We start from the raw sequence: 57,671 nt of genomic DNA, 5'->3' as shown, positions 1-57,671 counted from the left end.
CACGAAGCGGTCGCTCAGGTTGGCGAAACGCGTCGGGAACCAGCGGTCGAGCGCCATGTTGGCCAGCACGCGCGGACCGTCGAGAAACCCGGTCTGGGCGGCGATCAGCAGCAGCGCGGCCTCGGAAGCCAGCGTGACCTTGACGAACCACCAGCCGGAGCGGTGGCCCCAGCCTCCGGTCATGGCCTCGAACAGCACCGCGTTGAGCGTCTTCCCCTCCGTGGGTTTGACGGCGTAAAGCAGATAGGCCAGCAGCAGGCCGGCGACGGTGACGGCCAGCGAGACGCCCATGTAGATCATGGTGCGGCGGCCGGTCTGCACCCGCGGCTCGCGCAGGATGGGCAGGCCGTTGCTGACGGCCTCGATTCCCGTGTAGGTGCCGGCACCCATGCTGTAGGCCTTGAGCAGCAGGGCCATCAGGCCGAACCAGCCGACGGATGCGCTGACCAGGTGGACTTCGCCGGCGGTGGCCGAGGCCACCTGCCCCAGGCCGCTGGCATGCGTGCTCAGGGCATAGATGATCGCAAAGGCGTGCGTGCCCACGAACAGGAAGAACACAGGCACCCAGAGCATGACGGACTCCTTCACGCCACGCAGGTTGATCAGCGTGAGGCCACCCACGCCGGCGAGCGAGAAGACGAGCTTCCAGGGCAGGTATTCCTGAGGCAGAATACTGAAGAGGGCGTCCGCGCCGCTCGCCACCGAGATGGTGATGGTGAGCACATAGTCGATGAGGAGGGCGCTGCCCGAGACGACGCCGGCGAACGGCGACAGCAGCTTGGTGGCGACGAGGTAGCCGCCGCCCCCGGTGGGAAACAGCGAGATGATCTGCGAGTAGCTCGCGCAGATCGCGATGATGGTCACAACCGAGGCCAGGGCGACGAACAACGCGAGGTGGGTATTGCCGCCCAGGGCCTTGAAAGTCTCCTCGGGGCCGTAGCAGGAGGACGAGAGCCCATCGGCACCGAGGCCCACCCATGCGAAAAGCGCGATGAGTGACACCTTGTGAAAAAGATCTTGGTCAGACAGCGACCGCGATTTGCCGAAAAAGAGGGTTTTGAGAGACATATGGCCGGGTGAAACAGATGCTGGGACGGGGTGGGATCCAGGGCGACGGATAAAGGAAAGCCAATGTTTATGCGCCAAGCATGCCAACCGGTCAGAACCCAGGCCAAGGCGGGCAAAAATGGTGTCCTAAGCAGTTTATGTTTGCCGCGGCCTCTTTCTTCGGCCGAGCACTTTTATCTCTCTTTCTCGCGGCGACACCGCCACGCTGGTCCCATGGAAAAACGCCCGTTCAACGAACTCGGCCTGTCGCCGGAGATTCTGAAAGCCGTGGACAAGATGGGTTTCGAGGAAGCCTCGCCCATCCAAACCGCGGTCATTCCGCATGGATTGGCGGGCAAGGACGTGGTCGGTCAGTCGGCGACCGGCTCGGGCAAGACCGCGGCCTTCGCCATCCCCGCGATCGAGAAGGTCGATGTGAAGTTGCGTCAGGTGCAGGTGCTCGTGCTCTGCCCGACGCGCGAACTGGCGGTGCAGGTGGCCGAGGAATTCGGCAAGCTGGCGTTTTTCAAGAAGGGCCTGATGGAGGTGCCGATCTACGGCGGCCAGAGCTACGAGCGGCAGTTCCGCGCGCTCCACGCCGGCGCGCAGGTCGTCATCGGCACGCCCGGCCGCGTCATGGACCACATGGCCCGCGGCACGATGAAGCTCGATGCGCTGAAGGTCATCGTGCTCGACGAGGCCGACCGGATGCTCGACATGGGTTTCCGCGACGACATCGAGCACATCCTCAAGTCGGTGCCCGCGGAGCGGCAGTGCCTGTTCTTCTCGGCGACGATGCCGCAGATGATCCAGGACCTGATCAAGCGCTACACCCGCGACCCGGTCTGGGTGCGGATCGAGGCCCACGCCCAGAACGCACCGCAGGTGGAGCAGATCTACTTCGAGGTGGACCGGCGCTCCAAGATCGAGCTGCTCACGCGGCTCATCGACCTCCACGACTTCCGCTTCGGCATCATCTTTTGCAGCACCAAGATCATGGTCGACGAGCTCGACGAGCACCTGCACGCCCGCGGCTACTCGACCGACCGGCTGCACGGCGACATCACGCAGGCCCAGCGCACGCGGGTGATGGACAAGTTCCGCCGCCGCGGCTTCGAGTTCCTGGTCGCGACGGATGTCGCGGCGCGCGGGCTCGATGTGGACGACCTCGAGGTCGTGTTCAACTTCGACCTGCCGAACGACGCGGAGGACTACACGCACCGCATCGGCCGCACCGGCCGCGCGGGCAAGCAGGGCATGGCCTTCACCTTCGTGGCGGGCCGCGAGCTCTACAAGATGCAGAACATGATCCATTATGGCCGGCTCAATATCCGCCGCGAGCGGGTGCCGTCGATGGACGAGGTCGAGGAGGCCAAGGGCAACGTGTTCTTCGAGAGACTCCGCGCCACGCTCGAGGAGAAGAAATTCCGGCCGCACGACCAGATGGTCCAGCGGTTGATCGAGCAGGGTTACACCAGCACGGACATCGCGTCGGCGCTGATCCACCTCCTGCAGGGCGCCGGCGAGGAAGCCCCGGCCAAGGGACCGGGCACCAAGGCCGAACGCATCGCGGCCAACGAGGCGCCGAAGGTGGCGCCCGCCGCCAAGGTGGAACGCGCTGCCCCCGGCGCGTCTCCCGCGAAGGCGCCTCCGGCCAGCGCGCTGGGGTCAGCACGCTCCACCCATGAGAAGCCCGTCTATGAAAAACCTTCCGGCGACCGGTTTGCCGCGCAGAAGCGCACCTTCGACCGCAAACCCCGCACGGGCCGCGAATCGGGTTTCACCACGGTGACATTCAACGTCGGTCGCGCGCAGCTCGTCACGCCGGCCGACCTCGTCGGCAAGATCGCAGGCGTCACCCGCCTGCCGGCCAATGTCGTCGGCGCGATCGACATCCACGAGGAGCACACCAATGTCGACGTCGCCACCGAGCACGCCGAGCTGGTGGTCGCCAAGCTCGCGGGCATCCGCATCAAGAACCAGTCGCTGAAGCCGGCGATCGTGCCGCCCGGCGCGGAATGAGACGGGGCAATCTTTTTGTAGAGCCTGCTTGCAGGCGATTCAGCGATTGATCCGTTGGCGTTTGCTTGAATCGCCTGCAAGCAGGCTTCTACAAATGATGCAGGCATGAAGACCGTCACTCTCTCACCCGACACTCACACCGCCGGCGAGGTCGTGCGCCTGCTCAAGCTTGAGCCGCTCGACCAGGAGGGCGGCTATTTCCGGCGCACGGGTGAGTCGGCCACGGTTCTGCCTGGCGGCAAGCGCGCGTGGTCGATGATTTATTCGCTGATCACTCCCGGGGGATTCTCCGCGCTGCACCGGCTGGCGACGGACGAGGTCTGGTGCTTCCACGCGGGCGATCCGCTCGAGTCGCTGCGCCTGCGGCCGGATGGCACCGGCGAATGGGTGAAGCTCGGCCTGCACCTCGCGGCGGGCGAGCGCCCGCAGGACGTCGTGCCGGCGCAGCTCTGGCAGGGCACGCGGCTCGCCGCCGGCGGGCGCTGGGCGCTCGTGACATGTGTCGTGGCGCCGGAATTCGTCTGGGGAGACTTCGAGCTCGGCGCGCGCGAAGCGCTGCTGGCATCCCATCCGGTCTTCGCGGAGGGCATCCAGGCGCTCACGCGGGCGCAGCCGCCGAAGGGGCTGCGGTAGGGCGGGATCTCCGTATCCCGCCTTCTGCGTCTTGCGGTGGAACGTGCTGACCCCAGCGCGCTTTCATCAACGCAAGCGCCTTGAGGTCAAGCCGCTCCACCTAAGGCGGGATACGGAGATCCCGCCCTACAACACCCTTCCGGCGCGTGACTTGACAGGGTGGCGGGCGGTCCGTATCTCCAAGGCCCGTTGCCCATGGAAGCCGCGCTCGATCAACCGGTGCTCGTGCTGAACCGCCTCTGGCAGGCGGTCAATGTCATTGGGGCCCGCCGGGCCTTCGCCTTGCTGGCCCGCGAGCACGCCCAGGTCGTCCACCAGACCGAGGATGCGTTCCGCACCTACTCGCTGATGGATTGGATCGATTTCTCGGTCTACAACCCGCCGGTCGATGCGCTCGAGACGGTGCGCACGATCAACCGCAACATCCGCCTGCCGCGCGTGATTTTGCTGACCTTCTTCGACAAGCTGCCCTGCAAGGAGCTGAAGCTCACCCGCAACAACGTCTTCGAGCGCGACGACGAGAAGTGCCAGTATTGCGGCCACACCTTCGAGCGCGAGCAGCTGAACCTCGATCACGTCATCCCGCGTCACTACGGCGGCAAGACGACCTGGGAGAACATCGTGTGCTCGTGCATCAAGTGCAATTCGCGCAAGGCGAACCGCCTGCCGCACGAGGCGCACATGCGGCTCATCCGCAAGCCCGTCCGCCCGAAGTGGCGCCCCGTTATCTCCCTCGTGCTCGGCAACCACAATCACGAGAAGTGGAAGGACTTCCTCGACGTCGCCTACTGGAACGTCGAGCTCGAGGAGTGAGCCGCCTTCGTTCTGCCTGACGGAATTGCGGCGAGGCAGGAGTTGTCGCGGTGCGGGTAGGGCGAGTCGTCCCCGACGAGCCGCGGCTCATCCGGAGGATTCGCCCTACCGGTAATCCTCGCGCACCGGTGAGAACAGGTCGATCACGCGGCACGCCGTGAGGGTCGTGCCACCATGCATGACACCGCCGGGGATGAGGGCGGCCATGCCGGGCCCGAGGACGGTGGTCTCGGTGCCGATGGTGAATTGGAAGCGTCCTTCGACCACGTAGGTGACCTGCTCGTGCGGATGCTGGTGCAGCGGGATGGTGGTGTTGGGTTGCAACGCGACCTCGCCGATGGTGAGGCGCTCGAGGTGGGCGTAATGGCCGCGGACGGCGCCGCCGAAGATTTCCTTGGCCGGCAGGGAGGCGAGGGTGGTGAAGCTCATGGGAAAAATCGGAGGACGAAGATCAGAAGACAGAGGACGGACATACGAAACCTGTCATTCTGAACGGAGTGAAGAATCCAGAATGATATGCGCTGGCGGTCATGCTCATGCTCATGGATTCTTCGCTCCGCTCAGAATGACAGGCAAAGGATTGTATCCGTGTGCATCCGTGTAATCCGTAGTCAAAAAACCGGATCAAGCGGAGGACAGCGGCAGCGTCACGCGCATCGTGGTGCCGCGCGAGCTGGAATTGAGCAGGGTGAGTTCGCCGTGGTGGTCCTTCATGATGCGGCGGGCGATGGCGAGGCCCAGGCCCGTGCCGTCGGCCCGGCCGGAGAGGAACGACTCGAAGATGCGCGGCCGGATGGACTCCGGGATGCCGGCGCCGGTGTCGGTGAGATCAAGCTGCACGACGCGGCCGAGGGCTGAGGTCTCCTCGGTGCAGGCCACGGTGAGTTCCCCGCCGTGCGGCATGGCGTGGAGGGAGTTGAGCGCGAGGTTGAGGATGACCTGCTGCAGCTGGCCCTTGTTGCCCTCGACCAGCAGCGCGCGCGCCGGCGCCGTGTAATGCAGCTCGACGCCGGCCTGTGCGAGCTTGGCGCGGAGCAGCACGAGCGTGTCGTCGAGGATCTCGGCCAGCGCCCAGCGGGAGTGCAGCGCGGCGGGGGTCCGGCCGAACGACAGCACCCGGGAGACCAGGCTCTCGAGCTGCTCGATCTTTTCGGTGATGACCTGCAAATCGCGGCGGCGCGGATCGTCCTCGGCGAAGTCCATGCCGAGCGTGCCGTGCAGGAGCTTGATGACGAGCAGCGGATTGCGGATCTCGTGGGCGATCTCGGCGGCGAGCAGGCCGAGCGTGGTGAGGGTCTCGTTCTTGCGCAGCACCTCCTCGGACTGGAACACGCGGGCGTAAAGCCGGGCGTTCTGGAGGGCGACGGCGGCAAAGCTGCCCAAGGCGGTGAACAGGCGCTTCTCGTCGTCACTGAAGCGGTGAAGCTCGCCGTGGAAGACCGACAGCACGCCGGCCGGCTGGCCCTCGAGGATGAGCGGCACAGCCAGGGCGGAGCAGAGCGAGCGGTCGCGCGGCAGGTCGGCCGCCTCGCGGTAGCCGGGGCCGTCGATGTTCTGGAACTCGGTGGCGCGGCCCGAGCGGATGGCGGCGGCGAGCAGGGACAGGTCGGCGGAAACGGTTTGCTGCTGCAGCGCGAGGCCCGCGGCCGAGAGGTCGCCATCGGCCGACCAGGCGTGCAGCCGGAGCTCGCGCCGCTCCTCGTCGTAGTCGTGCAGCAGGCAGAGCCGGGCGCTGAACAACGCGCGGCCGCTCTGGGTGAGGGTGGACAGCAGTTCCTCGGGCGCGAGCTGGGCGACCAGCGCATGGCCCAGCTCGACCAGCGTGGTGAGCTGCTTGGAATTGGCGCGCAACCGCTCGTATTGCCAGAGGCGGTGCAGGACGGTGCCGGCCTCGGCGGCGTAACGTGCCAGCCGTGCCAGATCGTCCGCGCTGAAAGCGCCGAGCCGGTCGGCATCGAGGTTGACGATGCCGATGGTGCGGCCGTCGAAGATGAGCGGCGCGGCCATCTCGCAGCGCACACCGGCCCGGGCGGAGATGTAGCGCGGCTCGGCGGCGACGTCCGCAACGAGCAGGGGTTTGCCGTGGAGTGCCACCCAGCCGGTGATGCCCTGGCCGGGCTTGAGGATGAAATCGCCGACATCGGGCGGGAGGCCCTGCTGGACGCAGATCTCCAGGCCGCCGGTCTCGGGGCTGAGCAGCGCCAGCGAGCCGCTGTCGGCGGGGAACGCGGCCATGATGGCGGTGAGGACCCGGCTTTGCGCGGACGTCGCGTCGGCGGCGCTGGCCGCCAGCGAGGCAATCGCATAGAGGACCGCCAGGTCCTTCGGGTCATCGGAACTCATTCGCGCCAGATGAACAGGAATGGGCCGGCTTGGGGAGAGAAAATGTATGGAGGTGGAACGCGGCCTCCGGACGCGTTTCTGTCATGCGCGAATCCTGAAAACCCGTCCGGAGGCCGGGTTCCACCTTGGATAATCAGACCGCCGCCGGCGCCGCAACCGGCGTGATGATCGCGCGCAGGGCGTCGCGCAGGGCGTGCAGCTTGGCGGGGTCGACCGCGCCGGTCTCGGGCTTGTTGGGCTCGATGTAGAAGGTGTCGATGGCGACGCTGCGCTCGGTGTTGATGCGGGCGAAGGTCGTGTCGAAGCCGTGGTCGGAGATGGTCTTCACCAGGCGGTAGAGCAGGCCGATCTGGTCGTGGGCCTGCACCTCGACGATGATGCGGTTGAGCGAGAGTTCGTGGTAAACCTCGACCGTCGGCGGGAAGGAGGCGGGCAGCTCCGAGGCGGTCGTCGTGTAGCGCGAGGCCTCGGCGAACTTCTTCGCCTGCGCCGTGATGTCCGGCAGCAGGTCCTTGTTGTTCATCAGCGCCTCCTCGACGGTGCGCGCGAAGGTGTCCATCGCCTTCTGGTTCTGGACGACGCCGCGGCCGGGCTCGACGACGTGGAAGGTGTCGATGGCGATGTGGTCGGAGCGGGTGGTGATCTTGGCGGAAAGGATGCTCAGGCCGGCCACGCTGAAGGCGCCGGCGAGCTTGTAGAACAGGCCGGCGCGGTCCCAGGTAACGACGTGGACCGTGGTGTAGCTGCGGTTGATGTCATCCGTCCACTCGATGACCGGCCGCAGCGAGCCGAGGGAGTCGGCGGCCGAGATGGAGTGCAGCAGCCGGTTGACCATCTGGATGTGCAGCGTGATCTCCGGGGCGTCGGTCTGGATGAAATAGCGCTCGGGGAGGAGATTGAAGTGCGCAGTGATCTCATCCGGGCTGATGCCGGGGATGGTCTGGGCGATGAGGGTCTGGCGGGTCATTTCGATGCGCTCGCGGAGGCGGGTTTCAACTTTGTCCCCCAGGGTCAGGCGCTCGAGCGTGGTGTCGAACAGGCGGCGGTGGAGCGAGTTCTTGTAGCCGTTCCAAAGGCCGGCCGACGTGCCCCGCGCGTCACAATAGGTGTGCACGTAGAGGTAGCGGAGCCGGTCGGGCTCCACGACCATCTCGGCGAATGTGGCTGAAGTCTGGGGATCATCCAAATCGTGTTTCTGCCAGAACCGTGCCATCACCAAGTGATTTTTGATGATAAAATTGATGGTTTCACGGCTGTCGGGATCGACCTGCAGCCGGTTCAGCACGGGGGCGGCCATCGTCACGCCCGCCTCGGCGTGACCCTGGATGCCCTCGCCCTTGCCGATGTCGTGCAGGAGGAGGATGAGGTAGAGCAGGGAGGGGCTGGCGGTCCGGTGCAGCTCGGTGCGGTAGCTCTCCGCGATGGGCTCGGCGGCGATGAAGATGGCGTCGAGCTCGCGGATGGCGCTGAGCGTGTGGATGTCGGCCGTATAACGGTGGTAATACTCGTGCTGCACCAGGCAGGTCAGCGGGGCGAATTCCGGCATGAACTTTCCGAGCACCCCCAGCTCGTGCATCAGGGCCAGCGGTGCATAAACCTGGCCGGATTCCTCCAGCATGGTGCGGAAGCTCAGGTTGGCATCGAGCGAGGCGATGACCTTCTTCGTGATCAGCTTCAGCGAGCCGCGGATGAGCGCGGCGAGGTCGACGTCGGGCGCGCACCCGAGCTGCTGGCAATGGCGGAAGACGCGGATGAGGCGGACGGGATCCTCCTTGAAGACGTTGGGATTCTCGGCGGCGAGCTCGCGGCCGCGCAGCAGGAAGCCGTCGAGGCGCTTGGTGCGGTCGGCACGGCGGGCAAGCAGCAGGTTCTTCAGCGAGCCGACGATGCCGGGGCCGGCGGCGATGGTCAGCGCGAGGCGCTGCTCGATGATCTTCGAGATGCGGTAGATGGCCTGGGCGTGGCCGTAGTAGTCCTGCATGAACGCCTCGACGCGCTCGAGCAGGGCCTTCTGGTGGTAGCCGAGGTTGGCGGCGAGCCTCGGCTGCGTCTCGAGGTTGAGCACATCCGTGGGATGCTTGCTCATGTAATGGAGCTCGTTGCGGACGCGGAGCAGGAAGTGGTAGCCGCGCTGGAAGGCGCGGAGCTCGGCGGGTTGCAGGTAGTGCTGCTTCTCCAGCTCGTCCATGCGCGAGATGCCGAGGCGCACGCGGGCCATCCACAGGGCGTTCTGGTAGTCGCGCAGGCCGCCGACGCCGTTCTTGATGTCGGGCTCCTGCATGAAGACGGTGTCGCCGTTCTGCGCGCGGCGGCTGGCCTGGTCGGCGAGGCGCGCGGCGATGTAGGCCTTGGGGTCGTCGGTCAGGTAGTGCTTGCGGTAGGTCTCGGCGAAATTCTCGTAGAGCGCCTCGGCGCCGGCGATGAGGCGCGACTCGAGCAGCGAGGTCTTGGTGCGGATGTCGCGCACGGCCTCGGAGAAGACCTCGTTGAGCGTGCGGGTGGAGTGGCCGATCTTGAGGCGCAGGTCCCAGAGCGGGTAAAGGACGCTGTTGGACAGGTGCTCCTGGAACTTGCCGAGGCCCTTCACGTTGGAAGGGTAGAGGAACATCACGTCGACGTCGCTCAGCGGGCTGAGTTCGCCGCGACCGTAGCCGCCGAGCGCGATGAGGCAGACGGGTGCGGGCGGCTCGCCGTGTTCCTTGCGCCAGGCATCCAGCGCGGCGGCGAACAGCGGCTGGAGCAGGCGGTCCATGCGGCCGGCCAGGGCGTGGGTGACCTTGTGGCCGGGACCACCGGCGCGGTGGCGCTGGTAGATGCGCTCGCTCTCGGCCGCCAGGTAGGCCTTGCAGGCGGCCAGACGCTCCGCCGCCGAGCTTTCGCTCGTGAAAGCGGGCTGGGCGCGGACGGGAGGCGTGGCACGGCCGGTCATGGGAGAGGCTAACATGAGCAGTGCAACCCGCTGGGGAAAAGCTGGAAATGCACCGCGCGCGGCCGAAAGCGTGCAATAAATAATCTGGTTGACGGGCAAATCCGGAGTTGAATACTCCGCCTCTCCCACGCGGGAGTAGCTCAGTTGGTAGAGCACCACCTTGCCAAGGTGGACGTCGAGAGTTCGAGTCTCTTCTCCCGCTCCAATTTACATACGTCGCCCGGAAGTAATTCCGGGCGATTTGTTTAATGCGCTGTTTAGCGACGAGTTAGGAAAGTCAGATTTTCATGGCTGAAGCGGCGGCGGGCCGAAAATGAGGCGAAGAGGTCGGATTTTTGCAGGCTTTTGTGTGTCTCTTTGTGAGTGCTTCAGGCATCTCCAGAGGAGAAGACAAAGAGTTTTCGCGGGGCTGCGCGTTGTTCTGCACTGACTCCTCGCGGTGCTGGTGGCCGTCGTCTTGGTCAGTGCTGCCGCAGTCGCCGCCTGCTGGCGGCCAGCGCGTCGTGCGACCAAGAACAGTCCGCTCACGGCCCTGCGGCCGAATTAGAGCACCCGGGCTTAGCGTTTTCTTAGTGGTCTGCGCTAGGGTCTTAACTAGGCGGTGGCTGATCGAAGGCGTAGAGTCGCAGCATTACCGCAATGCATGCGCCTCCGCAGAAATCTACCGGCCAGCGGCTGTTCGGCAGCGTGCTCATCCTGCTGGCCACGCTTGGACTGATCCTGCTGTTCAAGGACCTGTCCCGGCGCACCCCTGGAAAATCCCGCGTAGACTGGCCGCCAGCTTCCTCTGCCAAGCCCTAACCCAGCACCATCATGAAAGTCCTGTTCCAAACACTTCGCTCTCTTGTCGGCCTCTTCCTGCTCATGAGGATGCTCGCCCTTCAGGCTCAAACCGTTCCGGCGGCACCGGTGCCAGGCGCACCCGTGCCGACCACCGGCTCCTGGGTGTTCACGCCGGCCGTTGCCTCCCAATACATGTTTCGTGGTGCGCGCCTCGGCGGCCCGGCTTTTGAGCCTTCCCTTGAATACGACTATGGCTCCCTCGCCGTCGGCGTGTGGAACAACACCCCGCTGAAGGACAAGGTCGTCGGCCAGTCCGACCCCGAGTTCGATTTTTATGGCTCCTACACCATCGAGGTGATCAAGGACACCCTGTCCTGGCAGCCGGGTTATACCATCTACACCTATCCGAATGCAAAACAGGCGGACGGTTTCTACAAGGCCACCTACGAACCCAACCTTGCCCTGAACTACACCGTCGCCGGGGTGAAATTCACCCCGAAGATCTATTACGACCTCCGGCTCAAGGGGCCCACGTATGAGCTTACCGCCGCCTACACCGTTCTGTTCACCGAGGCGAAGACCGAGCTGGACTTCACCGCGACCGCAGGGACGTTCAAATGGACCTCCGCCGCCCCCGATCAGATCAACTCCCTCGGCCAGCCGTCCGATGTGAAGAATTACGGCAACTACTGGCTGATCGGGGTATCCGCACCCTTCCAAGTCACCGGGGACTCGAAGCTCTCGATCGGCTGGGCCTATACGAAAGGGTCCGACAACTTCGTCAAGGTCGGCACGGACGGCAAGGTGCCCAATTCCGCCGCCGTCGGCCGCGGCGTAATGACCGTCAGCTACACCCGGACGTTTTGAGGAAGAAAGGCCCGCGCGCGGGCGTTAGCGTTTTCTTAACGGTTTTGCGGCGGAAAATAACTCAGCGTTCGGATGGAACGGGGATATCCTTTGGGCATGAGCACCCAAGTCATCATTCAGCACGAGTCGTTCGCTCCGCCGGCTTCGCCGAGGATGGAGCCCTTCCGGTTGGTCGCGTACGGTGTGATTGCCCTCGCTGGGTTCCTGGCGGGTTTCTGCATCGGCAAATCGCAGCCCATGCGCACGCCGGCGGAGATGAGGTCACACTCCGCCGCACCCGTCCCACACCCGCGGTCGCTGAACACAGGGAATTGGGATTCGAGGTGAGCGAGGAACCGGGGGAGGCCAAGGGCTAGCCGGCTTCATCCAGAGCCATCGTCGATCGATCAAGCACGTAACCCAACCTTCCGCAGGTTTGGATCAGGTCCGATCCACAGGCCGCGCGGAATTTTTGGCGCAGATAGCAGATGGTCGAGGCGACGACATTGCTCATCGGCTCCACCTTATCGTCATAGAGATGCGCCTCGAGGTCCGCGCGCGAGACCACTTCACTGCGCCGGCGGGCGAGATACTCGAGCAGAAGGAATTCCCGCGCAGTCAACTCCATCAATTGGCCGCGCAGGCGCGCACATCGGGCCCGCAGGTCAATCTCCAGGTCGCCGACAAGGATGCGGTGTTGCGGTTTTGCCGCGACCCGCCGGTTCACCGCCTCAACCCGGGCCAGCAGCTCCGCGAGCGCAAAGGGCTTTATCATATAGTCGTCGGCTCCCGCCTCGAGGCCGCGCACGCGATCCGGCACGGCCGCACAAGCCGTGAGGAACAGCACGTGCACGTTCTGGCCGCGACGGCGGAGTTCCAACAGCAGGGTGAGACCGTCGAGTCTGGGCAGCGTGACATCGAGAACGATCATGGCGTAACCGCGGGTCCCGGCCAGATGCAGCCCCTCCGCTCCATCGCCGGCAATATCGACCACATGGCCGGCCTCCCTGAGCGCCAGGCCCAGCAAGTGTTGGAGTTGCGGCGACTCCTCGACAATCAGGATGCGCATGGGGTGCGACCCTATTTCGTCTGGTGAAGAACCGCCTCGACCGGGACGGGCAACTTGTCCGCGTGCCGCAGCAACAGGCTGACCTGCCACAACTCGGTGTCCGAAAGATTGCCGCTGTAGCCCGGCATGCCGGTGAGGCGGATGCCATTCTTTACCTTCCAGTAGGTTTCGCCCACCGGGTCGTCGGTCACACCCGTCTTCGGTGGCAGGAGCTGCGGCGGTTGGGGGAACATGCCTTGGGCGATGGCTGATGCGGGCTGGCCGAGCCGGCCGTGACAAACGGCACACTGGGCCTGGTAGACGTGCGCGCCGGCGAGGAGATTGGGCTCGTCGACCGGAAGCGGAGAAGGCTTGCCGGCTTCGGGATCCATCACCGCGTGCTGGGCCTTGCGGGCGAGGAATTTCTCGAAGGGCAGCGGCGATCCCTTTGTCGCCACGGGCATGCGGCCCGAGATCACGAAGAGATAGCCGGCCACAAAAGGCAGGCATATCCCGATAACAACGCCGGCGAGGATTTTTTTCATGGGTCCGGAGATCGGAGGTTTGACGCAAACTTGGGCGAACCGTTCAAGGTTGCCGCCGGTCGGGCCGTGCCACCGGAGGAACGGCAGCGCGACGGGGGCTGACCCGGCCGTTCCATGCGGCGGCGCGGGTCAACCCCGGGCGGTGTCATCTTATTTTCCGACGACAATGACTTCCAAGGTACCCGGAATGACCGGCGGCCTGGGCTCAGGCTTGTCCTTGGTCGGCGGCGGCGGGGTGCCGAACTGCATCACCGGCAGGTAGATTTTCCCGTTGTCGAGGGCACTCGTCTTGGCCCCCGGGCCGGTGGCGACGGTTTGCACCAGGCTGTAGCTGTCAGGCGTGTCCTCGTGGAGAACCGTCATCGTGCCGTCCAGGCAGGAGACGAAGAGCGTCTGCGTGGCGGCATCGAAAAACACCGCGTCGGGATCCTCGCCGATGGCCGGCGTCGCGACCACCTTGCCGGTGTCGCTGTCGAGGACGACCAGCTTTTCATTGGCGCAGGTGGCAAAAATCCGGTGATGCGCGCGATCGACCGCCATGCCGGTGCCGCCCTCCCCGGGAGCCAGGGACCACGTGGCAAGGGCCTTGAGTGTCTTCAGGTCGAAGACGTGCGTGCTGGCCATATCCTCGTCATTCACAAAGGCCCGGCCGGCGCCGTCAAATCCGATGGCCTCGAGCTTGCTGTCCTTGCCGGAGGTCAGGACGACGTTGCCGACGACCTTGCCGGCGGCGGGATCGATGATCGTGACGTTGCCCGAGGACCCGTTGGCCACATAAATCCGCTTGGTGTCGGGATCATATTCAATCCCGTCGGGATTCTTGCCCGACGAGTCGATGACGGCGATGGTCTTCAGCGTCTTCAAGTCGAACATGATGATCGTATTCGAATTGCCGCACGAAGCGAAGCCGCGGTTCAGCTCCGGCACGAGGGCGACGCCGTGGGCGCGCGGCGCGGGAGCGATCTCACCGACCTTCTTGCCGGTATCGATGTCCATCACCTCGAAAAGCTTGGTATGGGCCACGAACAGGTGGCGGTTCACGGGATCAACGCGCAAATAGTCGACGCGCGAATCGTCGCCGCCAATGTGATAGCGGGCGATGATGTGGTATTCCTCGGCGGCCGAGGCATAGACGCAGGCGGCCGCGAAGGCTAGGGATGCTAGTTTTTTGTGTATTTTCATGGTGATTGCGGGTGGAAAAGCTTGAGGAATTCCGGCCGGTGTCCCGGGGGGATCAGGGCGTGGCTTGGAAAAGCGCGGCGACGTCCGGTATTTTCCGGGCCAGTGCCTGCATGAGCGCGCTGGCCCGGGCATGCGTCGCGAGTTTGGTGGTGCCCGGTTCGAGCCGGAAGGACAGGACGGCCAGGCCCACGATCCGGCCCTGGTTGTCGCGCAAAGGCTCGTGGACGACCATGCGCGGGGTGGTCGTATAACCCGTCGTCTCCGGTCCGATGATAGTCTGGTCGTTTTTGATCATCTCGACATCGGCGACGGAATCCTTTTTGCCGATCAGGTCGCGCGAGTGGGCCACGATCGCATACCCGGTCCCACCCGGAGGGATCGCATGCAGCCCGACGGCCAGGAGATCGCCGTTTGCGGCCAGCAGATCATTGACCAGCTGCTGGGCGTAAATCCGGTTGTCCGCCGCCTTGCCCGGCGGGGGCTCGGTTGGTAACGCGGCCGTTTGCGCGCTCCCGGGCGGGACAAACAGCGCGAGCGTCAGCGCCAGGATGCCCGCGCGGAGAAATGACCGGGGTTGGTTCATGTGGAGACCAGAGGCTCAGGCCGGATATTGGCGGAGGATGCGGCGCGCGGTGCCGCGGAGATTTCCGGCGGAAGCAATGCAGCCGGACGATCAGGGTCGGGAATATTTTTCCCGGAGCCACTGCGCGCGACCGGTGCAGCCAGCCCCCGGGACAACAGCGCCAGCAAATGACCGGAACCCCGCCGGGGAGTTCCGATCAGGTGAAGGGCAGGGGGGCGGGGACCGCTCAGTAATGCAGTGTGCACGCCAGCTGAATGCGGCGGGGTTCGCCGATGGACTGCGGGGTATCCTTGTAGGCTACGTCCCGGATGTTCTTGATGTTCAGAGTCGTCGTCAGCTTGGCCTTGTTCACCTTCCAGTCGTAGCCGATGGCGGCGTTCAGCAGCGTGTAAGCGGGGATGTAGTAGTCCCGGTTCCGCGGATCGCCCGCGCTTCGGCCCTGATAGTCCACGCCGGCTCCGATCCACAGCCCCTTCAGGGCCGGCTGCGGCAGGGCGTAGCGGTTCCAGAAATGCACGGCGGGCTTGGCGGTATAACCGACGTTCTGGCCGAGATAGTATTCCAGGCCGAAGGGTTCCTTGATGTTGCGCACATCCTCCTCGGCGGCACTGAAGACGATCTGCCAGTTCTTCTGCAGTTCCCACGAAACACTGGCCTCGATCCCGCGCGCGCGTTGCTTGGCGCCCTGGTTCCAGTTGTCGATGCTGAAGCCATCGATGTTAAGATTCAGGTCCTGCAGAACCTTGTCCTCCTCGATCTGGTAGACTGAAAGGGTCAGATTGAGCTTGTTGTTGAGAAACGCGCCCTTGAGCCCGGTTTCGTAGCCGCGGCCAATGGTCGGCGCCGTCGGCCCGGTCGGAATGGCGGTGGGAATCCCGTTCACCACGCCGGCCACCGTGAGGTAGGGCTGGGTGGAGAGCGTGTAGGATTCGCTGTAGGAGGCATAGAGCAGCACGTCGCGCGTGATCTTGAAGCCGAACCCCAGCTGCGGCGTCGTGTATTTGCTGTTGAGCGCCGGAGCGACCGAGCCCGCCGCGTTATCGGTGACCTGGTTCGACGAGACGTTGTAACGCGCCCCGCCGACAAAATAGAGCCGGTTGTCGAAGCAGCTGGCGTTCACCAGGACGTAGGCGGCCTTGTCCGAGTTGATGGCCGTCGTGTCGGTGTCGACCGAGGTCATCTGCTGGGCGGTGAAGGCGCCCTCGTTGGTGTTGACGTAATACGTGGGGCTGGCGGAGTTGACATCCCAGGCGCGGAAAAAGGGCGAGGCGGCCGTGTGCTCGTTCTGCAGGGTCGCGGCGCTGTAGGTGACGTGATCGTAGAAAACGCCCGCGAGCACCTGGAGTTTCATCCCCCGCAAATCATAGGAGCCCACCGCTTCGGCCTGGATGGTGGTGCCGCGCACCGACTGGGTTTGCACGCGCGGCGCGCGGTCCATCATGATCGGACTCGGCGTGCCGTTTTGGGTCGACTGCAGCAGACCCGGGTTGTTGACGGCTTGCTGGGCGTAGGCGAGCCCCTGCATGATCTGCTGGTCCGACGTCAAGGCGCTCCAGCTCGGCGCGACACTCCAAAGACCGTTGGCATAGACCAGGGAATCCGGCGGCGCGACGTAAGCCGCGGCGTGACCCGTCTGGTTGTAGCTGGAGTGATCGATATCCTCGCCCACGTGGATGCGGCCGTTCCAATGGTCGTTGAGCTTCGCATCCAGCTCGGCGTTGAAGGTCTTGAGGTTGTCGCTCTTCACGTCGCTGACGTCGGCATAGTTGAAATTCTTCGGCAGCCCCGGGAACGGACGCATAAAGCCGGGATCCGACGAGTCGGAAACGCCTTCCGCGACGGCCGGTCCGGTCTGGTTGGCCAAAAGCGACTTGGAGCCGGGATGACCGACGCCATACAGGGTTTTCACGATGCTGGCCGGGGTTGCGATGACCGAGTTGGGGAGATAGACGGCCGGCGGATCCTGCCGCTGCTGATAGCCCTGATAATCGAGCTTCAAGGACAGGTTCGGCGTGATGATCCATTTGAGGGTGGGATAAACCACCACGCTGTGGCTGTGGGTGTTCTGGTAGTATTGCTCGCCGTTGCCGTAGGAGGTGACGAACCGGAAAAGCAGCTTGTCCGTCGCCAACGGCTGGTTGACATCGAGCGTGGTGTCATAGGCGTTGTAGGCCCCGAGGGAAAAGCGCACCTCGGTGAACGGCTTCGGCTCGGGCGCCTTCGTGATGTAGTTGACGGTGCCGCCGGGAGCAATGGCGCCATACAGGAGCGAGGCCGGTCCCTTGACCACCTCGACCCGCTCGATGACGCTGCCATCCACATAATTGCTGACCAGCTGGTTGCTGGAAAATCCGTTGCGCTGCGGCGCCTGCACGAAGCCGCGGACCGAAAACACGGCGTTGCCCTGGGTGGTGGCGCTGACGCCGCTTTTCACGCCCGCGGATTGCGAAACGATGTCCATCAGGTTTTCCGCGCCGGTGTCCGAGATGAACTGCGGCGTGATGGCGTTGATGGAGAACGGCAGATCATTGATGACGGTCGAGATGCGGGTCGCGGAAACGGCGTTGCCCGCCACATAACCCCGGTCGGTCGAGGAACGGACCTCGAAGGGGGACAGCTCAATGGTGGCACCGGTTGGCTTGGTCTCATCGGTTGCGGGGAGGGTGTCGGGAGCGGTCTGGGCGCGAGCGCTGGGCAAGCTGGCGGCTAACCCTCCCGCCAGGCAGATGTAGTGGAATAATTTCATTGGGGTGTGTTTGGGGACAACGGAGCGGTGGGGTGGGAGCACGCCGGAAACCGGCGCGACACGTTTGGGGTCTGGATTACGCCTTTACGATATAGATTGCCGGGACATCCGCCTATCGGTGGTTTCACCTGAAACGCCATTCTGCCACCGAATGACGGGCATTATCACTTTTACTGGCCTGCATCATCTTGGCGTAATCGCCGGCGTGTTATAGGGAGATTCATGAACAAGCCCCTATTGACCCTGGCCCTTGGTGCGACCTGCATGCTGCCGGCGCCCGCCCTGCTCGCGCGGCAGGATCCGGCAAAGGAAACGCCCCCATTGCGGTTGGTCGCCACGACTCCGATGCCGGGCTTCACCGGCGACTTCGACCATTTCGGCGCCGACCTCCGGGGCAACCGACTGTTCCTGGCGGCCGAGGTGGCGAAAACGGTCGAGATCTTCGACCTGAAGACCGGCGCGCGAACCGGAAGCATCGGGGGTTTCGGCCATCCCCTCATGATGCACTATCTGTCCGAGTCCGATCGCCTGCTCGTCACGGACGGTGGTTTCCCCGACGGCACCCCTGGCGCGGTGCAACTGGTGGACTGCAAGGACTACCGGATCATCAACACCGTCAAGCTCCCCCCGGGGGTGGACCATGGGGTGTTCAATCCGGTGGACCAATGTTATTACGTGGAGAGCGGACCCACCGTTCCGGGCGGAAACACCCACCGGCTCAATGTCATCGATCTCAAGACCTTTGCCCTGGCCGGGCAGGTCACGCTTCCCGGCGAATCCCACGAGGGCATGGTCGTCGACCACGCCGGCAAAAAACTCTATGTGAATCTCACCGGCACGGATGAGGTCGGTGTCATCGACCTGCAAACCCGGCAGGTGATTGCCCGTTGGCCCTTGCCAGCGGACGCGCACGTGGCCCACGCCATCGCCCTGGACGAGGCGAACCATCGCCTTTTCAGCGTCAGCCGGAAGCCGGGGGAACTGATCGTGTTCGATACCGACACGGGAAAAGTCGTGGCCGCGCTTCCCTGTGTCGGGGTGAACAGCGACATATCGCGCGATGTTGCCAGAAGCCGGATTTATATCAGCGGAAGCGAGACAGTGTCGGTTTTTTCGCAACGCGATGCGGACCACTACGAGCACCTCGCCGAGGTGCCGTCGGCCTGGCGCGCCAAATCATCGATCTTTGTGCCCGAGCTGAACCGGTTGTATGTGGCCGCCTCCGGCAAGGGCCGGCCGGACGCAAAATTGCAGCTGCTGATTTTCCAGGCCCCGTGACCGGTCGTCGCCCGCGTCCTCGCCCGGCACCCCGCGGGCTGGCGCGCCCCATCGTGCGCCGGACACGCTTCCCGCGCCGGTCTCATCCGGAGGACTGAAAGTCGCGCGCAGGCCGCGGAACGGTTCTCCAACACCGACCCCGTCAGGTCCGTTGCAGGAGGGGCCGCAGGCTGCGGATGTCCTTGATGTTCTCCAGGTCGAGCACGCTCTCGATCAGCCGGGCGCATTTCTCCGCCCCAAGGCGGGGGGCCATCAGGTCGCGGCACTTCGCGACCACCTCTTCCCGGGGCATGGGATTCTCCGCCGTGCCCCGCACCGCGATCATCCGCTCACTGAGCGTGGTTCCGTCGGTCAGGGTCAGGTCGACGATCGCCTGCCTCTCCGGATAGAGACGCTCGAGCTCCTCGTCGGGCACGAGCTGCACCTTGGCCCGCACTTTGAGCACCGCCGGATCCTTCATCCGGGCTTTGTCATGGGCCACGTCGAACGAAACCGTCTTGTCCAGGATCATCACCGCCACGAGGTGCTGCATGCAGATGTCTGGCATGCCCCGGTTGTTGACGGTTTTGGCTTCGCTGGTCGCGACCCGCACCACCACTTTCCGCACTTCGTCCGCCTCAAAGGGGCGCCGCTTCTGCAGATTCTGGATCGCATCGAGCGGCGCCTGGATGGGCGAACCCACGGTCCATTTCTTGATGTTGGTCCGCGTCACCTCGTAGCGCTCGCCGAGTTGCTCGATCAACTTGGAGGGATCCGCCTTCGGCGTCATGGCGATGAAGAAATTGTCCGGACCCGACAGGATGTCCGCCACGCCCGTGGCGCCCAGCTCGAGCATCAGGACGGACTCGATCGCATTATGCGCGGGCCGGCCGCCGTAAACCAGGGACTTGGAGACATGCTCGAGATCGCGCATCCAGGCCGCCGAGCCGGCGGCTTGCTGGGCGGCATAATCAATGAGCCAGCACATCTGCTGCGCGTTGAAGCCCGCCGTGCAACCCGCGGCGGCGGCGGCGCCAAAATTGGCACCGATACTGTGCGTGCTGTGATGCGTCTCCATCTGAAAGTCCAGGCCGCCGAGCGCCATGGTGATCCGGGTTCCGATGTCGTAGCCCAGCGTCACCGCCCGCAGGAGGCGTGTTCCGCTGGTGCCATAATGTTCGCCGGAGGCCAGGGCGGCGGGCACGATGGCACATCCCGGATGGGTGTGTGACGGGGCATGCGAGTCGTCGGTCTCATCGGAGTGGGCGAGCATGCCGTTCACGAGCGCCGCGTCCATGGCCCCGCACAGCAGGTCGGAGCCAACCACCGTCGCCAGCTTGTCCCCCGCGTGAAGACGGGCAAACTTCAGCGCCACCACTGCCGGGGGCAGGTCGGCGCCGGAAACCATGGCGGCCAGGGTGTCGAGGATGTGATGCTTGGCTTTTTCCGCCGCCTCCGGCGAAATCTCGCGGCTGGCGGCCTCGCTCATGTAAGTGCTCAGCCTGGTGATCAGCGTGGCGTCCGCGGCGGCCACCGGGACGGAAGCAGCGGGGGTCGCGTCCGCGGCCCTGGCGGCCGGCAACGGCAGGCCGGCCACGGCGGCCAGGCAGCCCAAGCCCTGCAAAAAACTGCGCCGGGTCAGGTCCGTCGGGTTGATTTCGCTTTGGGGAAACAAATTTTGGGCATTCATAAGCTGGCGGTTGGGTGCGCGGATTTCACCGTAAGCGGTGGTTCCGTCACTATATCGCCTGCCCCGGCGGCGAGCCATCGGTGGTATCACCTAAACGACCGGCGCCCGGCTCAAACCGCTTCCGCAATGGCGCGCCCGACCTCCACCGTCGTCGCCGTTCCACCCAGATCGCGCGTGCGCGGCCCGTGTTGGACCACCTGCTCGATCGCCCGCACAATCGCCGCCGCCGCCTCGGGCTGGCCGAGGTGCTCCAGCATCATCGCTCCGGACCAGATCTGGCCGATTGGATTGGCAATGCCCTTGCCGGCGATATCCGGCGCCGAACCGTGCACGGGCTCGAACATGGAGGGATAGTCGCGTTCGGGATTCAGGTTGGCCGAGGGGGCGATCCCGATGGTGCCGCAGACCGCGGGACCGAGATCGGAAAGGATGTCGCCAAAAAGGTTGGAGCCCACCACCACGTCGAACCAGTCGGGGTGCTGGACGAAGTGCGCCGTGAGGATGTCGATATGATACTGGTCCGTCCGCACGTCCGGGTATTCCTTCGCCATCGCCTTGAAACGCTCGTCCCAGAACGGCATCGTGACCGTGATGCCGTTCGACTTGGTCGCCGAGGTCAGGTGTTTCTTGGGCCGACGCCGGGCCAGTTCAAACGCATACCGCAGGATCCGGTCAACTCCGCGGCGCGTGAAAACGACCTGCTGGAACGCCATTTCCTCATCCGTGCCTTCATAGAGGCGCCCGCCGACCGTGGTGTATTCACCTTCATTGTTTTCCCGCACGACGTAGAAATCGATGTCGCCGGGATGGCGGTCCCGCAAAGGCGAAACCACGCTGGGCATCAGGCGCACCGGCCGCAGATTGGTGTATTGGCGGAATCCGCGGCGGATCGGAATCAGCAGGCCCCACAGGGAGACGTGATCGGGCACGCCGGGAAACCCCACGGCGCCGAGATAGATCGCGTCGTGGTGCCTGATCTGGTCGAGGCCGTTTTCGGGCATCATGCGCCCTGTCTCCTGGTAATACTGGCAGCTCCAGGGGAATTGGTCCCACGCCAGGCGGAAGCCGAACTTCCTGGCGGCCGCATCCAATACGGCGATGCCGGCGGGGACCACCTCATTGCCGATGCCATCACCGGGAATGGTGGCGATGCGGTATCCCTTCATCGCTTGCGGTCCGCTGGCAAGCGGTGAAACCTTTGTCATTGGCTAAGTATGACCGGCGCCCGCGCTTTCCGCCATAAGTGGAACCACCTGAATTGCAGCCGGGGGCGGGGCCGCTCACGAAAGGACATGCGCCAATTCCGTCCGGCCGGTAACACACAGCTTCTTATAGATCATGTTGAGCTGAAACTCGACCGTTCGCGCCGATTTGCCCAGCCGGCGGGCCACCTCGTTGTTGGCGCACCCCTCCGCGACCAACAGCGCCACCCGGCGCTCGCTCGGGGTGAGGAACTGCAGCCGGTGGATGGCTTCGGTGCTCAGTTCGGTGTTGGCCCCGTCGAGATTCATTTCCCCCGACAAAGTCACCCAGAACCCTGGCCGCACCAGCGAGCCCTTGAAAGGCTGGCTGACATCGACTTTTGCCACCAACCGGGGAATCACGGCGTGGTCGACCCGCGCGCTTTCGAGGCCGACCGTCACCCCCCGGGCCGCGCCCTGGTCCCACACGCCGGCCAGCCGGGTGCAGGCCGCGATGATTTCGGGCGGAATGCGGAAACAGCGGCGCGTGTTCATCGTGCGGGCTTCCTTGAATCCGTAGTTCCACACCGCACATAGGTCGTAGGCTTCCGGCGTCGCAAAGCCGAGCTTGCACTCCGCATCCAGGAACATCACCGGGATCGGCAGGCCCGACAGGAACCGCTCCATCCCTTCGCTGCGGCTGCGTTCGCGCTCGAGCATCCGCAGGCGCCGCAGGCCCGCGTCGATCACCGGATGCAGGTTCGCCAGGAATTCCTTCTCCTCGTCGATGAAGTCACCCTGCTCCTTGCTCCGCCGGATGCTCAGCACCGCATCGGGGCGCGCCCCGTCCCAAAAGGCCAGGTGGACGAATTGGTTCCAGCCCCAGAACTGTTCCTCGCGCTCGAGGCGCCGCTGGCCGGCGGCCGGATCCTCCTGCACGATTTCCGAGTAGGTATACAGCTTCACCCGGGGATGCGCCGCCAGAAACGGGCGCGATATGCTGAGGCTTGTCACCGGCTGGTTGCCGCCCTCGGTCTCCGCCTCCACGTGATGCCGTCCCTCCAGCGGCTGGAAATCAACAATGCCGAGCATCAGGCTGCAGGAGTGATGCGGCATCACGCTGTGAAGCAAACGCAGGTTGGCCCGCCAAAAACTGTCGAGGTCGAGGGCGGTCTGCAGATCAAAAATTGGGCGTTCAGCCTTGCGTTTTGATAGCATGGTGGGGGTATCGCCTTGGGGTAACCGGCTGAAAGGCGAGCGGCGTTTTATTTTTGGCCGGCGGCGAACGCAAGCCTAAGCACGCGCCGCTGGAAGCAGACGGCGGAAATATCCTCCTCCTGCTGCCGTCCATTTACATTGCCAGCTTTTCCCCTTCGGCGAAGACTGCGGCAACCCCGGTGTCCTCCAACGGCCGGTGCTTTAGGTGATTCCACCGATGTCATTCCGCCCAAGAAAGCTTATCCTACCCGCTTGACGTGTGGGTCACCTCCGGTGCCCCTCGTATTCTGTTTCTCCCTACCCATCATGCACAGACGCAATTTCATCAAGTCGGCCATCGGCGCAGGGGCGGCCTACAGTGTCCTGGGCCCGGCTTCAGCGGTCGCCGCGGAGCCGGCGTCCTTGCCGGCCGCGGGCGGTGAGCTTCCCTTCCAGGTCCGCTCCGACATCACCCCCTATGTCGCCAGGTTCATCGCCGAGGCGCAATACGCCGACCTGCCCGCCGAGGTGATCGAGCTGGGCAAGAAATCGCTGCTCGATGCCTTCGGCCTGGCGCTGGTCGGAGGCAAATCGAGGGGCGGCCACCTCTTGCGCACCTACTTCGACTCGCTGGGCTGCGCCCCCGGGGGCGTCCGGATCCTCGGGACCACGGCGCGGTTGCCGCTCCGCTTCGCCGCCTTTGCCAACGGCGTCTCCATTCACATGGAGGACTTCGACGACACCCAGCTCGCGGTGGCCAAGGACCGCGTGTATGGACAACTGATGCATCCGACCGCGCCCGTGTTTCCCGCCGCGCTCGGGACCGCCGACACCATGCACGTCAGCGGCAAGGAATTCATGCTCGGCTACCATGTCGGGATCGAAGTCGCCTGCAAGCTTGCGGAGGCGTGCTCGCCCCGGGCCTACAAAAACGGCTTTCATTCGACCGGCACCTTCGGGGTGTTCGGCAGCATGGCGGCCTGCGCCAAGCTGCGCGGCTACAACGCCGGGCTCATCTGCCAGGCCATGCCGATCGCCGCCAGCCAGGCCTCGGGCCTGTCGCAAAATTTCGGCACCCTGACGAAACCGTTCCACGCGGGCCACGCCGCCGAGGCGGGCGTGATCGCCAGTGATCTCGCGGCCCTGGGCTGGGACGGCGCCGAAAACATCCTGGAGGCCCAGAACGGATTTTTTCATGCCTACGGCGGCAGTTACGATGCGGATTCGCTGCTGAACAAGCTCGGACGTCCCTGGACCTTCGCGTCTCCCGGGGTCTCCATCAAGCCCTACCCCTCCGGCTCGCTCACCCATCCGGGCATGACGGAAATGGCGCGCCTGATCAGAACCGAGGGGATCAAGGCGGCGGATGTCGTCCAGGTCGAGGTGGGCACGAATTCCCAGATGCCGAAATCCCTGCACAATCACACGCCCAAGAAGGGATTGGAGGCCAAGTTCAGCATGGAATACTGCATGGCGGTGCTGCTGGTCGCGGGCAAGGCCGGCTTGGGCGAGTTCACCGACGCCGTCGTCAGCCGGCCGGAGATGCAGGAGATGATCGGACGTGTCCGGTTCTACGTCGATCCGGAGGCGGAGGCGGCCGGCTATTCCAAGATGACCACCATCCTGAAAATCCATCTCAAGGACGGTCGCACGATATCGGGCAAGGCGGACTTTGCAAAGGGCAGCCCGGCCAATCCCATGAGTTACGACGAGGTCGCCGAGAAATTCCAGGGTTGCGCCGCCTATGCGGGCTGGCCGGAGGCGAAAGCCCGCCAGATCATCGAAGGCGTCAAGCATCTGGAGGATTTGCCGGATGTCGGTGCCCTCACCGCCCTCTGCACCGGGTAACCCCATCAGCGTGTCAACGCCCCGCCCGCGGTTCGATCTGCCATGACCGCAACCGGCCGCCCCGTCCTTTCCCGTTCGCGGCAGCACACACCAACCGATGGCGCGATCCCGGCTGATCAGGCCGGCTGCGCCTTGCCGGACCAAACTTCCTGATGAAATACCTGCGTCACCTTTACATCCAAGTCCTCATCGCCGTCGTGCTTGGCGGAGTGTGCGGCCAGTTCTGGCCGGGCTTCGGCGCCGGGCTCAAGCCGGTCGCCGACGCCTTCGTCCGGCTGGTGACGATGCTGATCAGTCCGATCATCTTTTGCACCATCGTCGTCGGGATCGGCAGCATGTCCGACTTGAAAAAAGTCGGTCGCGTCGGGCTGAAGGCCCTCGTTTATTTTGAAGTCGTCACCACGCTCGCGCTGTTGATCGGGCTGGCGGTGGTCAACTGGGTGCAGCCCGGCGCGGGCATCCATGCCAACGCGGCCGCGCTGGACGCGGGCGCCGTCAGCACCTACCTCAACCCGGCCAAGAAAATCGGTCTGGTCGACTACCTGCTGAACATCATCCCCGGCACGCTGCCCGGCGCCCTGACCTCGGGCGAAATCCTCCAGGTGCTGCTCGTGGCCATCCTGTGCGGCGCCGCCCTGGTGCAGATGGGAACCAAGGGCCGGCGGGTGACCGAGCTGCTGGAAGACACCTTCAAGATGCTGATGCGCGTGGTCGGTTTCATCGTGAAACTGGCGCCCCTGGCCGCGTTCGCCGCGGTCGCGTTCACTGTCGGGAAATTCGGCCTGCACAGCCTGGCCGGCCTCGCCTCGCTGATGGCCTGCGTGTATCTCACCATGGCGGTGTTCATCATCGTGGTGCTCGGGGCCATTCTGCGCCTGAGCGGCCTGGGCTTGTGGCGCTTCCTGCGCTACCTCCGGGAGGAACTGTTCCTCGTCATCGGGACCTCCTCCTCGGAAACCGCCCTGCCCGGATTGATCGCCAAGATGGAAAACCTGGGTTGCTCGAAACCGGTCGTGGGTCTGGTGGTGCCCGCGGGCTATTCTTTCAACCTCGACGGCACCTCCATCTATCTCACGATGGCCGCGGTCTTCATTGCCCAGGCCACCGACACCCCGCTGAGCCTGGGCCAGCAGCTGGGGATGCTGATGGTGTTGCTGCTGACCTCCAAGGGGGCGGCGGCCGTCACGGGGGGTGGCTTCATCACCCTGTCGGCCACCCTTGCCTCGACCCAGATCGTCCCGGTCGCGGGGCTCACGTTGATTCTGGGCATCGACCGCTTCATGTCGCAGGCCCGCGCGCTCACCAATCTGATCGGCAATGCCGTCGCCGTGGTGACCATCGCTACCTGGGAAAAGGAATTCGACCAGAAACGCGCCCAGAAAGTCCTCGCCGGCGAACCGCTTGAGATCGGATCGGGCGACCTCATCTAGCGCCGAGCCGTGGGCGGTCACTGACCTGCTCGCTAAACTGAAGCTGGTGTGACGCAGTCAGGCGAAGAGTCGGTCATTGGGATTGGCCGAAATTCTGCCGCGCAAGGACGCCTCGTCGTGGCCTTGGACCCTTCCCGGCGCGGGTTTTGGCTGGTCGGATGGGAGTAAGGCTCTTGGTGGAAATTGATTTTTCGGCTTCCGCATCTTGCCGATGTCAGCCCTGTTTGTAATTTCGCCCCGCGACGTTCGAGTCTCTTCTCCCGCACCATTTACGAAAATCCGCCGGTTCATCCGCGATGGGTCCGATACTCCAGAGCTTGCTCCGGGGATCTTTACCCGGCGGCTTTTTTGCTTGCCGGCAGGGAGTTACACCGGCGACGGCCGGCAAGTTTAGGCTTTCGCGAAGGGGGTTTGGCGCTTTGGCTGGGCCCGCCCCATGAATAAAACCCTGCGAGTCACCGGCCTCGGCCTCCTGGCGGCGCTCGTTGCCGTGCAGTTCGTTCCGACGCCGCGCAACACCGGCCCGACGGAAGGGCCGGCGTCGCTGGCTGCCCGGGAGAAGGTGTCCGGCCAGGTGAAGGCCATGCTGCAGCGCGCCTGTTATGACTGCCACTCGGATAATACCAAATACCCATGGTACGCCGCGGTGCAGCCGGTGGCGTGGTGGATGAACCAGCACGTCACCGACGGAAAGGCCGAGCTGAATTTCTCGGATTTTGCCCGCTACGACACGAAACGCACGGTCCGCAAGCTGCAGGCCGTGGCCGACGAGGTGCGCGATCATGGCATGCCGCTCGCCTCCTACCGGCTCATGCACCCGGAGGCGAGGCTCACCGACGCCGAGATCGCACTCCTCGCCAAGTGGGCCGAGGACCTGGCCGATGACATCCAGTCCCGTTAAGGCGCAACCCGCTATCGACTTTCGTAACCCGAACCTTCACCTATCCGTCTGCTAATCTCACTCATGAAATCACTGCCACGTCTGCTTGTCGTCCTCTCTGTCATCTTCGCCGGCTCGGTCGCGTTTGCGGCCGACGCGGCCCCGGCGGCCCCCGCCAAGGAGAAGAAGGAGGATACCGAGCTGACTAAGAAGATGGACAAGATGAACGCGGCCTACCGCAAGCTCAAGAAGCAGGCCGCCGACGCGACGAAGAACGCCGAGTCGCTCCAGCTGGTCGCGACCATGCGGGAATACGCCACGGCGGGCTCCAAGCTCGAGCCGCTCAAGCTCACGGAGATTCCCGAGGCGGATCGCGCCAAGATGCTCGAGGGCTTCAAGGCCAAGATGAAGGATTTCCTGGCGGGCATCGACAAGCTCGAGGCCGCCCTCAAGGCCGGCCAGAACGACGAGGCCGTGAAGCTCGTGCAGGCGCTCGGCGCCATGCAGAAAGAGGGGCACAAGGAGTATAAGTCCAAGTCGATCGACTGAGCCGTCACCTCAGCTTCCGTTCCATCGTCAAACCGCCGCTCCTCCGGCGGTTTTTTTGCGCCGTCCGCCGGGCCTCAACCCATGAATCCGAGGTTCGGGTTGGCGAACCGGCCGAGGTTGGGCAGCACGAGCGGCAGGTCGGTGTCCTTGACGCCGAACCAGGTCGCGAGCGTGGCGTTGTATTCGTCGACGCTGGTGCTCGGGATCCAGCGGCCGCGGCCGGTGTCGTCCGGGCCCTTGAGCGAGAAGTCCGGCATGCGCCCGTAGATGTCGCCGCCCTTGACCGCGCCGCCCATGATGAGGTGGTGCGAGCCCCAGCCATGGTCGGAGCCGTCGCCGTTCGTCGTCCAGGTGCGGCCGAAGTCGGAGGCGGTGAACGTCGTGATGCGGTCGCCGAGACCGAGCTCGTCGGTGGCGCGGGCGAAGGCCGCGAGGCTCTGGCTGACGTCGGCGAGGAGCTTGGCGTGGGCGCCGGTCGCGGTGGCGCCGGCGACGACCTGGTGGTCGTGCAGGTCCCAGCCGCCGATGCGGGCGAAGAAGACCTGGCGGCGCAGGCCGAGGCTCGGGGCGCTGGCGGCGAGCCGGGCGATCATGCGGAGCTGCTGGCCGAGGCCGGACTTGGGAAACTCGGTCTTGAAGGGCGCTTCCTTGCCGAGCACGGACGCCAGCAGCGCGCTGTCGGCCACGGCGTCGTTGGTGAGGCCGGCGAAGGCGGTTTCGAACAGGTTGCGGTCCTCCGTCTGCAGCAGCTCGCGCCGGCCTTCCGCGCGCAGCGCGCCGAGCGGACCGCCGGTGGCGTTGGGTTGCACGGCGCCGTTCGGGCTCACGGCGAATTGGGCGACGGTCCGGCCGACCTGGAACGAGTTCTGGCCGGCCAGGCTGATGGACATCGAGATCGCGTGGTTGTCGTTGAAGGCGTTGGTGAGGTCGGCGAGGCGTCCGCCCCAGCCGGTGGTGAACAGCTTGCTGTCGGGGATGCTGCTCTGCCACTGCACCTGCTGGTCGTTGTGGGAGAACAGCGCGTTGGGCAGCGGCACCGACCTGGCCTCGAACTGGGCCTTGGTGGTCGGCACGACGAGGGTGCCGACGTTGGCCAGCAGGGCGAGGCGGCCCTGTGCGAAAAGGTCGCGCAGCTCGGGCGTGGCGGGGTGCAGGGCGAAGTCGCGGCCGTCGGACCGGCGCGGCTTGAGCCGCAGCAGGCCGTCCGGCGGCAGCGCGAGCCCGCCGCGGCCCTGCGCGTAGGCGGCGTAGCCGGCCGCGTCGCACGGGATGAGGAGGTTGTTTGCGTCGTTGCCGCCGGCGAGGAACAGGCAGACAAGGGCCTTGTAGTCGGACGGGCTGCCGGGCGGCAGGACGGGGCCGGTCTCGACGGTGGCGCCGATGAGGCGGAGCTGGGCGAGGGTGGACAGCAGGCCGGTGGCGCCGACCGCGGCGCAGCAGGCGCCGAGGAAACGGCGCCGGGTCATGGCATGGTCGGCGGGTGAGTTCATGGCGGGCTCAATGTTGGATGGCGGCGTCGGGGGAAGAGACGATCAGGTCCAGCGCGCTGCGCGCGAGGTCGAGGTCGCTGGTCGTGGGCGGCAGCTGGGTGAGCTTGTCGAGCACGATGGCCCGGGCCTTGGGTGAAAGGGAAGCCGCGCAGAAGACGAGGTCGAGATAGTCGACGAGAGCCTCCGGGGTCTTGGCGAGGGCGGCCAGCGGGTCGAGTTTCAGCACGAGGGCGCCCGGGCCGTTGGCGGCGGTGGCGTAGACAAAGTTGCGGAGCTGGTTGGGGATGGTGATGCCGGTCGAGGCCGTGAGGATCTGGTATTCCGGCGCGTGCAGGCCGGCGGCGGCGAGCGGACCCGGCAGCACGTAGTCCGGCTCGAAGAAGTTGAAGACCGTGGGTGAGCGCAGCGGGGCCTGGCCGAACGGGCCCTCGGGATTCGGATAATAATAGCGACCGTTGGCGGCCGAGGCTTGGAAAGCGCGCAGCAGTGCCGTGGCCTGGAGCAGGGGCTCCTTCATCTTGCCATAGCCGAGGTTGCCGGTGACGTCCGGCGAACGGGCCTCGTAATCGAGGAGGATGGCCCGGATGACGGCGCCGAGGTCGCCGCGTTCGCCGTGGCCGTTCTTCGCAAACACCTGGGACACCCGGTAGATGTAGCCCGGGCTCGGGTTGCTCGTGACGAGGCGCTGGATCAGCTGGCGGCAGATGAACGGCGCGGTGTTGGGGTGGTTGAACAGCGTGTCGAGCATCTGCCTCAGGTCGGCGGCCGGGCCCTGCTTCGCGTGCAGCTTCACGCCGCCGACGATGACCTTCTCGCCGTCGTCATGCTGCTCCGGATAGGTCATCATGGGGGCGGCGAAATTGGCGCGGGCGCCGCCGAAGTTCGGCCGCGGCTCGGGCGAATAAAAGCCCAGGCCGGTGAACACGCGCGCCGTCTCCTCGATGGTGTGCTGGTCGTAGGTTGGGATCGGCAGGCCGTCGGGCCCGAGCCGGTAGGTGCCGTCGGGCTGGAGTTCGTTCAGCCCGATGGTGAAAAGCTGCATGACCTCGCGGGCGTAGTTCTCGTCGGCACTGGTGCCGCGCTTGGGATCGGCCTTGGCGCTCTTGAGGTGGCTCAGATAGGCGCCCATCGCGGGGCTGAAGGTGACGTCCTCGAGCAGCTGGCGGAAGTTGCCGAAGGCGTCGCGGGCGAGCAGGTCGTAGAACACGGCGGCGCCCTCGGCGTTGTTGGCCACGGTGTCGTTTACGTCGGAGATGACGAAGATCTCGCTCAGGGCGAACGCCACGCGCTGGCGGAGCTGGTCGGGTCCGGTGAGGGCGATCCGCAGCCAGGCCTCCTGGCGGTTGTTGTGGCCGATGCGCGGACGGGGCGAGTCGGGCGGGAAGGCGCGAAAGTCGGCGCGCATCTCCTCGAGGTGGGAGCTGGCCGGAATGGCCAGCTGCTCGTTGATCCAGCCCTCGAAGGTCTGCGGCTTGGGCGGCGCCTCGTTCGGCCGCGGGGTGGGGTGGACGAATTCCGCGATCTCGGTCCGGGTCGGGCCGAACGTGGCCTGGGTCAGGAAGCGCGCCGCGTCGCGCTCGGTCAACGGGCCGCCCGGCAGCTTCGGCGGGGCGGGCGGGGGCTGGAATTTCTCCGAACCGGCGGCGCGGATGAAATAGCCGCGGAGCTCCCCGGTGGGATGGTTCTTGCTGTCGAGACCCACATAGATGCGGCCGCTTTCCAGGGCGGCTTGCAGCGTGGCGGTGGTGAACTGTCCCGTCGGCTGCAGGGCCCATTCGAAGGTCGCCCGGGCCTCCCGGCTGAAGTTAAGCAGGTAGGCTCCCTCCGCCCCGGGCGCGGCCAGCTTGAGGTGGGAGCTCACGAGCGGTGAGGTGAGGTTCGCATGCATCACGACGATCCGGGCGCGCGAACGGTCCGGCGCGAGCAGCAGGGTGGCCGTGCCGTAGGCCGTGGATTCGGATGCTTCCGCGGTCGGGCGGATCTGCGCGATGAACAGCTGCGGTGGGACGTCGTTGATGGTCACCACGGCCTCGGCCACGTTGCCGACCTGGTAGGCCGGGGACGGCTTGAGGTGCAGCACCACCGTGCGTGCGGGCTGCCTGTCGAAATCGCCGATGGCCTCCACCTTGACCACGGCCGTCTTTTCCTGGGCAGGCAGGGTGATCGTGCGCGGGAGTTCGTGATAGTCGGTGCCCGGTTTGGCCGAGCCACCGAGGGAGAACTCGACCGTCAGGGCTGCCGACAGGTCGCCGTCGCGGGTCACGATCACCTCGCCCGGCTTGACGGCGGTCTCGTCGGTCACGGGGACCGAAGCACTGAGGGTGACGACCGGTTTGGCGGCGTCGGCCCGGGCCAGGCCGGCCAGAAGAATGCTCCCGAGGGCAACGGCGGCGATGGCCGGCTGAGTTCGCATGCGAGAAACCAAGTATCGGATTGAGACGCGACTTTGCAACCGGAGTTACCGCGGGCGCAGCCCCGGCGGGCGGTGGGTATTTCCCTCCGCTTGGTAATCCGGGAAAAACGAGAGTTCCCCGTTTCCGGGGACGGGTCGCCCCGGGTGCACGGGTTCCCGCCCTCGCCGCGGGCCCCAAATGCCGGGATCGGGCCGGCCAGAAACCGCTGGTTTCGGGCGGCTTTTCTAGTATCAACATGGCCGTGCAAGCCTCCGCCTTCTTCGCCCTGCCTCCGTCGCTGGCCCGGTTCGCCAAGTTTTTTCCGGCCGCGGCGACGCCGTGGGACTGGCTGAAGCAGGTCGGCGCGGCGCTGGAGGGCCTCGAGGCGAACCCCGCCGGTCCGAAGATTCCGCCCGGGGTCCATATTGAAGGCAAAGTCTGGCTGCACGCCTCGGTCAAGCTTCCGCCTTACGCGGTCATCCAGGGGCCGGCCTACATCGGCGCGAACACCCAGATCCGCCCCGGCGCGTTCATCCGCGGCCACGTCATCGCCGGCGAAAACTGCGTCCTCGGCAACTCCTGCGAGTTCAAGAACTGCCTGCTGCTCGACGGCGTGCAGGCCGCGCATTTCAACTACGTGGGCGACTCCCTGCTCGGCAACGGCGCGCACCTCGGCGCCGGCGTCATCTGTTCCAACCTCCGGCTCGACCAGGGTGAGGTGATGGTGCGCCTGCCCAACGGCACGGTCGGCACGGGCCTGAAGAAATTCGGTGCCGTGATCGGCGACCGGGCCGAGGTCGGCTGCAACGCCGTGCTCAACCCCGGTTCGCTCATCGGTCCGCGTGCGATGATCATGCCCTGCACCGCCTTCGGCGGCTATGTCGCGGCCAACACCGTGGCCCGCATCCGGCACGTCATCACGACGTTGCCGCGCCGGGACTGAGCAAAATCATTCTCGTAATCGTTCTCCTTCTCGTTCTCTCCTTTCTTTGCTCCCGAGAGAACGAGAAAGATTACGAGAACGAGAAAGAACCTATTTTCCATGCCCCGCATCCTCACCGGCATCACGCCCTCCGGCACCCTGCACATCGGCAATTATTTCGGCGCCATGCGCCCGGCCATCGAGCTGCAGGCCGGCGGCGACGCCTATTATTTCATCGCCGACTACCACTCGATGACGGCGCTTGATAACGCCAAATTACGCCGCGCTTACACACGAGAGATCGCGCTCGATTGGCTCGCCTGCGGCCTTGATCCTGCCAAGGCCGTCTTCTGGCGACAGAGTGACGTCCCTGAGGTTTGCGAACTCACCTGGCTGATCGGCTCACTTACGCCCATGGGCCTGCTTGAGCGCGCCCACAGTTACAAGGACAAGGTCGCCAAGGGCATCTCGCCCAACTTCGGCCTGTTTGCCTACCCGGTGCTCATGGCTGCCGACATCCTGCTCTTCGACACCAACGTCGTGCCCGTCGGTCGGGACCAGAAGCAGCATTTGGAAATGACGCGCGATATCGCTTTTAAATTCAATGGAATCTACGGGGAAACCTTCGTCGTGCCCGAGGAGCGCATCAGCGAGACCATGGCCGTCATCCCCGGTCTTGACGGCCAGAAGATGTCCAAGAGCTACGGCAACACGATCGAGATCTTCGGCGACGAGAAGGCACTGCGGAAAAAGATCATGGGCATCGTCATGGACTCGCGCACGCCCGCCGAGCCCAAGCCCGACGCCGACAGGAACCTCGCCGTCCAGCTCCTGAAGCTGTTCGCGCCGAAGGACGTTGCCGCCGACTTCGAGCACCGGCTGCGCGCCGGCGGCCTCGGCTACGGCGACCTCAAGAAGACGCTGTTCGAGCACTACTGGAATTTCTTCGCCCCGTATCGCGCCAAGCGCGCCGAGCTCGCGACCAATCCCGATTACGTGGACCAGGTCCTGCGCGATGGCGCCCAGCGCGCCCGCGCCGTGGCCGAAAAGACGATGGCCCGCGCCCGCCAGGCCTGCGGCCTGCGCTGAGCTCTGTTGGAGGACCCGCGTCCCTGCGGGCCGTGTTCGCGAATGGAATCCCGACGACCCGCAGGGACGCGTGCCCTTCAGTGTGTCATCCTGAGCGAAGAGAAGCAGCGGTGTCAGCCGACAAGGGTAAAGTGTGGGTCTTTGAGCATGCGGTTGAGCACGACAATCATTTTGCGCATGACGGCGAGCAGGCAGACGTTGGCGGGTTTGCCGGCGGCCTGGAGTCGCTGATAGAACAGCGACAGGACCGGGTTGTGCTGGGAGGCACTGACTGCGGCCATGTACAGGACGTTGCGGACCTCCACGCGGCCACCGCGGGCATGGCGCGGCCGGGAGGTTTCGCCGCTGTCGTGGGCATGCGGGGCCACTCCGACCAAGGCGGCGATGCGCTTGTCGTCCTCTTCGCCCAGTTCCGGCAGGTACGCCAACAGCGTCGTCGCCAGCACCGGACCGACCCCTTGCAACTGCTGCATCCGCTCTGCCTTGGCCCGCAGGGCGGGATGCGCCCGCACCTGCTGCGCCACCAACTCGTCGGCCTTGGCCAGGGCGGCGGCTTGTTGCTCGCGTTGCGCCTGCAGCAAGGCCTGCAAGGTCGGGCCTGCTGTTTCCAGCCGGTTGGCCGTTTGCGTGCCTTGATCTACCAGCTGCCGGCGATAATCCAGCAGCTCGCGCAACGCGGTTACCTCGGGCAGCGGCGGCTTCTCCACGCGGGGATGCATCGCGCAAGCGTAGCGATAGATCAGCCCCACATCAATCTTGTCGGTTTTGGCCAGCGTGCCCTCCGCCCGGGCGAAGTTACGCACCCGCCCGGGCTGCAAGCGGCAGACCGGTACGCTCGCTTGGTGCAGCTGCTCCAGCAACCGGCGTTCATACCCGCCCGTCGCTTCGCATACCACGCGCACTCCCGGCAGCGGCTGGACGAGGGTGATCAGCGTGGCAATGCCCGCTGCCGTGTTCGGGACCTGCCGGCACTTCTGGCCGGCAATGGTGTAGTCCAGGCGCGCCTTGGAGATATCCAAGCTGACGTACCGCACAGGTTCGGTCGACTCTACCTTGTAATACGAGTTCATGACTCTTTCAGCGGTTCGAGGTTTGACCAGGCACAAGACCGCGACCCGGCTTCACTACGGGCTCGAGGGCCCAAGGATCCAGCGATCTGTCGGTCTTGCCGTCCACCGTGCGGCCTGCACGGCGAACGCCCTGGTGGGCGGCCTCCAGTCAATCCACCCGGACTGACTTGGCAACCCAGCCCAAGCCGGCCTCCTCCGACGAGCCATCGGGCCCATTCTCGGAGCCCGGCTCGGGCCAAACCCTTTTCAACTTTCATCGCCCAAGACATACAAGGATCCAGTCCCTCGTGCATCGACAATATCTGGATTCTTCGTTTCGCTCCGAATGACAATACGTCATGAGCGAACCACACTCAGACATCGGCCGGAAACGGCAGCGCACCATCTATGTCGCTGGCGTGGGTGGACAACGTCCCGCGGTGCCGGTCGGCCAAGCCGAACTGGAAAAGGCCGCCCAAGCGGCGATGACAGCCGAGGCTTGGGCCTACGTGGCGGGCGGAGCCGGGCGCGAATCAACCATGGACGCCAACCGCGCGGCGTTCGAACGCTGGCGGATCGTGCCGCGGGTGCTGCGCGACGTCGAGAAACGCGACCTGTCGGTCGAGCTGTTCGACCGTCGCCTGCCGTCGCCGCTGCTGCTGTGTCCGGTCGGCGTGCTCGGCCTGGTGCATCGTGACGCCGATCTCGCGGTCGCGAAAGCCGCGGCGGCGCTGCACGTGCCCTATATCTTTTCCAACCAGGCCTCGGTGCCGATGGAAACCTGTGCCGCCGCGATGAGCGACAGTCCGCGCTGGTTTCAGCTCTACTGGAGCCGGTCGAACGAGCTCGTGGCCTCGTTCGTGCAGCGGGCCGAGGCCTGCGGTTGCTCGGCCATCGTGCTGACGCTCGACACGACGATGCTCGGCTGGCGGCCGCGTGACCTCGACCTCGGTTCGCTGCCGTTCATGACGGGGCAGGGCATCGCGCAATACACGAGCGATCCGGTGTTCCGGGCCGAATTAGGTAGGGCGAATCCTCCGGATGAGCCGCGTTCGAGTGACGGCTCGTCAGGGACGACTCGCCCTACCTTGAACTGGCAGACCATCGCCACGGCGCTGGAGCAGAAGGCGAATTTTCCCGGCGGGTTGCTCAAGAACCTCACCTCCGGCGATCCCCGCGGGGCGGTGCAGCGCTTCATGACGACCTACTCGCGTCCGTCGCTGCAGTGGGAGGACCTGAAGTTCCTGCGTCAGCACACCAAGCTGCCCATCCTGCTCAAAGGGGTGTTGCACCCCGACGACGCGAAGAAAGCGGTTGCGCTCGGCATTGACGGGCTGGTGGTGTCGAACCACGGCGGCCGGCAGATCGACGGGGAGATCGCCTCGCTCGACGCGTTGCCCGCGGTCGCGGAGGCCGTTAATGGCAAGATCCCGGTTTTGCTCGACAGCGGCGTGCGTGGCGGGGCGGATGTGTTCAAGGCCCTCGCGCTCGGCGCGACGGCGGTCTGCCTCGGTCGGCCGTATGTCTATGGTCTCGCGGTCGCCGGTCAGCCGGGCGTCGAGGAAGTCATCGGCAACGTGCTTGCCGAGTTCGATCTGACGCTCGGGCTCGCGGGTTGCAGCAGCGTGAAGGAAGTCACGCAGGCTGCATTGGCTCGACTGTAAGGTCGCCGCTGTTCGGCGGACCGCCTCGCGCATTGAACGGTCCGGCGGCAAGCGCCGACCCGACATGGTTCCGGATCCTCAGATCACCGCGTAGTGCGGCTCGGGCAGGGCCGCGATGCGGTCCATGATGCGCTGCGCGGCGGTCTCGTAGCGGGCCTTGCCGGCCGCGGGATCGTCGTAGTCGCGGGCGGGAATCGGTTCACCGAAGACGATCGTGATGGGCGTGCCGAAGCGCGGGACCTTGGCGCCCTTGCCGTAGGCTGCGAACGAGCCGTAGACGCGGCAGGGCACCACCGGCACGCCCGTCTTGCACGCCATAAGGCCGACGCCGGCCTTGGCCTTTTGCAGGTGGCCGTCAGGCGAGCGCGTGCCCTCGGGGAACAGCACGACGGCCCGGTCTTCCTTCAGCGCCTGCAGCACCTTCTTGATGGCGCCGATGTCGCCGCTGTCGCGTTCGACGGAGATGGTTTCCACCCGGTCCAGCCACCAGGCGAGAAGCCGGTTGTCCCACAGGCTCTTGCGCGCGAAGAAACGCATCTGCTTCGCGATCTGGCTGCCGACCATCGGCGGATCGAGATGGCTGGCGTGATTGGAGGCGATCAGGAAGGGCCCCTCGGCGGGGAAGTTTTCCGTGCCGACCACCTCGCCGCGAAACCACATGCTGTGCACCAGGCTGGCCAGGTAATGGAAGAAGCCGTAGAACGGCCGCATCTTCAGGTGGTCGGGCGTGCGGGGCATGGGGTCAGAGGACAGATGTCAGAGGACAGACAAACAAGGTCTGTCATTCCGAATGAAGTGAAGAATCCAGAGTGATCTGCGCTGACGGACATCCCGTTGGATCCTTCGCTGCACTCAGGATGACAAACCCTGCATCGGGTGAATGGAGCACTCATTTCAGCTTTGGTGCGATGAGCGCGGCCATCTTTTCGACGACCTGATCGAGCGAAATGAACGTCGAGTCGATGTCGATGGCGCCGGCGGGGCAGGTGAGGGGCGAGGCCTTGCGCGAGGAGTCGAGCCGGTCGCGCTCGGCGATGGAGTCCTGGCCGCCCTCCTTCGCGCGGCGCTTGGCGCGCTCGGCGGGGTCGGCGTGCAGGAAGAAGCGGAAGTCGGCCGCGGGGAAAATCACCGAGCCGATGTCGCGGCCCTCCATCACGAGGCCGCGGAAGCCGTGTTGCTTCGCCACGTCCACCTGGCCGCGCTGGTAACCCAGCAGCGTGTGCCGCACCTCGGGGATGGCGGCGTAGTGCGAGACGTGGTCGTTGACGTTCTGCCCGCGGATCTCGCTGCTGGCGGGTTCGCCACCGATGAGCATCTGGGCCGAGCGGCCGTTGAGCCGGGTGGTGAACTTCAGGTCGGCGAGCGCCGCCTTGAGGTTCGGCAGGTCGGTGTGCGACACGCCGCGGCGCAGCAGCTCGTAGGTGATGTGCCGGTAGAAGGAGCCGGTGTCCACGTGCAGCAGGTTGAACCGGTCGGCGAGGATCTTGGACGATGACGACTTGCCGGAGGCGGCGCCGCCGTCGATCGCGATGATGATGAAAGGCGGGATCGCCATGAAATCAGCGGGCACGCAATTCACAGTCCCCGTGCCCGGTGAGACGGCGCGAACTCCTGACACACCCCGCCCTGGCGGGCACCCCTCTCAAGAGGGGATGCAAGACAACGCGGCCGGAGATCCCCTCTTGAGAGGGGTGGCGCGAAGCGACGGGGTGTGTTGGGTTGAAAATCACGGCTCAATGAGACGCAGTGCGGAGGCCCGCCAGCAAGTCAAAGAATGCCGGGAAGGTCTTCGCGCAGCAGCCGGGATCCTTGATCGTCAGCCAGGGTTGGCCGCTTTTGAGCAGGTCGTGGCAGCCGAGGATGCCGAAGCTCATCGCGAAGCGGTGATCGTGGTAGGTCTCGATTTCGATGCCGGGCATGAGCGGGCGCGGGTGGATTTCCAGGGCGTCCTCCGACTCGATCACGTGCTGGCCGAGCTTTTTCAGCTCTCGGGCCATGCCGGCGACGCGGTCGGTCTCCTGTTTGCGGGTGTGCGCGATGCCGGAGATCTTCGTCGGGCCGTCAAGCAGCGGGGCGATCGCGGCGAGGGTGAGGAAAGTGTCGGAAAACTCGCGGAAGTTCTGTGTGACGGCGCGGCGAGTGGAGCCGACCGCCGCGACCACGTCGCGAAATTTCACGTCACCCTGAAGTGGGCCGCCGTAGTTCGTGAAGGTGAGCCGGCCATCCGTCACGAGCGGCAACGCCAGGAAGTAACTGCCGGCGGAGGCGTCGCCTTCGATCGGGTAGTCGGCGGGTCGAGCGGCAAACTGCGTCACCATCGCCTCGGTCATGGCGATGAAAGGCTTGGAGCCGGCTTCGCCCTTGAGCCGCACCGTGAGCGGCGACCGGGCGTGCGGTGCGACCATCAGCAGTGCTGAGAGCATCTGGCTGCTTTCCGAGGCATCGAGCTCGACGTTGCCGCCGCGCAGGCCGGCGGTCTTGAGCGTGAAGGGAAAGGTGCGCGCATTGGCCTTGGCGCCCTGCGACTCCAACGCCTCGAGCAGGGCGCCGATGGGCCGGCGGCGCATGGCTTCGTCGCCGTCAAAGTGGTAGGTGCCGTCGGGCCGCAGGCAGACGAACGCCGTGAGAAAGCGTGCGGCGGTGCCGGCGTTGCCCACATCGATCTTCGCCTCGCGCACGGGAATTTCGCCGCCCCGGCCGGTGATCGTGATGGTCAGCGCGACCTCGTCGGTCTTCACGTCAAAGCCGAGGGCGCGCAGCGCCGCGACCATGATGCGGGTGTCGCGGCTGAAGAGGGCGCCGTGCAGGGTGGTCGTGCCTTGGCCCAGCGCCGCGAGGATGAGCGCGCGGTTCGTGATGCTCTTGGAGCCGGGCAGCGTGATACTGCCGCGCACCGGCCGGGTGAAGGGAAGAATAGGAAGCTTGTCGGGATAGGAAGACATCTACGAAAGCGTGAGGTGGAGCGCGGCCTCTGGACGCGCTTTCCTCGCTGTGAGCCAAACAAACCCGTCCGGAGGCCGGGTTCCACCTTGGAATGCCGCCTTCACGGTATCGGACGGAACTGGTCGCGGTAGGCGCGGCCGCGTTCGAGGATGGCCTGCACCTCGAACCAGTCGCGGTTGGCGAGGGCGCGCTCGAGACCGTGCAGCTCCTCCTGGTAGCCGCGGACGGCGCGGAGCACCTCGTCGCGGTTCTGGTCGAGGATGGTCTTCCAAAGCTTGGGGTCGCTGCCGGCGATGCGCGTGGTGTCGCGCAGGCCGCCGCCGGCGTAGTTGCGCCACCGGACGTCGCGCTGGGCGAGGCTGGCGCAGAGCGTGGAGGCCAGCACCTGCGGCAGGTGGCTGATGTGCGCGACGATCTCGTCGTGCGCGTCGGGCTCGATGGTGGCGACATCGGCCTCAAGGGTGGTCCAGAAGGCGGCGACGCGCTCCGCGGCCCGGGCATCGGTCTCGGGCAGCGGGGTGACGAAGACGGTGCGACCCTTGAAGAGGTCGGCGCGGCCGTGTTCCCAGCCGGTCTTCTCGGAACCGGCCATGGGATGCGAACCGACAAAGTGGCTGCGACCGCCGAGCGTCTTGTGGCTCAGGCGGCAGATCTCGCCCTTGACGCTGCCGACGTCGGTGACGATGGCGCCGGCCAGGAGCGTGGGAGCGATCTGTGCCACGAGCGCGGCAATCTGGTCCACCGGGGCGCAGATGACAACGAGCTGGGCGGCCCGGACGGCATCGGCGGGCGAGTCCGTCACGGCGTCACACCACGGCCGGCCTTTGAGCTGCAGGCGGGTCTCGGGGCGCCGGGCCCAGAGGGTCAAATGGGTGGCCGCGCCATAGTGCCGCGCGGCCCGGGCCACGGAGGCGCCGAGCAGGCCGGGAGCGAGGATGGCGATGCGGTCAAACACGTGCCCAAGGCAAAACGGCCGGCCCCGGATTGTCGAGCTTGCCGCGCAGCCCTCAGGCCACCCGATAATTTGTAACGTATTATATTACAAATTATCCGGCCGGCCAATCCCGTTGCCTTTTGGCGGCGGCCGCGGTTTCGTGAACCTCGCGATGAATTATGACAAAGTGCCGGAGCTGCCAGACGGGCCGGTGAAACCGGCGTCCCGCCGCGGCCTGTGGCTGGGCGGCGGACTGCTGCTGGTGGCGGCGGGGGCGGCCTGGTGGCAATTCGGCCGGGAGCCGGCCGCTCCGACCGTCCGGCAGCAGCAATTGGCCGGGGTGATCGCCGGCCTGGAGGCGCGATTGGAAAAACTGCGCACGGAATTGGCGGCACTGCCGGAAGATTCGCCCCCGGCCGCGCACCGCGCGCTGCTCGAGGAGGCCGTGACGCGTCAGGACGAACTGATGCGGCAACGCGTGCCGCCGGCGACGGCCGATGGTGTGCGACTGAGCGACTGGCAGGCGCAGCTCGCCGACTTCAACGCCCGGGACCTGAGCCGGCAAAGCCGTGAGCTGGAAACCGCGGCCACGGAGCTTTTCCGCCAGAAACAGACCGTGGCCGCCGTGGAAAAGCTGCGCGAGGCCCTGCGGCTCCAGCGCGAGATCAACGGCGGCATGTCCGACCGGCAGATGAAAAGCTACGGCCGCGAGGCCATGTTGCAGCAGCAGCTCGAGGAGCTCGTGGCGCAGCCCCTGCTGGCCGAGGAACAGGGCATCCTGGCGGAGGCGCGGGCGGCGGCCGCGGGCGGCAGCTGGACGGATGCGCTGCGGCTCTACGGCCGGGCGCGCGGGATCCAGCAGCAGCTCAACACCGACTTTCCCCGCTCGCGGTTTTCCGACCTGCTGGCCGACAGCCGGATCGAGACGGAAATCGCGTCGCTCAGCGCGACCGAGGCGCTGGCGCAGCGGGATGCCTTCCAGCAGCAGGCGACCACCGCCGCCACCGCGGGGAAGCCGGCGGAAGCGGACCGCCTTTACGCGCTCGCCGCCGACCGGCAGCGGGTCATCAACACCCGGTTTCCCCAGAGCCGCTTTGTGTCCATGGAGCGGCTGGAACAGATCGAGGTGGAGCGGCAGACGCTGCACGCCCGGCCGGCGCTGGACGCGCTGCGAGCGGGTGACGGGGCCGTGACCGGCCACCTGCGCCGGCGCGAGCTGTTCCAGGCCCAGCAGCAACTGGCGCAGGCGCAGCAGCAGCTGGAGGACGCGGTGCAGCAGTGGCCCAAGGCCCGGGGTTTCGACGAGGAGATGTGCGAGCGGCTGAATTACCTGGCGCGGCGCTCGGCCGACCTGGTCGGGATCCAGGACCAGACCTATGATCTTCTGTTGCCGCTGCCGGGTCGCACGCCGGGGGCATTGCTGAAGACCGGACTGCCGCAGGCGCTGTTCGCGCTGGTGATGAACCAGAACCCCAGCCGGAATCCCGGGCCGGCACGGCCGGTGGATTCGGTCAACCACGCCGAGGCCAAGGAGTTTTGCCGGCGGCTGGGCTGGGTGCTGGGCGCGGCGGTGCGCCTGCCGACGGCGGCGGAATGCCGGGCTGCCGCGGGCGATCCGACCTTCAAGGATATGGCCGGCGGTTTGGGCGAATGGCTCGCACCCGAGGGGGGCGATCCGGCGACGGCACCGGTGCTGATTCCGGGCGGCACGATTCAGGAAACACCGCGCACGGAACGCTCCCGCACCACCGGTTTCCGGGTGGTCGTCGAGGTGGACCTGCTGGCGACGCGCTGAATTTCCTGTAGCGGCGGTCTGTGACCGCCGTCCGGCGCTCATAGAGCGCCGCTACAGTTAGCGGCTTCCGAGCTTTAGGATTTTCGTGAATTCCGCCGGCCGGACCGGCGAGACGGACAGCCGGCTCTCGCGCACGAGCTTCATGTCCTTGAGCGCCGGCTCCGCCTTGATCTGCGCGAGCGTGACGGGCTTGGCCAGCGGTCTCACCGGTGCGAGTTCGACCGCGACCCAGCCCTCCTCGTCCGCCGTGGTGTCGGGAAAGGCGGTCCGCGTGACCTTCGCAAGGCCGACGACGCTCTTGGATTCGCCGCTGTGATAAAAACAAACCTCGTCGCCGACGGCCATGGCCTTGAGGTGGAGGCGGGCGGCATAGTTGCGGACGCCGGTCCAGTCGGTGCGCTGGTCGCGCACGAGGTCGTCCCACGAGTAGGTCTCGGGTTCGGATTTCACGAGCCAATGGTTCATGGTGCCGGAGTTTAAGGGTCGGGCGGGGAAGGCAACACTGCTCTGCAGGCAGGGCGAGTCGTCACTGACGAGCCGTTTATCGGCACGCGGCTCATCCGGAGGATTCGCCCTACCAATCTTCGGGGGCCAAAGAAAACGGGCCGGCTTTGCAGCCGGCCCGCCCCAGGCGGACGAGCCCCCGCTCGTCCGCCGCTTTACACTGGGTCCCAGCAAAATCAGAAGGTGCCCTTGAGGCCGAACGACCAGATCGTGCCGTAGTTCTCATAGCGGAAGAGCACATCGGGATTGCCGGCGCTCTTCTCCATGATGCGGTGCGACTGCTGGAAGACATTGCGGCAGGCGAGGTAGAAGTTCAGGCGGTTGGTCAGTTTGTAGCTGCCGCTCAGGTCGCACTTGGTGTTCTCCTTCTGGTAACGATTGGTGGAGTTCAGGAAGGGACCGGAGTTGTCTTGCCAGATGGCGCTGAAGCTCAGGCCGACGCGGTTATAGCGCCAGCCGAGCGTGCCCTTCACCGAGTTCGGAATCACGCCCTGGACGGGGAAGGTGGCGGGATTCGCGTAAGTGACGTAGGTGTGGGTGTAGGACAGGTTGATGGAGGTGCCCTGGAAGACCCGCGGCAGGAACGACAGATACTGGGTGTAGGAATACTCCATGGAACTCCAGGTGACCGGCGCGTCGGCGTTGCTGAGGCTGATGAACTGATAGCTGTCGAGCGCCGGGTCGGTGTTGCCGTATTGATCGGAGGTGAGGTTTTGGCCGGTGATCGTCTGGTTCTTCACCTTGGTCCGACTGGCGGTAACCTGGAGGTTGTTGATGCCGGCGCTGCCGAAGAAGTAGCTGAGCGAGGCGGCGAGCTTTTCCGAACGCTCCGGCAGGAGGTTGGGATTCGGCGTGGTGACGGTCAGGGCGTCGTCGTTGATCGAACGGGTGCCGCTGATGTCCTTCAGGTTCGGCCGCTTGATGGCCTTGCCCCAGCCGATATCCGCCAGCAGATTGGGGGTAATGGTGTATTTGGCCGTGAGGCTCGGGAAGTAATCGTCGTATTGGCCGTGCCGGATGACGCGCGGACGGGAATACTTGTAGTCGATGGCGGCCACGCTGTCGGGCGCACCGGCGGAGGTGACGGCGAAGCCGGCGGCCTTGACCTGCTGGTTCGAGTAGGGATCGAGCTCATTGGAAGCGATGTCGGTCTTCTCGTAGCGGACGCCGCCCTGCAGCTGCAGCTTGTTGATGCGGGTGTTGGCCATCGCGTAGCCGGCGTGAATGGTCTCCGTGGCGTCATAGGTCGGCACGTTGAGGTAGCGGCCGCTCTCGTAGTTGGAGAGGGTCATGCCGGAGCTGCCGGCGACGGTGCTGCTGACCGGCAGGCTGCGCAGGAAATCCTCCGGGTTGGTGTGGAAGAGCGTGCCGAGGGCGTCGCGATTCGGGAAGGACGGGGCGCCGGCGCCGCCGATCGAGGTGAACTGCACGCCGGGCTGGTTGCCGCCCGGAAAGAGCACGATCGGAGAAGGATAATTGGCGAACGAGCCCGTGGTTCCGCCGCCAGGCCCGATGAACTGCCAGACGCTATAGGAGCGCGTGTCCTTGGCGATCTCGTAGTCGCGGGTGTCCTTGGCTCCGACCTGGAGAAAGGTCGGCAGCCTGAAGGGCAGCACATACTTGGAGTTCAGCTCGCCGGACTTGAGGTCGATCGTGTTCGCGCGGGTGTCGTCGGAGATGCGCGGGTTCTTCTGCTGGGACAGATCGGTCCAGTCGGGGCCGCCCGTCTGGGCGAATTTCCAGTCGGCGCCGTCGGCACTCGTGCGGACGGCGGTGAAGCCGATGCCCGTGAGGTTGTTCACGTTGTTCGTGGCCAGCGTGCCTTTCGCGAGATTGTCGTAGGCGTTGCGCGAGTGGGAGGACGCATAGGCGCCGTCGACGGTGAGGTTGCCCCGGCGATATTCAAAGCTGGGGATCACGTTCAGCGTGTTGGTGAACTTGTCGCCGTTGCCGCCGCCGAAGACGATGCTGCCGCCCGTAGGCGTGGCGGTGCCGTAGGTGAGCACGCCGTCGCCCGGCACGGTCGCGCGGGTGCCGCCGGCGTTCATCGTGACCTGGCGGTTGTAGAACTGGGCGTGGTAACGGGCGAAGAGGGTGTTGAGAGAGAGCGTGAGGTTCGGCGTGGCGCGGAAGTCAAAGGTCGCCGTGTAGGTCGCGCGCTCCGTCCACTTGGGGCCGTCCTTGAGCAGGACGCCGGTCAGCACCTGGCCGCGCGTGTCGGTGGCGGTCGGGGTGCGGTTATAGGTGTCGTCGACGCGATACTGTTCCACGAAGACGTTGGATTCCTGGACGCTCAGCACGACGCCGAGGCGGTTGTTCAGGAAGACATCGGAGTAGTTGAGGGCGTAGTTGGGCCGGTATTTGAGGCCGTTGCTGTCGTCGGGCCCGACGTCGCGCTTGAGCGTCATCTCCTGGGTGTTGAACACGGTGCCGACGGTCAGGTCGATGCGCCGGCCCTTGAGGTCGAAGGCCTTCCGGGTCTTCAGGTTGATGTTGCCGGCGGGCGCGTCGGCGTCCATCGAGGCGGGCGTGATGCGGTTGATCTCGATCGACTCGATGCTGTTGATGGAAATGGTGTCGAAGCCGAAGGAGCGGTTGGCCGTGCCGGCGGGGGAGTTTTCGTAGCCGGTGTATTGGGAGAAGGCGTCGGCGCTGGCGATGCTGTGGCCGTCGAGCGTGACGCTGGCGTATTCCGAACTCATGCCGCCGAGGCGGGGGCCGCGGGTGTCGGCCTCGGAGTATTCCATTTCGACGCCGGGGAGGTATTTCAGGAACTCGCCGACGTTGCCCTCGGTGACGTTGCCGAACGCGTCGGACGACACCGAGCGGCCGAGATTCATGGAGTTCTTCTGGCGCTGCAGCGCCTTGGCATTGCCGTCGACCTCGGTGGTGACCCGGAAGGTCTCCAGCTTGACGGTGCCGGCATCCGCGGCGGTCCCGCCGATCTCGAACTCATGGGCGACCGTCCCGCCGGCGTTCACGGTGATCCTGGCCGTGGTGGGCGGCAAGCCGGTGTAGTTGACCGTGACGGTCACCTCGCCGGCGGGCACGCGGGACAGGGTGAAGGCGCCGCTGGTCTCGGACGGGACGGTGATGTTGGTGCCTTCGACATGGATTTCCGCATCGCGGACGAACTCCTTGTTGACGGTGTTGAAGACGTGGCCGGTGATCGTGCCCGTGGATTGGGCGAGGGCCGATGCGGCGAAGGTGAGCGTTAGGCTCACGGCTACTAGCAGGCGGGAGGTTCTGGGGTTGGTGTGGTGCATGGATGAAAAGAAAGGCGCGAGGGTCGGTCGCGGGCGCAGACGTGGGGGAGTGGGGGCGGGGCATGGCGGGGGGGCGCCATGGGGGGAGGCTTGATCTTTCATAACTATAATACAAGCGCGCCGGCCCCACATCCCTCCTTAGAGGGGGGTGGGGGTTTTTGCGCCGCGCCGGCGGCCGGCACCCCCCTCAAAGTAGGGATGCTGCCGTCCGGAGAATGTCCTATCTTGCTTGCAACGCGCGACTTTGTTGCCCCCAGGACGCATACCGTCTGCTCGCCGTGCGTAACCACCATTCATATGGGAATTTCCCGTCTCATCCTGGCGTCGACGCTTCGTCCCGCCTGCATCCTGATTTTCGCCGGTGCCCTGCTGGCCGGCAGCCCCCTGATGGCGGAGGACGCGCCGGTCCGGCGGACCGCCTCGCTGACGGAGGACTGGGCGTTCCGTTACGGCGCTGAGAACGGGCCGGCCGCCCTGGCCGGCACGGTGGCCGGCTGGCCGGTCGTGCGACTGCCGCATACCTGGAACGCGGCCGATGGCGCGGACGGCGGCGGAAACCACGTCCGCGGCGCCGGCTGGTATGTCCGCCGTTTCCAGGTTGACGCGGCCTGGTCGTCGCGGCGGGTCTACATCCAGTTCGACGGCGCCAGCCGGGTTGCCACCGTTTACCTGAACGGGAAAAAGATCGGCACGCACGCCGGCTGCTTCGCGCGGTTCCGGTTCGACCTGACGGAGGCGCTGAAGTTTGATGGCGAAAACCTGCTGGCGGTCGAAGTGAACAATGCCGACGACGGCCTGGCGCCGGTCACGGCGGACTTCACCTTTTTCGGCGGGCTCTACCGGAAGGTGCACCTGTTCGCCCTTGATCCGCTGCATGTCGACGTCATGGACCACGCGGCCGACGGGGTCTTCGTAACCCCGGACAACGTCACGGCGGCCCGCGCCGATTTCTCCGTCGCCATCAATGTGCGCAACGATTCCGGCCGGGCCGCGCAGGCCGTGATCCGCACCGTGGTGCGGGACGGGCAGGGCGCGGTCGTGGCCACGCAGGAGCAGGCGCAGGAGCTTGCTGCCCACGGCGCCGCGCGCATCGCGCAGCCCTTTGGACTGGAGCATCCGCACCTTTGGAACGGCCGGCAGGATCCCCACCAGTATGAGGCGGAGGTCTCCGTGCTGGCGGACGGGCAGGTGCGCGACGTGGTGCGGCAGCGCTTCGGCCTGCGTTCGTTCCGGGTCGATCCCGACCGGGGCTTCTTCCTGAACGGCGCCTACCTCGACCTGCACGGCGTGAGCCGGCACCAGGACCGGGCTGGCAAGGGCTGGGCGATCAGCCCGGAGGACGAGCGCGAGGATTTCGCGATGATCGAGGAGATCGGGGCCACGGCGATCCGGGTCGCGCACTATCCGCAGTCCGCCCTCTGGTATGACCTCGCCGACGAGCGCGGCCTGGTCGTGTGGGCCGAGATCCCCGTGGTGAACGAGGTGCCGGCGACGGCGGTCTATGCCGAGAATGCCCGGGAGCAGCTCCGCGAGCTGATCCGGCAGAACTACAACCGGCCGGCCATCTGCTTCTGGGGCGTCGGCAACGAGACGCGCGAAGCCGATGAGCGCTCAGGCAAGCCGGCGCAGGTGAATGGCGCGGCTTCCGACCGCCTGATTGCGGAACTGGCGGAGCTGGCCCGCACGGAGGATCCGGCGCGCCTTTCCACCTATGCCTCGCACCACCGGGCGGAGGACACGCGGAATTTCCACACCGACGTCCTGGGTTTCAACAAATACTTCGGCTGGTATGGCGGGACCGTGGGGGATTTCGCGAGCTGGGCGGACGAAACGCACCGGCGGTTTCCGGCGCTGCGCTTCGGCCTGAGCGAATTCGGCGCCGGCGCGAACATCCGGCAGCACGAGCTTTCCGGCGCCAAGCCCGCGCCCGGCGGCGAGTGGCACCCGGAGGAATACCAGGCGCATTACCACGAGATCTGCTGGCAGGCGCTGTCCGCGCGGCCCTATGTGTGGGGCAAGTTCGTCTGGAACATGTTCGACTTCGCCTCGGACAAACGATCCGAAGGCGCCATGCCGGGCATCAACGACAAGGGGCTGGTCACCTACGACCGCCGGACGCGCAAGGACGCGTTCTATTTCTACAAGGCGAACTGGAACCCCGCTCCGATGCTGCACATTGCCGGCCGGCGTTTCGCCCAGCGTCCCGCCGGCAGCACCAGCATCACGGTTTACTCCAACGCGGCGCGGGTTGAGCTGTTGTTCAATGGCGTTTCCCACGGCACGGTTGCGAGCGAGAATCGTGTCTTCCGCTGGGACGTGAAGCTGGCCGCGGGCGACAACCGCATCGCGGCCCGCGCTATTGACGCCCCGGCTCTGACCGATGAGTGTGTCATCACCGGCGCGATCAAAGCCGCCACCCCTTAACCTTATGCCTACCCCCCATAAAATCCTTCCGCTCCTTGGCCTGCTGGCCGCGCTCGCCGCCACCGCCCGCGCCCAGCGCACCGTCGAGGTGTTCGTCACGGCGCAGGCCACCGGCCAGCGCCTGGCCCCGTCCGCCCCGCTGACCCTCGCCCCGTCGGCCGCGCTCACGGAGAAGCAGCAATACGTGTTCGTCGACGCCGGGAAACAGTTCCAGTCGATCCTGGGCATCGGCGGTGCCCTGACCGACGCCGCCGCCGAGACCTACGCCCGGCTCCCGGAAGCGAAACGCCGCGAATTCATCAAGGCCTATTACGATCCGAAGGAGGGCATCGGGTATTCGCTCGCCCGGACCAGCATCCACAGCTGCGACTTCTCGAGCGGCAGCTACACCTACGTCGCCGAGAACGACGCCGAACTGAAGACTTTCTCCATCGACCACGACCGGCAATATCGCCTCCCGCTCATCAAGGACGCCATCGCCACGGCCGGCGGCAAGCTCACCCTGTTTGCCAGCCCGTGGAGCCCGCCGGCGTGGATGAAGGACAACCATGACATGCTGCACGGCGGCAAGCTGAAGCCGGAGTTCGCCGACGCCTGGGCGCGCTACTTCGTGAAGTTCGTCCAAGCCTACGAGGCCGCCGGCATCCCGGTCTGGGGCCTGAGCGTCCAGAACGAACCGATGGCGATCCAGAGCTGGGAGTCGTGTTTCTTCACGGCGGAGGAGGAACGCGATTTCGTCCGCGACCACCTCGGACCGGTGCTGGCGAAGAACGGCCTCGGCGGCCGGAAGATCATCGCGTGGGACCACAACCGCACGCTGATGTATGAGCGCGCCCGCGTGATGCTCGACGACCCGGCGGCGGCAAAATACGTCTGGGGCATCGGCTTCCACTGGTATGTCAACGACTCCTACGACAACGTGCGCCTGGTGAAAGAGGCCTACCCGAAGACCCATGTCATGCTCACCGAGGCCTGCCTGTATCCTTGGGACCGGGCCAAGATGACCGAGTGGCACTGGGGCGAGAGCTACGGCACGGCGCTGATCCACGATTTCAACAACGGCGCGGAAGGCTGGACCGACTGGAACATTCTGCTCGACGAGACCGGCGGCCCGAACCACGTGCAGAATTTCTGCTACGCGCCGGTCCACGCCGACACCAAGACCGGCGAGCTGCTGTTCATGAATTCGTTCTATTACATCGGGCACTTCTCGAAATTCATCCGGCCCGGGGCACGCCGTATTGTCAGCTCGGCCACGATCGACACGCTCGAGACAACGGCCTTCCGCAACCCCGACGGCAGCATCGCCGTGGTCGTGCTGAACACGACGGACCAGGACCAGCCGTTCAACCTGCAGCTGGACGGCGGCGTGGCCGCCGCGGCCAGTCCGGCCCATTCGATCATTACGCTGATGGTGCATTGATGTTTCCCATGAGGCCGTTGGCCGTCATCTGCCTCGCGCTGCTGCTGCCGCCCGCGCTGTCCGCCCAGTTCGTCCGCGTCGACGGGCAGCGATTCATCAGGCCCGACGGCTCGGCGCTGCACATCAAGGGCACCAACCTCGGCAACTGGCTCGTGCCCGAGGGCTACATGTGGCGGCTCAAGGACGGCCCGCAGTCGCCGCGGGAGATCGAGGCGATGGTCGAGGTGCTGCTTGGACCCGACCAGGCCGTGGCGTTCTGGCAAACCTATCGCGATCGCTACGTGACTGCGGCGGACATCAATTTTCTGTCCCGGGCCGGGTGCAACACGCTGCGCGTGCCGTTGCACTACAAATTCTTCCTCGCGGCGGACGGCGAGGGCTTCCGCCGGCTCGACCGGCTGGTCGAATGGAGCCGCGCCGCCGGCCTGCTGCTCGTCCTCGACCTGCACTGCGCTCCCGGCGGCCAGAACGGCACGAACATCGACGACAGCCGCGGCTACCCGTGGCTGTTCGAGAGCGCGATGGCGCAGGGACAGCTGCTCACCGTCTGGCGCAATCTCGCGCGACACTACCGCGACGAGCCGGTGATCCTCGGCTACGACCTGTTGAACGAACCGATGCCGGCCTTCCCCGGCTGGGAAAAACAAAGGGTCCTGGTCGAGCCGCTCCTGCACCGCGTGTTGGAAGCCGTGCGGGCCATTGACCCGAACCACATGGTCTGCCTGACCGGCGTGAATTGGGATTCGGATTTCTCGCTGCTCGGCGCGCCGCCCGCCGCCAACCTCTCCTACACTTTCCACAAATACTGGATGCCGCCGACCGAGGACTCGATCCGCCCCTACCTCGATTTCCGCGCGAAGCACAACGTCCCCGTCTGGATCGGCGAGACCGGTGAGAACAAGGACGAGTGGGTGGCGGCCTTCCGGCAGCTGCTCGAGGCGCACGACATCGGCTGGACCTTCTGGCCCTACAAGAAGATGTCGAGCCCGGCCGGCTTCGTTCATTTCAATCCGCCGGTACATTGGGACCGGATCGTCGCCTTCGCCGCGCTGCCCGATCGCACCGGTTCCGACCAGGTGAAGAAGAACCTGCCGCTGCGCCCGCCGCAGACCGAAATCGAGGAGGCCTTCGCCGACCTGCTCAAGCAGATCGAACTCGCCCGCTGCGAGCCGAACCGCGGCTACATCGAGGCGCTCGGTCTCAAGGTGCCGGAGAAGAAGTAACTGGAGGGCCCGCATCCCGGCGGGCCGTTGGCGATCGAACCGGCGCGCAGGGACGCGCGCCCTCCACTCAGCGTCCGTCGATGCCGCCCTACGGCTTCCGGGAGACTGGGTCGGGCCCGAAGGAGGTTTCGACGGTCGTCGGCTGGCCGGGTGTCGTGGTCAAGGTGACGATGACGGGCCGGCCGTTCACCCCGGGAAAGGGGCTCCAATACGGCGTGGCATCTTCATTGCAAGTGAGGGTGTTGCCGGTGGGGGCGCGCTCCACCGCGAACGCCCAGGCCTTGTCGCCCCCGAAACCAAGGCGCACTCGTTGGGGCGCCGTTTGCGCCACCACGAGGTCGGGGTCCCGGACGAAGGGTTCGACGAGCCGGATGACCTGCGGGTGCGGCGACACGAACGTCCACTCCTTCGTCACGTGGTCGCCGAAAAAGCGGTGCGTCAGCCGATACGTCACCCCGGCGGCTGCCCCCGTACTGCTGCGCAGCCGGCCCTCGGTGGTGACCACGACGGCTCCGGGTTCCTCGGTGACACTCATCCTGCCCTCCGCCTCGAAGAGCGTGGTGTAGTAAACGCCATCGATCGTGCACTCGGCGCGGGGCGTCAGCGGCTGCAGGGCGGACTCGTCGGGCATGTGGATGTCCTCCTCGCGACGGTAAACACTGACGGAGGACGACTGCGCGAATCCGGTGGCACCGAAGCCCTCGAGCCACAAATTGGTGATGCTGCCACCGCGGCTGACCTGGCCGCGTCCGTAGCGGTCAATCGCGCCATAAGCCGAAACAGTGGCCATGAGGTGATCGGTGCGCAGCACCGTGACGCCGACGCTCGGAAAGAAACGGTGCCAGTTTTTTTGCCGGACCGCCGGGCCGCGGGCGGCCCGGCCAGGGGCATAGGTGAGCGCCATCGCGATGCTTTGCGCGCGGGCAAACGTGGAGTAGAGGCAGGGCGGAGTGAGCGAAGCATGTTGGTCCGCATGCGGCCCGGTGGTGACCAGGCCGTCGTGCAGGGCGTGGGTGGTCAGGTAGTCGAGGCAGCTTTGTTCGGCCGCGCCGAAGTCCGGATCCCGGTCCGCCAGGAGCGCAAAGGTGAAATAGACTCCGGGAGCCGTCTTGGTGCCGCTTTCATAGGTCCATTTGTAGGAGCGTGTGCCCCAGGAATTGTCGACGGCCCCGTTCGGGTAGACAAAGGAGGCATGCGTGCGCAGCAGTGCGGCGGCGCGCTCCTGGATCGATTCATCGGATTTCAGGATGCCATACAGGGCGAGAAAGCCGATCGACTGGGCCAGGTTGTAGCCGAGGTCGACGCCCTGGCCTTCGCCAGTCAGCAATCCGTCGGCATTCACGGCCCGGAAGGTCAGTGCGACCAGGGCGTCCGCCTTGGCGAGCCACGCGGGCACCGGGTCGCGCACCGCCTCGGCCGCGAGCAACAGCGCGACGGCGCCGGTGGGATGATAGTTGATGTTGCCGACGGGAAAGGCCTGCACGATATACGCCGCGGCCCGGCGGATCGCACCCTCCCAGGCCGTCTGGTCCGCGGGCGTGAGTTCGTTCCGCAAGAACGGATAGGCTCCGGCGAGGGAAATGAGCTGGTCGGCGGTGGTCCCGGCCCAGCCGTCGAAGTTGGGCCACGCCTCGCCCCACGCCCCGCGCGGCTGCTGCTTGCCGATCAGCCAGCGCGCCAGCTTGACGGCGGCATCACGGTAGCGCGGGTCGTGGGTGCGCCGCCAGGCGATGGCGAAAGGATAGACCGCCTCGGCCGCGCGCGAATGGAGCGGATGGACCTGCGGGTTCGTGCTCGGGCAGACCAGGGCGCCGCAATCGGCCGAAGCCGGGTCGGTGATCTGGGTCGCGACCAGCGCGTCGCAGAGCGTGAGGAGCAGGCGGTCGTATTGCGCCTCGATGGCGCGCGCCGCCGCCGCGGCCGGCAGCAAGGCCAGCAGGGCGGCCGCGGTGCCGAGGCCAGCAAGGCGGCGGGACGGAAACCTCACAGCCGGATGATGCCGCGCGACAGCGCGGCCGTGACGGCCTGCGTGCGGTCCGCGACCCGCAGTTTGGCGAGGATGCTCTTCAGGTGGTCCTTCGTCGTGTATTCGCTGATCTTCAGTTCGTCGGCGATCTCCTTGTTGGCGAGGCCGCGGGCCAGCTGGTTCAGCACGTCGATCTCGCGCGCGGTGAGCTCCTCGTAGGCGTTCCGTGACTTGAGGCGCGTGGCGACCTCGCGCGGGATCCAGCGCTTGCCCGCGGCGACGGCGCGGATGGCCGGGATCAGATCCTCGCCGGTGGCGCTCTTCAGCACGTAGCCGTGCGCGCCGGCCTCGAGGGCGGCGTGGATGTCCGCGTCGCCGTCGAAGGCGGACAGCATCAGCACGCGCGCGGCCGGGGCCATCTGGCGGATGTGCCGCGTGGCCTCGGTGCCCGAGCGGCGCGGCATCCGCAAGTCCATCAGCACGAGGTCGGGCTTCAGTTTCTCGAACAGCGCGATGGCCTGGTCGCCGTCGTCGGTCTCGCCGATGACCGCCAGGTCGGGCTCGGTGTTGATCAGGGCAATGAGGCCCATCCGGACGATGAAATGATCGTCGACGACGAGGATGCGGACGGCGGGTTCCTTGGTCATATGATGGCGGGGACGGGCGGGACCGGGGATTCGGCGGCGGTTTCCAGCGGAATGACCGCGCGCACGGTGGTGCCCTCGCCGGGGGTGCCCGAGAGGTCGAGACGGCCGCCGAGACGCTTGGCGCGCTCGCTCATGCCCAGCAGGCCGAATTGGCGCGCTTCATAAGCCCCGACGCGTTCGGCGCTCAGGCCACGGCCGTTGTCCCGGATCTCGAGAGCGACCGAGTTCGGTAGGAATTCCAGGCGCAGCACGACGCGGGTGGCGTGGGAATGCTTTACGACGTTGGTCATGGCTTCCTGGCCGATGCGCAGCAGGTTTTCCTCGACGATCTCGGGCAGCCGCCGCCGCTTGCCGGTGATCGCCACGTCCACGTGCAGCGGCGTGCCGGTCGCGATCTGCCGGCTCGCCATGGTCAGCGCCTCGGCGAGGTCGAACTGTTCCAGCTCCCGCGAGCGCAGGTCCCAGATCGAGCGGCGCAATTCCAGCTGGCTTTGCCGCAGGAAGCCCCGGGCCAGCTCGAGCCGCTGGCTGGCGTCCTCCGGGTTGCGCGAGAAAAGCTTGGCGGCGGTGTCGAGCTGGAGCGCGATGCCGGTCAGGGCCTGCTCGAGCGTGTCGTGCAGCTCGCGGGCCAGCCGGGTGCGCTCGGACAGCACGGCGCGGAACTCGAGCTCCGCGGTCTTGCGCGCGGTCATCTCGACCTTGAGCTGCTCGGTGCGCTCCCGCACGCGCTCCTCCAGGTGGTCGTGCGCCTGCTGGAGCTCCCGCTCGGCCCTCTGCCGTTCCGCGATCAGGATGCCCAGCATGGCATTCTTCTTCGCGATGGACAGCGACCACGCGGCGAGGCCCGCCAGCAGCACGCAGACGATCGCCAGGCCGACGAGCAGCCGCTCGGCGGTGAACCAGCTCGGCGTCTCCAGCACCACGAGACTGCTGGCCTCGGGCAGCAGCAGGTTCAGGGCCTTCAGCTTGCCGTCATCGCCCGTCTCGAAGGTGGCGATACCGTGCAGCTCGACGAGGCTGCCGAGCGGCACGGCAGCAAGGCGGAGGTTGTCCGTGGCTTCCTCGCACTCGGCGGTGAAGGTCAGGTCGGGCGTCTGGATCGTGCAGGTGACGCGCTGGCCGGCGAAGGAAGCGCCGTCGCGGCGCACCGGCCGGAGGCTGCGGTCGAGCAGTTTGCCGCGCAGCACGATGAGTTCGGCCGGGTGCTGGCCGTTGCGCAGTTCCTCGTAGGGCACGGCGCGGCCGCGGAGGGGCAGCGCGGTTTCCTGCCCCCGGCGGAAGACGGCGTCCTTCAGCACCGGCTGGAAGTTGATGAGTTCCAGGAAGCCCACGGCCTCGACCACGTCCCCGGGGGCGAGGAGCGGCGTGTTCTGCTGGCTCTCCAGGTGCAGGCCGCCCGTGTCATCCTGGATATAAAAATCCTGGCCGACCCGCTGCAGGGTCACCGTCCCGCTGACATGCAACCGTTCGCCCAGGCTGACATTCGGCCGGTAACGGGCGATGTCGCCGAGCTTGACGACGGGCTGCTCGAACGGCGGATGCGGCTCGCGCTGCTCCACCACGAAGTCCTCGGCGGTGGGCACGTAAAGGTTCACGGCTGTCAGCTGGCGCAGGGCGGCATTGAAAGAGGTCGCGGCCGTGCCGCGCACGGTGACCTTGGCGGCGATGAGCGACTCCGGGTTGATCTGCGGCGGCAGCTTGGGAAAGACGCGGATGCGGTAGGCGCCGAGGGACACCTCGACCAGCAGCTTGCGGGTTGGCGCGAAATAGGCGGCGCGCACCAGGCCGGTGATCTCCACCCGCTGGCTGTCCTCCGCGCCCGCCATCAGCCGCTCGATGGTGGCGTGCCGGGCCGGCGGCAGCGGCGCCCGGCCCACCTTGGTGCAGCGGGCGTTGCTGATCACCGGCGCGAACGCCCCGGGGCCGGTGACGCCGGTCACCTCCACCACGTCGCCCACCGCGGGTTGCCGGCCGGCGTTGCTGACGAAGATGCCGCCGCTCTCGTCCTGCACGAAGAACTTGCCGGCCCAATCGGGCTCCGCGGCCGTGACGATCCCGCGGATGGCCACCGGCAGGTGCGTCATCGCCACCTCCGGGGGCAGCGCCAGCGCCTCCGCGGCCGTGCGCAGGGTGGCGGGCGCCGGCTCCGCGGCGGGGAGCAGGGACACCAACAGGCCGAGCGCCGCGGCTATCACGGACCGGACCGGAGAGGGGCTGGGAGAGGGGGTAAGCGTAGACGGAAAAATTACGGCGGCGGCGGTCGATTCCAAGAACCGTTTGGCCCCCTCGAAAGAGGGATGCACCGGCCCCGCCAGTATAACGTTGTCAACCGCGCACCCGCTTGGTCGGATGCCGCGCATGGAAGAGTTGGATCCCGAACTGCAGAAGAAGGCCCACCGGGCCCAGCTGATTCTCTACGGGGTCATGATTTTCCTCGGCGTCCTGCCCTTTGTCTTGCTGTGGCTGAAAAACAAGGGAGTATTCAATTGATTCGCCGCCCCGTGGTATGAATAAAACGCTGATCGTCATCCGGATAGTCTTCATCGCCCTCTGCGCCATCGGCAGCTGGCTGATCTGCTACACCGTGCAGGAATGGGACAGCCACCGCGGGCTCGCCGTGTCCATCGGTCTGATGATCGGCTCCCTCGTGGTGCTGGTCGACCTGATGCTCAAGGGCTTTTCCCTGCGCGGCCTGACGGCCCTGACTTTCGGCCTCGCCATCGGTGCGGCCATTGCCTGGTTGATCGGGATTTCGCCGCTGCTCAACCCACCCCAGGGACGTGAATTCAACCAGCAGACGACCTACCTCGTCCAGATGGTGCTGTTCGTCGTCTGCACCTACCTCGGCACCGTGATCGCTCTGCGCGGCAAGGACGACTTCAACCTCGTCATCCCCTACGTGCGGTTCGTGCCCCACGAGGTGGACGTGCCGCTGGTGGTGGTCGACGCCACCGCGCTGATCGACGGCCGCATCGCCCGGATCTGCCAGACGCAGTTCCTCGGAGCGGGGCTGGTCATCCCCAGCTTCGTGCTCTCCGAGCTCCAGGCCATCGCCGACTCGCCCGACCCGGTCAAGCAGGCCCGCGGTCGCCGCGGGCTGCAGGTGCTGAACGAGCTGCGCGCCATCAAGCACCTCGACATCCGCATCCACCAGAGCGAGGTCGCCCGCCGCCAGGACATCGAGGCCAAGCTGGTCTTCCTGGCCCAGTCCATGCGCGCCAAGCTGCTCACGACCGACACCAACCTCGCCACGATGGCGAAGTTCCAGGGCGTGTCCTGGCTCAACCTGCACGCGCTGGAAACCGCGCTCCGCCCGGAGCTTGTCATCGGCGAGAGCATCGGCGTCGAGCTGCTCAAGCCCGGCAAGGAGGACGGCCAGGCGCTCGGCTATCTCCCCGACGGCTCCATGGTCGTCGTGAACAACGGCCGGGCCTTCGTCGGCAAGCGCGTGACGGCCGAGATCATCGGCGTGCTGCCCAGCGGAAGTGGCAAGATGATCTTCGCCAACCTGCTCGGCGAGGTCGACGCGGTCTGAGCCGGCGCGCGGTGTTCGACACCCCCCGCCCTGCGGGCACCCCTCACCGCTGGACGATATGCGGGGTTTCATCCGCCCGGGTCATTCGCAATGGCAAGTGGGTGGCGCGGTATCCGGATTGGCTTGAGCACGCCGATTTGGTGCTGCTGGCCGCCAAACCACTGGCCCGCTTCACCCGCGAGGTGAAGACGGAGAAGTTCGAATTGGAACCGAGTGCGCCAATCAAAACCAAGCCGGACAAGTCGTTCTAGCCCGTCCCGTCCAACCACTCGCGGAGGTCGGACTCGGAGGCGATCTCCTTGAACATCTGGTAGTCCGCCGCGAGCAGCGCGGCGTAGGACGGCTCGGCGAAGCGCCGGCAGTGCAGCAGCATCTTGGCGTGCTGGCCGGGCGCGCGCACGAGGCGACCGACGGCCTGGTTCACCTTCTGCAGCCCGGGGATCTGGTAGACGCGGCGGAACGACGCTTCGCGGCCAAGCCCGGCCAGCGCGTCCATGCGCGCCTTCTGCACCGCATTGACCTCGGGCAGGGCGGGGCCGACGACCATGGCGTGGCTCACGCGGCCGCCGAGCAGATCGATGCCTTCGGCAAAGCTGCTGCCGAGCACGAGGAAGAGCGCGTCGCTCAGGGCGACGTTCTCCTCGATCCACGCCGTCTGCGCCGTGAGATCGGGGAGCTTCGGCTGCAGGGCGACGCGGAGCACCGAGCCGTTCTGTTCCAACGCGCGGAGCACCGCCTCGGCGTAGGCGTAAGAGGGGAAGAAGACGGCGACGGCGGCTGTCGCTGTGGAGACCTGAGACCTGAGACCTGAAACCTGAAGGGAGGAAGCTCGATGCAGTTCTTCCACCGTCG

At 65.9% G+C, this 57,671-nt stretch carries 45 protein-coding genes and 1 tRNA gene (2 of these 46 cut by a window edge); 21 read left to right on the top strand and 25 right to left on the bottom strand.

The annotated features are described in order from the left end of the window. On the bottom strand, positions 1-1,068 hold the 5' portion of the coding sequence (locus tag BLU29_RS01935; protein WP_091054896.1) for an APC family permease. 894 nt of this gene lie to the left of the window's left edge; only the first 1,068 of its 1,962 coding nucleotides appear in the window; it begins with the start codon at positions 1,066-1,068; its stop codon lies beyond the left edge, outside the window. A 213-nt stretch (positions 1,069-1,281) separates the two neighbouring features. Here BLU29_RS01935 and BLU29_RS01930 point away from each other — a divergent pair, with 213 nt between their 5' ends. The 3 genes from BLU29_RS01930 (at position 1,282) to BLU29_RS01920 (ending at position 4,515) form a co-directional block, all read left to right on the top strand. After that, entirely contained in the window at positions 1,282-3,069 is a 1,788-nt protein-coding gene (locus BLU29_RS01930) for a DEAD/DEAH box helicase (protein WP_091054895.1), read from the top strand. Positions 3,070-3,174: 105 nt separating this feature from the next. Next, positions 3,175-3,702, top strand: a complete 528-nt coding sequence (locus BLU29_RS01925) for a cupin domain-containing protein (RefSeq protein ID WP_091054894.1) — start codon at positions 3,175-3,177, stop codon at positions 3,700-3,702. Between the two features lie 195 nt (positions 3,703-3,897). Further along, complete coding sequence (locus tag BLU29_RS01920; protein WP_091054893.1) at positions 3,898-4,515, top strand: HNH endonuclease; 618 nt, start codon at positions 3,898-3,900, stop codon at positions 4,513-4,515. 105 nt (positions 4,516-4,620) lie between these two features. Here BLU29_RS01920 and BLU29_RS01915 read toward each other — a convergent pair whose 3' ends face one another. The 3 genes from BLU29_RS01915 to glnD all read right to left on the bottom strand — a co-directional run bounded on the left by BLU29_RS01915 (position 4,621) and on the right by glnD (position 9,787). Continuing rightward, a complete protein-coding gene (locus tag BLU29_RS01915; protein WP_091054892.1) occupies positions 4,621-4,944 on the bottom strand; it encodes a cupin domain-containing protein in 324 nt (107 codons plus the stop codon). Between the two features lie 195 nt (positions 4,945-5,139). Beyond that, positions 5,140-6,858 (bottom strand): GAF domain-containing protein, encoded by a 1,719-nt coding sequence (locus BLU29_RS01910; protein ID WP_091054891.1) that lies wholly within the window; start codon positions 6,856-6,858, stop codon positions 5,140-5,142. A gap of 133 nt (positions 6,859-6,991) precedes the next feature. Further along, on the bottom strand, positions 6,992-9,787 hold the full coding sequence (gene glnD, locus BLU29_RS01905; protein WP_157693558.1) for a [protein-PII] uridylyltransferase: 2,796 nt from the start codon (positions 9,785-9,787) through the stop codon (positions 6,992-6,994). A 129-nt stretch (positions 9,788-9,916) separates the two neighbouring features. Here glnD and BLU29_RS01900 point away from each other — a divergent pair. The 3 genes from BLU29_RS01900 (at position 9,917) to BLU29_RS01895 (ending at position 11,437) form a co-directional block, all read left to right on the top strand. After that, a tRNA-Gly gene (locus BLU29_RS01900) sits at positions 9,917-9,992 on the top strand. A 434-nt stretch (positions 9,993-10,426) separates the two neighbouring features. Continuing rightward, positions 10,427-10,588 (top strand): hypothetical protein, encoded by a 162-nt coding sequence (locus tag BLU29_RS17790; protein WP_157693557.1) that lies wholly within the window; start codon positions 10,427-10,429, stop codon positions 10,586-10,588. A 12-nt stretch (positions 10,589-10,600) separates the two neighbouring features. Continuing rightward, positions 10,601-11,437, top strand: a complete 837-nt coding sequence (locus BLU29_RS01895; RefSeq protein ID WP_091054889.1) for a TorF family putative porin — start codon at positions 10,601-10,603, stop codon at positions 11,435-11,437. A gap of 352 nt (positions 11,438-11,789) precedes the next feature. On the opposite strand, the gene BLU29_RS01885 is transcribed toward BLU29_RS01895, so the two are convergent. The 5 genes from BLU29_RS01885 to BLU29_RS01865 all read right to left on the bottom strand — a co-directional run bounded on the left by BLU29_RS01885 (position 11,790) and on the right by BLU29_RS01865 (position 17,520). Continuing rightward, the gene (locus tag BLU29_RS01885) at positions 11,790-12,485 is read right to left on the bottom strand and encodes a response regulator transcription factor (RefSeq protein WP_091054887.1); all 696 of its coding nucleotides are present in this window, start codon (positions 12,483-12,485) and stop codon (positions 11,790-11,792) included. 11 nt (positions 12,486-12,496) lie between these two features. Then, entirely contained in the window at positions 12,497-13,009 is a 513-nt protein-coding gene (locus tag BLU29_RS01880; RefSeq protein WP_091054886.1) for a cytochrome c, read from the bottom strand. A gap of 150 nt (positions 13,010-13,159) precedes the next feature. After that, a complete protein-coding gene (locus BLU29_RS01875) occupies positions 13,160-14,191 on the bottom strand; it encodes a YncE family protein (protein WP_091054885.1) in 1,032 nt (343 codons plus the stop codon). Positions 14,192-14,243: 52 nt separating this feature from the next. Then, the gene (locus BLU29_RS01870; protein WP_091054884.1) at positions 14,244-14,774 is read right to left on the bottom strand and encodes a cache domain-containing protein; all 531 of its coding nucleotides are present in this window, start codon (positions 14,772-14,774) and stop codon (positions 14,244-14,246) included. A gap of 226 nt (positions 14,775-15,000) precedes the next feature. Continuing rightward, positions 15,001-17,520 (bottom strand): TonB-dependent receptor, encoded by a 2,520-nt coding sequence (locus tag BLU29_RS01865; RefSeq protein WP_091054883.1) that lies wholly within the window; start codon positions 17,518-17,520, stop codon positions 15,001-15,003. 222 nt (positions 17,521-17,742) lie between these two features. On the opposite strand from BLU29_RS01865, the gene BLU29_RS01860 reads away from it, so the two are divergent. Continuing rightward, positions 17,743-18,798 carry a hypothetical protein gene (locus tag BLU29_RS01860; protein WP_091054882.1) on the top strand — a complete coding sequence of 352 codons (1,056 nt, stop codon included), beginning with the start codon at positions 17,743-17,745 and terminating at the stop codon, positions 18,796-18,798. Positions 18,799-18,940: 142 nt separating this feature from the next. Here BLU29_RS01860 and BLU29_RS01855 read toward each other — a convergent pair whose 3' ends face one another. The 3 genes from BLU29_RS01855 to BLU29_RS18360 all read right to left on the bottom strand — a co-directional run bounded on the left by BLU29_RS01855 (position 18,941) and on the right by BLU29_RS18360 (position 22,866). Further along, positions 18,941-20,467 carry an MmgE/PrpD family protein gene (locus BLU29_RS01855; RefSeq protein ID WP_091054881.1) on the bottom strand — a complete coding sequence of 509 codons (1,527 nt, stop codon included), beginning with the start codon at positions 20,465-20,467 and terminating at the stop codon, positions 18,941-18,943. Between the two features lie 110 nt (positions 20,468-20,577). Then, the gene (locus tag BLU29_RS01850; protein WP_091054880.1) at positions 20,578-21,633 is read right to left on the bottom strand and encodes a tartrate dehydrogenase; all 1,056 of its coding nucleotides are present in this window, start codon (positions 21,631-21,633) and stop codon (positions 20,578-20,580) included. Positions 21,634-21,747: 114 nt separating this feature from the next. After that, positions 21,748-22,866, bottom strand: coding sequence for a helix-turn-helix transcriptional regulator (locus BLU29_RS18360; protein WP_197677748.1), 1,119 nt, complete (start codon positions 22,864-22,866; stop codon positions 21,748-21,750). Positions 22,867-23,172: 306 nt separating this feature from the next. Here BLU29_RS18360 and BLU29_RS01840 point away from each other — a divergent pair, with 306 nt between their 5' ends. The 4 genes from BLU29_RS01840 to BLU29_RS01825 all read left to right on the top strand — a co-directional run bounded on the left by BLU29_RS01840 (position 23,173) and on the right by BLU29_RS01825 (position 27,552). Further along, the gene (locus BLU29_RS01840) at positions 23,173-24,693 is read left to right on the top strand and encodes an MmgE/PrpD family protein (RefSeq protein ID WP_091054879.1); all 1,521 of its coding nucleotides are present in this window, start codon (positions 23,173-23,175) and stop codon (positions 24,691-24,693) included. Positions 24,694-24,842: 149 nt separating this feature from the next. Continuing rightward, complete coding sequence (dctA, locus tag BLU29_RS01835; RefSeq protein ID WP_091054878.1) at positions 24,843-26,123, top strand: C4-dicarboxylate transporter DctA; 1,281 nt, start codon at positions 24,843-24,845, stop codon at positions 26,121-26,123. A 436-nt stretch (positions 26,124-26,559) separates the two neighbouring features. Beyond that, positions 26,560-27,024: a heme-binding domain-containing protein gene (locus BLU29_RS01830; protein ID WP_091054877.1), complete on the top strand. Its 465-nt coding sequence runs from the start codon at positions 26,560-26,562 to the stop codon at positions 27,022-27,024. Between the two features lie 63 nt (positions 27,025-27,087). After that, positions 27,088-27,552 (top strand): cytochrome b562, encoded by a 465-nt coding sequence (locus BLU29_RS01825; RefSeq protein ID WP_091054876.1) that lies wholly within the window; start codon positions 27,088-27,090, stop codon positions 27,550-27,552. A gap of 74 nt (positions 27,553-27,626) precedes the next feature. Here the strand turns inward: BLU29_RS01825 and BLU29_RS01820 are convergent, their stop codons facing one another. Both BLU29_RS01820 and BLU29_RS01815 read right to left on the bottom strand, forming a co-directional pair. Beyond that, a complete protein-coding gene (locus BLU29_RS01820) occupies positions 27,627-29,042 on the bottom strand; it encodes a DUF1501 domain-containing protein (protein WP_091054875.1) in 1,416 nt (471 codons plus the stop codon). A 7-nt stretch (positions 29,043-29,049) separates the two neighbouring features. Beyond that, complete coding sequence (locus BLU29_RS01815) at positions 29,050-31,455, bottom strand: DUF1800 family protein (RefSeq protein ID WP_091054874.1); 2,406 nt, start codon at positions 31,453-31,455, stop codon at positions 29,050-29,052. A 236-nt stretch (positions 31,456-31,691) separates the two neighbouring features. Here BLU29_RS01815 and BLU29_RS01810 point away from each other — a divergent pair, with 236 nt between their 5' ends. Both BLU29_RS01810 and trpS read left to right on the top strand, forming a co-directional pair. Beyond that, positions 31,692-32,378 (top strand): UDP-N-acetylglucosamine diphosphorylase, encoded by a 687-nt coding sequence (locus BLU29_RS01810; protein ID WP_231962292.1) that lies wholly within the window; start codon positions 31,692-31,694, stop codon positions 32,376-32,378. A gap of 99 nt (positions 32,379-32,477) precedes the next feature. After that, complete coding sequence (gene trpS / locus BLU29_RS01805; protein WP_091054873.1) at positions 32,478-33,446, top strand: tryptophan--tRNA ligase; 969 nt, start codon at positions 32,478-32,480, stop codon at positions 33,444-33,446. 113 nt (positions 33,447-33,559) lie between these two features. Here the strand turns inward: trpS and BLU29_RS01800 are convergent, their stop codons facing one another. Continuing rightward, positions 33,560-34,516 (bottom strand): IS110 family transposase, encoded by a 957-nt coding sequence (locus BLU29_RS01800; protein ID WP_091054872.1) that lies wholly within the window; start codon positions 34,514-34,516, stop codon positions 33,560-33,562. Between the two features lie 338 nt (positions 34,517-34,854). Between BLU29_RS01800 and BLU29_RS01795 the strand changes: the two genes are divergently transcribed. Continuing rightward, positions 34,855-36,159, top strand: coding sequence for an alpha-hydroxy-acid oxidizing protein (locus BLU29_RS01795; RefSeq protein WP_091054871.1), 1,305 nt, complete (start codon positions 34,855-34,857; stop codon positions 36,157-36,159). A 78-nt stretch (positions 36,160-36,237) separates the two neighbouring features. On the opposite strand, the gene BLU29_RS01790 is transcribed toward BLU29_RS01795, so the two are convergent. From BLU29_RS01790 to BLU29_RS01775, 4 genes are all read right to left on the bottom strand, one after another. Beyond that, entirely contained in the window at positions 36,238-36,897 is a 660-nt protein-coding gene (locus BLU29_RS01790) for a lysophospholipid acyltransferase family protein (protein ID WP_231962291.1), read from the bottom strand. Between the two features lie 151 nt (positions 36,898-37,048). Continuing rightward, positions 37,049-37,714, bottom strand: a complete 666-nt coding sequence (gene cmk / locus BLU29_RS01785; RefSeq protein ID WP_091054870.1) for a (d)CMP kinase — start codon at positions 37,712-37,714, stop codon at positions 37,049-37,051. Positions 37,715-37,892: 178 nt separating this feature from the next. Further along, positions 37,893-39,101 carry a 3-phosphoshikimate 1-carboxyvinyltransferase gene (gene aroA / locus BLU29_RS01780; RefSeq protein ID WP_091054869.1) on the bottom strand — a complete coding sequence of 403 codons (1,209 nt, stop codon included), beginning with the start codon at positions 39,099-39,101 and terminating at the stop codon, positions 37,893-37,895. Positions 39,102-39,202: 101 nt separating this feature from the next. After that, positions 39,203-40,057, bottom strand: a complete 855-nt coding sequence (locus tag BLU29_RS01775; protein ID WP_091054868.1) for a prephenate dehydrogenase/arogenate dehydrogenase family protein — start codon at positions 40,055-40,057, stop codon at positions 39,203-39,205. A gap of 151 nt (positions 40,058-40,208) precedes the next feature. On the opposite strand from BLU29_RS01775, the gene BLU29_RS01770 reads away from it, so the two are divergent. Then, complete coding sequence (locus BLU29_RS01770; RefSeq protein ID WP_157693556.1) at positions 40,209-41,831, top strand: SUMF1/EgtB/PvdO family nonheme iron enzyme; 1,623 nt, start codon at positions 40,209-40,211, stop codon at positions 41,829-41,831. Between the two features lie 57 nt (positions 41,832-41,888). Here BLU29_RS01770 and BLU29_RS01765 read toward each other — a convergent pair whose 3' ends face one another. Together BLU29_RS01765 and BLU29_RS01760 are read right to left on the bottom strand one after the other, a co-directional pair. Further along, complete coding sequence (locus tag BLU29_RS01765; RefSeq protein ID WP_091054866.1) at positions 41,889-42,296, bottom strand: EVE domain-containing protein; 408 nt, start codon at positions 42,294-42,296, stop codon at positions 41,889-41,891. A gap of 215 nt (positions 42,297-42,511) precedes the next feature. Continuing rightward, positions 42,512-45,559, bottom strand: a complete 3,048-nt coding sequence (locus tag BLU29_RS01760) for a TonB-dependent receptor (protein WP_172830185.1) — start codon at positions 45,557-45,559, stop codon at positions 42,512-42,514. A gap of 339 nt (positions 45,560-45,898) precedes the next feature. Between BLU29_RS01760 and BLU29_RS17785 the strand changes: the two genes are divergently transcribed. From BLU29_RS17785 to BLU29_RS01740, 3 genes are read left to right on the top strand one after another with little or no spacing between them, the layout of a single operon-like run. Continuing rightward, entirely contained in the window at positions 45,899-48,025 is a 2,127-nt protein-coding gene (locus tag BLU29_RS17785; protein WP_172830184.1) for a glycoside hydrolase family 2 TIM barrel-domain containing protein, read from the top strand. A gap of 4 nt (positions 48,026-48,029) precedes the next feature. Continuing rightward, the gene (locus BLU29_RS01745; RefSeq protein ID WP_091054864.1) at positions 48,030-49,448 is read left to right on the top strand and encodes a glycoside hydrolase family 30 protein; all 1,419 of its coding nucleotides are present in this window, start codon (positions 48,030-48,032) and stop codon (positions 49,446-49,448) included. A gap of 8 nt (positions 49,449-49,456) precedes the next feature. Continuing rightward, positions 49,457-50,671 carry a cellulase family glycosylhydrolase gene (locus BLU29_RS01740; RefSeq protein WP_197677747.1) on the top strand — a complete coding sequence of 405 codons (1,215 nt, stop codon included), beginning with the start codon at positions 49,457-49,459 and terminating at the stop codon, positions 50,669-50,671. 88 nt (positions 50,672-50,759) lie between these two features. Here the strand turns inward: BLU29_RS01740 and BLU29_RS01735 are convergent, their stop codons facing one another. The 3 genes from BLU29_RS01735 to BLU29_RS01725 are packed head-to-tail and all read right to left on the bottom strand — an operon-like array spanning position 50,760 to position 55,479. Next, a complete protein-coding gene (locus tag BLU29_RS01735; RefSeq protein ID WP_091054862.1) occupies positions 50,760-52,658 on the bottom strand; it encodes a hypothetical protein in 1,899 nt (632 codons plus the stop codon). Then, positions 52,655-53,284 (bottom strand): response regulator transcription factor, encoded by a 630-nt coding sequence (locus BLU29_RS01730; RefSeq protein ID WP_091054861.1) that lies wholly within the window; start codon positions 53,282-53,284, stop codon positions 52,655-52,657. Before BLU29_RS01730 ends, BLU29_RS01735 begins: the two co-directional genes overlap by 4 nt. Next, positions 53,281-55,479, bottom strand: coding sequence for a histidine kinase (locus tag BLU29_RS01725; protein WP_157693554.1), 2,199 nt, complete (start codon positions 55,477-55,479; stop codon positions 53,281-53,283). Before BLU29_RS01725 ends, BLU29_RS01730 begins: the two co-directional genes overlap by 4 nt. 163 nt (positions 55,480-55,642) lie before the next feature. On the opposite strand from BLU29_RS01725, the gene BLU29_RS18660 reads away from it, so the two are divergent. The 3 genes from BLU29_RS18660 to BLU29_RS17780 are packed head-to-tail and all read left to right on the top strand — an operon-like array spanning position 55,643 to position 57,070. After that, positions 55,643-55,774, top strand: coding sequence for a hypothetical protein (locus BLU29_RS18660; protein ID WP_255401153.1), 132 nt, complete (start codon positions 55,643-55,645; stop codon positions 55,772-55,774). A 16-nt stretch (positions 55,775-55,790) separates the two neighbouring features. Next, positions 55,791-56,819: a PIN domain-containing protein gene (locus BLU29_RS01720; protein WP_091054859.1), complete on the top strand. Its 1,029-nt coding sequence runs from the start codon at positions 55,791-55,793 to the stop codon at positions 56,817-56,819. An 11-nt stretch (positions 56,820-56,830) separates the two neighbouring features. Then, positions 56,831-57,070, top strand: a complete 240-nt coding sequence (locus tag BLU29_RS17780; RefSeq protein ID WP_157693553.1) for a hypothetical protein — start codon at positions 56,831-56,833, stop codon at positions 57,068-57,070. Here BLU29_RS17780 and BLU29_RS01715 read toward each other — a convergent pair. Continuing rightward, positions 57,067-57,671, bottom strand: the 3' portion of a protein-coding gene (locus BLU29_RS01715; protein ID WP_091054858.1) for a helicase C-terminal domain-containing protein. It continues 1,972 nt past the right edge of the window; 605 of the gene's 2,577 nt are visible here — the last part of the coding sequence; its start codon lies off the right edge, out of view; it ends in the stop codon at positions 57,067-57,069. The genes BLU29_RS17780 and BLU29_RS01715 overlap by 4 nt on opposite strands.

Origin of the sequence: Opitutus sp. GAS368 (genome assembly GCF_900104925.1) — a bacterium.
Lineage (GTDB): Bacteria > Verrucomicrobiota > Verrucomicrobiia > Opitutales > Opitutaceae > Lacunisphaera.
Note: the sequence above shows the minus strand (reverse complement) of the source record. Positions and strands in the feature narration are given on the sequence as shown.

Excerpts from the sequence above, each read along its gene's own strand:
- BLU29_RS01930 (WP_091054895.1), top strand. The coding sequence starts at position 1,282 with ATGGAAAAACGCCCGTTCAACGAACTCGGCCTGTCGCCGGAGATTCTG.
- BLU29_RS01925 (WP_091054894.1), top strand. The coding sequence starts at position 3,175 with ATGAAGACCGTCACTCTCTCACCCGACACTCACACCGCCGGCGAGGTC.
- BLU29_RS01920 (WP_091054893.1), top strand. The coding sequence starts at position 3,898 with ATGGAAGCCGCGCTCGATCAACCGGTGCTCGTGCTGAACCGCCTCTGG.
- BLU29_RS01915 (WP_091054892.1), bottom strand. The coding sequence starts at position 4,944 with ATGAGCTTCACCACCCTCGCCTCCCTGCCGGCCAAGGAAATCTTCGGC.
- BLU29_RS01910 (WP_091054891.1), bottom strand. The coding sequence starts at position 6,858 with ATGAGTTCCGATGACCCGAAGGACCTGGCGGTCCTCTATGCGATTGCC.
- glnD (WP_157693558.1), bottom strand. The coding sequence starts at position 9,787 with ATGACCGGCCGTGCCACGCCTCCCGTCCGCGCCCAGCCCGCTTTCACG.
- BLU29_RS17790 (WP_157693557.1), top strand. The coding sequence starts at position 10,427 with ATGCATGCGCCTCCGCAGAAATCTACCGGCCAGCGGCTGTTCGGCAGC.
- BLU29_RS01895 (WP_091054889.1), top strand. The coding sequence starts at position 10,601 with ATGAAAGTCCTGTTCCAAACACTTCGCTCTCTTGTCGGCCTCTTCCTG.
- BLU29_RS01885 (WP_091054887.1), bottom strand. The coding sequence starts at position 12,485 with ATGCGCATCCTGATTGTCGAGGAGTCGCCGCAACTCCAACACTTGCTG.
- BLU29_RS01880 (WP_091054886.1), bottom strand. The coding sequence starts at position 13,009 with ATGAAAAAAATCCTCGCCGGCGTTGTTATCGGGATATGCCTGCCTTTT.
- BLU29_RS01875 (WP_091054885.1), bottom strand. The coding sequence starts at position 14,191 with ATGAAAATACACAAAAAACTAGCATCCCTAGCCTTCGCGGCCGCCTGC.
- BLU29_RS01870 (WP_091054884.1), bottom strand. The coding sequence starts at position 14,774 with ATGAACCAACCCCGGTCATTTCTCCGCGCGGGCATCCTGGCGCTGACG.
- BLU29_RS01865 (WP_091054883.1), bottom strand. The coding sequence starts at position 17,520 with ATGAAATTATTCCACTACATCTGCCTGGCGGGAGGGTTAGCCGCCAGC.
- BLU29_RS01860 (WP_091054882.1), top strand. The coding sequence starts at position 17,743 with ATGAACAAGCCCCTATTGACCCTGGCCCTTGGTGCGACCTGCATGCTG.
- BLU29_RS01855 (WP_091054881.1), bottom strand. The coding sequence starts at position 20,467 with ATGAATGCCCAAAATTTGTTTCCCCAAAGCGAAATCAACCCGACGGAC.
- BLU29_RS01850 (WP_091054880.1), bottom strand. The coding sequence starts at position 21,633 with ATGAAGGGATACCGCATCGCCACCATTCCCGGTGATGGCATCGGCAAT.
- BLU29_RS18360 (WP_197677748.1), bottom strand. The coding sequence starts at position 22,866 with ATGCTATCAAAACGCAAGGCTGAACGCCCAATTTTTGATCTGCAGACC.
- BLU29_RS01840 (WP_091054879.1), top strand. The coding sequence starts at position 23,173 with ATGCACAGACGCAATTTCATCAAGTCGGCCATCGGCGCAGGGGCGGCC.
- BLU29_RS01830 (WP_091054877.1), top strand. The coding sequence starts at position 26,560 with ATGAATAAAACCCTGCGAGTCACCGGCCTCGGCCTCCTGGCGGCGCTC.
- BLU29_RS01825 (WP_091054876.1), top strand. The coding sequence starts at position 27,088 with ATGAAATCACTGCCACGTCTGCTTGTCGTCCTCTCTGTCATCTTCGCC.
- BLU29_RS01820 (WP_091054875.1), bottom strand. The coding sequence starts at position 29,042 with ATGAACTCACCCGCCGACCATGCCATGACCCGGCGCCGTTTCCTCGGC.
- BLU29_RS01815 (WP_091054874.1), bottom strand. The coding sequence starts at position 31,455 with ATGCGAACTCAGCCGGCCATCGCCGCCGTTGCCCTCGGGAGCATTCTT.
- BLU29_RS01810 (WP_231962292.1), top strand. The coding sequence starts at position 31,692 with ATGGCCGTGCAAGCCTCCGCCTTCTTCGCCCTGCCTCCGTCGCTGGCC.
- trpS (WP_091054873.1), top strand. The coding sequence starts at position 32,478 with ATGCCCCGCATCCTCACCGGCATCACGCCCTCCGGCACCCTGCACATC.
- BLU29_RS01800 (WP_091054872.1), bottom strand. The coding sequence starts at position 34,516 with ATGAACTCGTATTACAAGGTAGAGTCGACCGAACCTGTGCGGTACGTC.
- BLU29_RS01795 (WP_091054871.1), top strand. The coding sequence starts at position 34,855 with ATGAGCGAACCACACTCAGACATCGGCCGGAAACGGCAGCGCACCATC.
- BLU29_RS01790 (WP_231962291.1), bottom strand. The coding sequence starts at position 36,897 with ATGCCCCGCACGCCCGACCACCTGAAGATGCGGCCGTTCTACGGCTTC.
- cmk (WP_091054870.1), bottom strand. The coding sequence starts at position 37,714 with ATGGCGATCCCGCCTTTCATCATCATCGCGATCGACGGCGGCGCCGCC.
- aroA (WP_091054869.1), bottom strand. The coding sequence starts at position 39,101 with ATGTCTTCCTATCCCGACAAGCTTCCTATTCTTCCCTTCACCCGGCCG.
- BLU29_RS01770 (WP_157693556.1), top strand. The coding sequence starts at position 40,209 with ATGAATTATGACAAAGTGCCGGAGCTGCCAGACGGGCCGGTGAAACCG.
- BLU29_RS01765 (WP_091054866.1), bottom strand. The coding sequence starts at position 42,296 with ATGAACCATTGGCTCGTGAAATCCGAACCCGAGACCTACTCGTGGGAC.
- BLU29_RS17785 (WP_172830184.1), top strand. The coding sequence starts at position 45,899 with ATGGGAATTTCCCGTCTCATCCTGGCGTCGACGCTTCGTCCCGCCTGC.
- BLU29_RS01745 (WP_091054864.1), top strand. The coding sequence starts at position 48,030 with ATGCCTACCCCCCATAAAATCCTTCCGCTCCTTGGCCTGCTGGCCGCG.
- BLU29_RS01740 (WP_197677747.1), top strand. The coding sequence starts at position 49,457 with ATGAGGCCGTTGGCCGTCATCTGCCTCGCGCTGCTGCTGCCGCCCGCG.
- BLU29_RS01730 (WP_091054861.1), bottom strand. The coding sequence starts at position 53,284 with ATGACCAAGGAACCCGCCGTCCGCATCCTCGTCGTCGACGATCATTTC.
- BLU29_RS18660 (WP_255401153.1), top strand. The coding sequence starts at position 55,643 with ATGGAAGAGTTGGATCCCGAACTGCAGAAGAAGGCCCACCGGGCCCAG.
- BLU29_RS01720 (WP_091054859.1), top strand. The coding sequence starts at position 55,791 with ATGAATAAAACGCTGATCGTCATCCGGATAGTCTTCATCGCCCTCTGC.